40 protein-coding genes (1 of these 40 running past the window's edge) are annotated in these 42,447 nt (G+C 38.9%); 22 read left to right on the top strand and 18 right to left on the bottom strand.

Annotated elements, in window-relative coordinates; translation table 11 throughout:
• Positions 1 to 194 precede the first annotated feature (194 nt).
• Entirely contained in the window at positions 195 to 3,992 is a 3,798-nt protein-coding gene (locus tag ED622_RS05445; RefSeq protein WP_122032936.1) for a translocation/assembly module TamB domain-containing protein, read from the bottom strand.
• Entirely contained in the window at positions 3,989 to 5,710 is a 1,722-nt protein-coding gene (locus ED622_RS05440; RefSeq protein ID WP_122032935.1) for an autotransporter assembly complex family protein, read from the bottom strand. Before ED622_RS05440 ends, ED622_RS05445 begins: the two co-directional genes overlap by 4 nt.
• A gap of 115 nt (positions 5,711 to 5,825) precedes the next feature.
• Between ED622_RS05440 and msrA the strand changes: the two genes are divergently transcribed.
• Positions 5,826 to 6,404 carry a peptide-methionine (S)-S-oxide reductase MsrA gene (msrA, locus tag ED622_RS05435; protein WP_216822075.1) on the top strand — a complete coding sequence of 193 codons (579 nt, stop codon included), beginning with the start codon at positions 5,826 to 5,828 and terminating at the stop codon, positions 6,402 to 6,404.
• Positions 6,405 to 6,446: 42 nt separating this feature from the next.
• Here the strand turns inward: msrA and ED622_RS05430 are convergent, their stop codons facing one another.
• The gene (locus tag ED622_RS05430; protein ID WP_122032940.1) at positions 6,447 to 6,656 is read right to left on the bottom strand and encodes a DUF1107 domain-containing protein; all 210 of its coding nucleotides are present in this window, start codon (positions 6,654 to 6,656) and stop codon (positions 6,447 to 6,449) included.
• Between the two features lie 251 nt (positions 6,657 to 6,907).
• Here ED622_RS05430 and ED622_RS05425 point away from each other — a divergent pair, with 251 nt between their 5' ends.
• From ED622_RS05425 to ED622_RS05395, 7 genes are all read left to right on the top strand, one after another.
• Complete coding sequence (locus tag ED622_RS05425) at positions 6,908 to 7,459, top strand: YtfJ family protein (RefSeq protein WP_122032933.1); 552 nt, start codon at positions 6,908 to 6,910, stop codon at positions 7,457 to 7,459.
• 67 nt (positions 7,460 to 7,526) lie between these two features.
• Positions 7,527 to 7,817: a DUF2607 family protein gene (locus ED622_RS05420; protein ID WP_122032932.1), complete on the top strand. Its 291-nt coding sequence runs from the start codon at positions 7,527 to 7,529 to the stop codon at positions 7,815 to 7,817.
• Positions 7,818 to 7,867: 50 nt separating this feature from the next.
• Entirely contained in the window at positions 7,868 to 8,536 is a 669-nt protein-coding gene (locus ED622_RS05415) for a DUF2796 domain-containing protein (RefSeq protein WP_122032931.1), read from the top strand.
• Positions 8,537 to 8,572: 36 nt separating this feature from the next.
• Positions 8,573 to 9,259, top strand: a complete 687-nt coding sequence (locus ED622_RS05410) for an ABC transporter ATP-binding protein (protein WP_122032930.1) — start codon at positions 8,573 to 8,575, stop codon at positions 9,257 to 9,259.
• Positions 9,256 to 10,515, top strand: coding sequence for an ABC transporter permease (locus ED622_RS05405; protein ID WP_122032929.1), 1,260 nt, complete (start codon positions 9,256 to 9,258; stop codon positions 10,513 to 10,515). Before ED622_RS05410 ends, ED622_RS05405 begins: the two co-directional genes overlap by 4 nt.
• Before the next feature lie 8 nt (positions 10,516 to 10,523).
• Positions 10,524 to 11,009 carry a DUF3299 domain-containing protein gene (locus tag ED622_RS05400; RefSeq protein WP_122032928.1) on the top strand — a complete coding sequence of 162 codons (486 nt, stop codon included), beginning with the start codon at positions 10,524 to 10,526 and terminating at the stop codon, positions 11,007 to 11,009.
• 310 nt (positions 11,010 to 11,319) lie between these two features.
• Positions 11,320 to 12,213 carry a TIGR03899 family protein gene (locus ED622_RS05395; RefSeq protein ID WP_122032927.1) on the top strand — a complete coding sequence of 298 codons (894 nt, stop codon included), beginning with the start codon at positions 11,320 to 11,322 and terminating at the stop codon, positions 12,211 to 12,213.
• Positions 12,214 to 12,320: 107 nt separating this feature from the next.
• Here ED622_RS05395 and cysC read toward each other — a convergent pair whose 3' ends face one another.
• From cysC to cysD, 4 genes are read right to left on the bottom strand one after another with little or no spacing between them, the layout of a single operon-like run.
• Positions 12,321 to 12,938 (bottom strand): adenylyl-sulfate kinase, encoded by a 618-nt coding sequence (gene cysC / locus ED622_RS05390; protein WP_122032926.1) that lies wholly within the window; start codon positions 12,936 to 12,938, stop codon positions 12,321 to 12,323.
• Between the two features lie 14 nt (positions 12,939 to 12,952).
• A complete protein-coding gene (locus tag ED622_RS05385) occupies positions 12,953 to 14,680 on the bottom strand; it encodes an SLC13 family permease (protein WP_122032925.1) in 1,728 nt (575 codons plus the stop codon).
• Between the two features lie 21 nt (positions 14,681 to 14,701).
• Complete coding sequence (gene cysN / locus ED622_RS05380) at positions 14,702 to 16,138, bottom strand: sulfate adenylyltransferase subunit CysN (protein WP_122032924.1); 1,437 nt, start codon at positions 16,136 to 16,138, stop codon at positions 14,702 to 14,704.
• 28 nt (positions 16,139 to 16,166) lie between these two features.
• Complete coding sequence (gene cysD / locus ED622_RS05375; RefSeq protein WP_256372589.1) at positions 16,167 to 17,144, bottom strand: sulfate adenylyltransferase subunit CysD; 978 nt, start codon at positions 17,142 to 17,144, stop codon at positions 16,167 to 16,169.
• A gap of 301 nt (positions 17,145 to 17,445) precedes the next feature.
• Between cysD and ED622_RS05370 the strand changes: the two genes are divergently transcribed.
• The 10 genes from ED622_RS05370 (at position 17,446) to ED622_RS05325 (ending at position 26,975) form a co-directional block, all read left to right on the top strand.
• A complete protein-coding gene (locus ED622_RS05370; protein WP_122032923.1) occupies positions 17,446 to 19,425 on the top strand; it encodes a bifunctional 2',3'-cyclic-nucleotide 2'-phosphodiesterase/3'-nucleotidase in 1,980 nt (659 codons plus the stop codon).
• Positions 19,426 to 19,721: 296 nt separating this feature from the next.
• A complete protein-coding gene (locus ED622_RS05365) occupies positions 19,722 to 20,312 on the top strand; it encodes a DedA family protein (protein ID WP_122032922.1) in 591 nt (196 codons plus the stop codon).
• Positions 20,312 to 21,439 carry a D-alanine--D-alanine ligase gene (locus ED622_RS05360; RefSeq protein WP_122032921.1) on the top strand — a complete coding sequence of 376 codons (1,128 nt, stop codon included), beginning with the start codon at positions 20,312 to 20,314 and terminating at the stop codon, positions 21,437 to 21,439. Before ED622_RS05365 ends, ED622_RS05360 begins: the two co-directional genes overlap by 1 nt.
• Positions 21,440 to 21,454: 15 nt before the next feature.
• On the top strand, positions 21,455 to 21,997 hold the full coding sequence (locus tag ED622_RS05355) for a hypothetical protein (RefSeq protein WP_122032920.1): 543 nt from the start codon (positions 21,455 to 21,457) through the stop codon (positions 21,995 to 21,997).
• Positions 21,997 to 22,743 carry an NRDE family protein gene (locus ED622_RS05350; protein WP_122032919.1) on the top strand — a complete coding sequence of 249 codons (747 nt, stop codon included), beginning with the start codon at positions 21,997 to 21,999 and terminating at the stop codon, positions 22,741 to 22,743. The genes ED622_RS05355 and ED622_RS05350 overlap by 1 nt, the downstream gene beginning before the upstream one ends.
• An 18-nt stretch (positions 22,744 to 22,761) precedes the next feature.
• Positions 22,762 to 23,202 (top strand): YHS domain-containing (seleno)protein, encoded by a 441-nt coding sequence (locus tag ED622_RS05345; RefSeq protein ID WP_122032918.1) that lies wholly within the window; start codon positions 22,762 to 22,764, stop codon positions 23,200 to 23,202.
• A gap of 35 nt (positions 23,203 to 23,237) precedes the next feature.
• The gene (locus ED622_RS05340) at positions 23,238 to 25,019 is read left to right on the top strand and encodes a lysophospholipid acyltransferase family protein (RefSeq protein WP_122032917.1); all 1,782 of its coding nucleotides are present in this window, start codon (positions 23,238 to 23,240) and stop codon (positions 25,017 to 25,019) included.
• On the top strand, positions 25,019 to 25,594 hold the full coding sequence (locus tag ED622_RS05335) for a Crp/Fnr family transcriptional regulator (protein WP_122032916.1): 576 nt from the start codon (positions 25,019 to 25,021) through the stop codon (positions 25,592 to 25,594). The genes ED622_RS05340 and ED622_RS05335 overlap by 1 nt, the downstream gene beginning before the upstream one ends.
• Before the next feature lie 60 nt (positions 25,595 to 25,654).
• A complete protein-coding gene (locus tag ED622_RS05330) occupies positions 25,655 to 26,107 on the top strand; it encodes a GNAT family N-acetyltransferase (protein WP_045102984.1) in 453 nt (150 codons plus the stop codon).
• Positions 26,108 to 26,126: 19 nt separating this feature from the next.
• Positions 26,127 to 26,975, top strand: a complete 849-nt coding sequence (locus ED622_RS05325; RefSeq protein ID WP_122032915.1) for a DMT family transporter — start codon at positions 26,127 to 26,129, stop codon at positions 26,973 to 26,975.
• Positions 26,976 to 27,001: 26 nt separating this feature from the next.
• Here ED622_RS05325 and ED622_RS05320 read toward each other — a convergent pair whose 3' ends face one another.
• The gene (locus ED622_RS05320; protein ID WP_122032914.1) at positions 27,002 to 27,676 is read right to left on the bottom strand and encodes a LysM-like peptidoglycan-binding domain-containing protein; all 675 of its coding nucleotides are present in this window, start codon (positions 27,674 to 27,676) and stop codon (positions 27,002 to 27,004) included.
• 139 nt (positions 27,677 to 27,815) lie between these two features.
• Here ED622_RS05320 and ED622_RS05315 point away from each other — a divergent pair, with 139 nt between their 5' ends.
• Both ED622_RS05315 and ED622_RS05310 read left to right on the top strand, forming a co-directional pair.
• On the top strand, positions 27,816 to 28,436 hold the full coding sequence (locus tag ED622_RS05315; RefSeq protein WP_122032913.1) for an FKBP-type peptidyl-prolyl cis-trans isomerase: 621 nt from the start codon (positions 27,816 to 27,818) through the stop codon (positions 28,434 to 28,436).
• A gap of 123 nt (positions 28,437 to 28,559) precedes the next feature.
• A complete protein-coding gene (locus tag ED622_RS05310; RefSeq protein WP_122032912.1) occupies positions 28,560 to 29,027 on the top strand; it encodes a DUF2780 domain-containing protein in 468 nt (155 codons plus the stop codon).
• A 64-nt stretch (positions 29,028 to 29,091) separates the two neighbouring features.
• On the opposite strand, the gene ED622_RS05305 is transcribed toward ED622_RS05310, so the two are convergent.
• The 6 genes from ED622_RS05305 to dusA all read right to left on the bottom strand — a co-directional run bounded on the left by ED622_RS05305 (position 29,092) and on the right by dusA (position 35,711).
• Positions 29,092 to 29,853 carry a phosphoadenylyl-sulfate reductase gene (locus ED622_RS05305; protein ID WP_122032911.1) on the bottom strand — a complete coding sequence of 254 codons (762 nt, stop codon included), beginning with the start codon at positions 29,851 to 29,853 and terminating at the stop codon, positions 29,092 to 29,094.
• Positions 29,846 to 31,576 (bottom strand): assimilatory sulfite reductase (NADPH) hemoprotein subunit, encoded by a 1,731-nt coding sequence (gene cysI, locus ED622_RS05300; protein WP_122032910.1) that lies wholly within the window; start codon positions 31,574 to 31,576, stop codon positions 29,846 to 29,848. Before cysI ends, ED622_RS05305 begins: the two co-directional genes overlap by 8 nt.
• Positions 31,576 to 33,399, bottom strand: coding sequence for an assimilatory sulfite reductase (NADPH) flavoprotein subunit (locus ED622_RS05295; RefSeq protein ID WP_122032909.1), 1,824 nt, complete (start codon positions 33,397 to 33,399; stop codon positions 31,576 to 31,578). Before ED622_RS05295 ends, cysI begins: the two co-directional genes overlap by 1 nt.
• Positions 33,400 to 33,532: 133 nt before the next feature.
• A complete protein-coding gene (locus ED622_RS05290; RefSeq protein ID WP_122032938.1) occupies positions 33,533 to 33,763 on the bottom strand; it encodes a hypothetical protein in 231 nt (76 codons plus the stop codon).
• Between the two features lie 144 nt (positions 33,764 to 33,907).
• Positions 33,908 to 34,606 (bottom strand): TIGR04219 family outer membrane beta-barrel protein, encoded by a 699-nt coding sequence (locus ED622_RS05285; RefSeq protein WP_122032908.1) that lies wholly within the window; start codon positions 34,604 to 34,606, stop codon positions 33,908 to 33,910.
• 118 nt (positions 34,607 to 34,724) lie between these two features.
• A complete protein-coding gene (gene dusA / locus ED622_RS05280; protein WP_122032907.1) occupies positions 34,725 to 35,711 on the bottom strand; it encodes a tRNA dihydrouridine(20/20a) synthase DusA in 987 nt (328 codons plus the stop codon).
• Between the two features lie 178 nt (positions 35,712 to 35,889).
• Here dusA and zur point away from each other — a divergent pair, with 178 nt between their 5' ends.
• On the top strand, positions 35,890 to 36,339 hold the full coding sequence (gene zur, locus ED622_RS05275) for a zinc uptake transcriptional repressor Zur (protein ID WP_122032906.1): 450 nt from the start codon (positions 35,890 to 35,892) through the stop codon (positions 36,337 to 36,339).
• Between the two features lie 20 nt (positions 36,340 to 36,359).
• On the top strand, positions 36,360 to 36,821 hold the full coding sequence (locus ED622_RS05270) for a chemotaxis protein CheX (protein ID WP_122032905.1): 462 nt from the start codon (positions 36,360 to 36,362) through the stop codon (positions 36,819 to 36,821).
• Between the two features lie 354 nt (positions 36,822 to 37,175).
• Here ED622_RS05270 and pgi read toward each other — a convergent pair whose 3' ends face one another.
• The 4 genes from pgi to ED622_RS05250 form a co-directional block, all read right to left on the bottom strand.
• Entirely contained in the window at positions 37,176 to 38,828 is a 1,653-nt protein-coding gene (pgi, locus tag ED622_RS05265; RefSeq protein ID WP_122032904.1) for a glucose-6-phosphate isomerase, read from the bottom strand.
• Positions 38,829 to 39,065: 237 nt separating this feature from the next.
• The gene (locus tag ED622_RS05260) at positions 39,066 to 40,301 is read right to left on the bottom strand and encodes a BamA/TamA family outer membrane protein (RefSeq protein ID WP_122032903.1); all 1,236 of its coding nucleotides are present in this window, start codon (positions 40,299 to 40,301) and stop codon (positions 39,066 to 39,068) included.
• Positions 40,301 to 41,383 carry an alanine racemase gene (alr, locus tag ED622_RS05255; protein ID WP_122032902.1) on the bottom strand — a complete coding sequence of 361 codons (1,083 nt, stop codon included), beginning with the start codon at positions 41,381 to 41,383 and terminating at the stop codon, positions 40,301 to 40,303. Before alr ends, ED622_RS05260 begins: the two co-directional genes overlap by 1 nt.
• Positions 41,384 to 41,393: 10 nt before the next feature.
• A protein-coding gene (locus ED622_RS05250; protein WP_122032901.1) for a replicative DNA helicase crosses the window boundary here: on the bottom strand, positions 41,394 to 42,447 show its 3' portion. The gene runs 344 nt beyond the window's last position; the window shows 1,054 of its 1,398 coding nt (coding positions 345–1,398); its start codon lies beyond the right edge, outside the window; its stop codon occupies positions 41,394 to 41,396.

The following is a 42,447-nucleotide window of genomic DNA, read 5'->3' as shown; positions in this document are numbered from 1 at the left end:
AAACGTTATGTTGACTTGGCTCACAGTGACAAACTGGGAGCGAAATAAAAGCCCGTTCTATTGAACGGGCACTTATTCAAATTCAAGCCTGGCGATGTCCTACTCTYWSATGKKKAAACSMYASAMWACCWTMKRCKYTATTACSYTTMACTSTGAYWCRGCWTGKGMWCAARGTTATCCACAATTTCTTTATTTTAATCAAATGTAAACTGATAAATTAAATCAACTGCATTGTCTACTCCAGAAATAGCCTCTAAATAGAGATCACTAATAATGCGATACCTTAACGTAAATTCACCCAGTGAATTAAAAATACCGACCCCATACTTAACTTGGAGATCTGGCGCTATATAACCACTAATTGTTACTTGCGACTCATTACCGGAACCTGCAGTATCTAATTGTAAGTCTTGAACACCAAATGCTTGCCCTATTTCACCAACAACCTTCCCACTCTTCGCAAGACTTAAGCCTATCAATGTCGTCGTCATGGCATTACCACCAGATTCACTATCTATATCCTGTCCTCTTAACAGATAAGACAAAGCATTGGCTTGAGGCATAGACGGAGATGAAAATATTTCAACTCTAGGAGTATCAGCAGGACCACTCACTTTAACTCCAGCTATCACGTCATCCTGAGTATTCTCTGGATTTCGAATCGCCTCTATATCGACATAAGGTTGATCAGCAGGGCCATTAAATAGAATCTTCCCTTTTCTTATTTGTAGATCTTGTCCAAAAGAGCGATAAGTACCATCTTCAATGTTTACCTCTCCAGTAATGAATGGACCTTTATTCTTTTGGGTTACATTTAACTTGCCAACCAATCCTGCTTCTAAACCAAATGCTGAAAGAAGCACATCATCACCAATCGATATATTAATGTCAGTCTCTATATCCATTGGAAGCGTAGTTTCAGTTTCCACGGGCTGAAGGTCATCATTTAAAATCACTTCATCTTTTGATACTCCGACTGCGCTTTCGGGTAAATCGTTCACAACAATTCTTCCCCACGGAATACCAATACTGCCAGTGATCTTCGCTAATGTAGGAATGATGCGGATCTTCATGTCTGGCTTAACTTTCAATTTGACCATTGGTGGGACGTTTACTTGAAGTTCATTACCAAAAACATCAAGTCCTGCTTTCCAATTTTTCAAATCACGCCAATCAGCTGAACCATTAATATGTAAATCACCATCAGGGGTCGTTATCTTAGAAACAAGCTCTCCATCATAACCATTCAACTTGATTTTAAAGTCACCATTATCAACATCAACAGGAGACACCTCCCCTTTTACTATTACTTTACTAATCTCAAGATCACCGACTGACTTAGGGTGCAGTATCGGTCCTGAAAAATTAATCTTTGAATTAATGAAGCCTTGAAGTTGACTGTATTCACCTAATACTGGTTGAAACATAGATAATGAAAGCTCCTCTATATAAGAGGTCGCTTTTATTGTTTTCTTTCCAGTCAAATCATCAATGACTGCTTGTCCTTTTAATTGACCATTATCGGTCAATGCAATAAGCCAATCGGCATTGAGCTCATCATTTTTCATTTCAGCATTAACGTTAATATCATCCCAACCAATAATAAGCGGTTGCTCCATCTGCTGTTGGACACTCCCTGTTGGTAAATACAGAGTTGCTTTAACGTAAGGCGCCTTTTGCTTCTCCCATTTTGCGATAACATTTAGATTCGCTTCACCATTAATTGTCGTTTCTTCTGGTAAAAAGTTTTTTAGCTTACTAAATTCAAAATGATTAATGCTTAAATCAACCGTTCCTGACTTGCCCGCTAACAAATCTTTATTCAAGCAAATAGAGGTGGCTTCTTGGCTCCAACAGTTTGCTTGAATAAATGCTTCTGATGTTTGAATGTCATAGGCCAGTGCTGCTTTTTTATCTAATTTCCATGGACCAATCTCTGTTTTAACTTCCGCTTTTGATAACTCACCTTTCCAACCTTTCTTTCTATTTAGAGCACCATCAATGACTAGGTATGAATCAACAACGTTGGAATCCAAATTTACGCTCAAGCGGTGATTTTCTTCTTTGCCACTAAACTTAATATTTAGAGCCTCAAGCAACTGTTTTTTATATTTGCCTTTAGTTAAATCAATACTAAGGTCTGCATTCAGCTTTGGCATTGGAACCACATAACCCTTAATCGAGGCTTTTTTTAATGTAGCTTCTTTGTCCCACTTTAATCCAAGTGCATCTATATCAAGATCTATCTTTGGCTCTGTTAATTTTCCGGTTAATTCAATATCACCGAATAACTTGCCATGTAAGTCAGGAACACTATCAGACAACTCCGGGAAGTTAACATCTACATCCAAGTTCAACTCTTTATTCACGCCACCAGAGATTTCAATGCCATTATCACCATGATGTAACTCTAAACTTGGAATGTTGATGTTTATATCTCCCTTACCATCCTCATCATGAGCAAAGAGAGAACCATTGATATCTAGTGGGTACTTTCTAAAGATACCGTTAATATCGATATTTGGTATTAACGCATTCCAGCCACCTTTCTTTGTAAGCGAGCCACTAGTGACAATTCTTCCACTAATATTTCCTTCTGCGGCTTCCCACTCAAGTCCTGGCTGAATATTTTGAAGATTGATATCCCCTTTCCATTGCACCAGCGATCGCCAATCAACTTCAGCTTTACCTGAAATCTGTCCGCCCAAGGTATCAATAAGTAAATCATATAAATTTACAGAGCCCATATCACCTTTACCTTCAAGACGAATATCCGTTTGCGGGATCCCTTTTCCCTCTATATATAGAGAGCTTGAAAATTGATATTGGTTTAAGTCACCTTTAGCTCTGAAGTTTGGTATTAATGTCGTTATCGTTTTATCACCGCTTAACGGCCAATAAACATCACCTTTTGAAATTTTAATATCGAATGGAAGTGTCGGTTCTAATGGTTTTATCCTTGTATTAACATGAGCCTGCAACCCACCACTCAATTGAAGTGAAGCAGTCAGATCAGCAACACTTCCCTTTGCATCCAATATAACTGTATGGCCTTTTAATTCCGTATCTTTGACTTTTAGGATGGCATCTAGCGTTAACGGATAATCACCATCAAGTTCGATATCATTATTCATCGTTAAAGTTGCTTGTGGCATATCTAAATAAAAATCTTTTATATGAACGTTATGCTCTCTGACCTTCGCAATAAAATCGAGTTGGTTAACTTGAATTGGAGTCTCTTGTTTAAGGGTAAAGTCTCGTAAGGCAAATTGCTCAATACTAATATTCAGAGGGATATAAACCGAAGGAAGTACTATTCTTGATGCTGGTTTTTCTTCTGATAACTTTTCAGGTGGTTCCTGAGGAGCTGCTGACTTAGCTAACTCAACGCTTATCTTCTTCCAAGCAAGCGGAGTTATTATCAAATCACTATGATGTAGTTTTACACCAGTACTAAATGAGCGCCATTGAATATGATTACCTAAAATATTCATATCAATGTTATTCAAACTAATATTAGTTACATTAATAGGGATGGGAATAGATAACAGCTTTTGCTCCGCTGGCTCAGACTCTTCTGTCGCTTGAGTTTCAGGTAACTCTGGTAAGTTTAATTTCAAACCATCAATCGATATATCATCAATACAAAGCGCTGGTTGTATTAAACATTTGGGAGTAGAGGCAACATGCAGGTTATTTATCTTAGCATTGATGAATGCTTTATCTTGGTAAGATATTCCAGATAAAGAAAACTCAGGCAATAAACTGCCTTCTACTTTATCTATATATAAAGAGGGTAATGCTTTCTCCGCTCCCCATATAAGAAGCTTTAAACCTGGATTAGTAAAAACAATCGCTCCAACCAACAGGAGAAACACAAGAACTAACATCGGTAAAAAAAGCGCTAAACAAATACAATGACGACTAAAACGGCGGCTTTTCTTTTGTTTACTATCGATTTTCTGCTCGTGATTTTCTTCTAAAGAACTCATACTTCAGGCCCTAAAGTGAAATGTATTTTAAATTCATCTCCCGGCTCAGCATCAAGACCCCAAGCGAAATCAAGTCGTACCGGTCCAACAGGTGATGCCCATCTTACACCTAAACCCGCTCCCATCTTCCAATCAGGTGTTGATATCCATGCATCACCATAATCAACAAACGTTGCCAACCACCAATTACCAACCACTCGATATTGATACTCTAAACTACTGGTCGCCATAAATTGACCACCCGTTAAATAGCCTTCTTCATCTTTAGGGGATATTTCTTCATAGCCATAACCTCTAACACTATTATCACCACCAGCAAAAAATCGAATTGAAGGAGGCAGCTTGTAGAAGTCATCCGTATACATAGCTCCAATCTCAGCTCTTGCAACTCCGCGATGATTTTCACCAATGCTCCGTACAATAGCTCCTTGCGCTAAGATACGAAGTAATTTCACATCAGAAGTTAAGCCCTGATCGGTCGCCTCAATAGTAAATGCTTTTTTATCGCCCCACATAGGCATAGTGCCACCACGAGAACGACTTTTAGAAAAAGACACACCAGGAAGTATTAATCTTGCAGTACCATCTTGAGAACCTTGGGTAAATTCTTCATAAAGAAAACGGGTATAAAGCGTTCTATGCCAACCAGAATCAAATACCCAGTGTCTTTCAACGGCCAAATTTGACTCTAAACTGTCTGTATCTCTATTATCCACATTCTTTAAACCATACTTAACGATATAGTAATCTTTAAGTACCTGCTCTAAAGGGATTTTATAGGATATAGTTGCTTCTTGTTCTGGCTTTGAAATAGAAAAGCCTGTGTCTAAACTATGTCCATAATCGTTAAGCCATGGTTTTTTCCAACGGACCTTACCTCTAACACCGACATCTGTAGAGTAGCCAATACTGGTTTCCAATTGGTTTCGAACCTGAGGGGATAAATGCACATTCATTGGCAATTGTCGACTAGACCCAACAGCCTCAAGATCTGGCTCAACATAAACAGAAGAAAACCACTCCGTATTAGATAAAGATTGGTTTAGTAGACCAATTTGGCTTGCTAAGTATGGGTCTCCTTCTTTGAAAGGAATAATAGAACGGACGCGTTTCTCTTCAATTTGGCTGCCATCAATTTTTGTTTTACCAAAATGGTAACGTTGACCACTCTGATAATGCAAGCGCACCAAAGCTTGATGACGACCAGGAGCAATCTCTAGGCGGCTTAGAGTAAACTCACCATCAAAATAGCCTTTTCTTAATGCTAGATTTTGCAAAGTGCTTTTTAAGCTTTCATATTTACCATGATTAATCACTTGCCCCAGATTTAACCCTGAATTATCAACCGCATTAATAAAATCAATATCATCTTTCGCTTCACCGGTGATCAAGATATCACTGACATAGATATAAACAGGCTCTCCAGGATTAACCGTCAGCACTAAGGTGTGCTCCCCTTTTTCACCTTCAATAGAAAAACTCATCAATGGCTGGTAATAACCTAACGCTTTAAGTGCATCACGAGTGTTGTTTTCAAGGCGAGACTGGAAACGAAGCGAAGTTGAGTACTCCTCTTCTGGTATGGCTGAAATATACGCTTCGACGTTACTCAGCAAAGATCCTTCTAAACCCTCGATCTCTAGTTCCGTTTGTGCTGTCACTCTTGTTGAAAAAAAGGTCAAGCAGCACATCAATAAGAGGGGTAACTTCTTTGTCATACTTAATTAATTATTCTATTGATTCATGAATGCGTTCTATGTAATGGTAATTTACTCGCTTTGTAGAGTAGCACAAGGTAAAAGTCTTCCAAATGACTCAGTTGAAGGATGCGACATGACCATGAATAAACAAAATACATTATCACCTCACTTTCTTTCACATGTTGATTTAGAAACGGTACCTTTAAATCATGAGGTTATCTACTTTGGTATGGGGTGCTTTTGGGGAGCTGAACGATTGTTTTGGCAATTATCTGGCGTGTATTCAACCGCAGTAGGGTATACAGGTGGAGAGCAACCAAACCCAAACTATAAAGAAGTTTGTACTGGAACGACAAACCACGTCGAAGTAGTAAAAATTGTATTTGACCCTACCCTTATCTCACTTGAGACGCTATTGCATTCTTTTTGGCAAAGCCATAATCCCACTCAAGGAATGCGCCAAGGTAATGATATTGGTACACAATATCGCTCAGTAATTTATACACATTCAAACCAACAACTACAAATAGCCCAAAAAACACAACAGCAATATCAAGAGGCATTAGAAAAACAAGGTATTACAGATCCTATAACCACTGAAATAATGCCGGCTCACCCTTTCTATTTTGCCGAAGATTATCATCAGCAGTACTTAGCTAAAAACCCCAATGGTTATTGTGGATTAGGTGGTACTGGTGTGTGCTTCTTATAATAAAAAAGGTGCTCATAACGAGCACCTCTTAATTTAATCTGCTTAAGCTGGCATTGCTGAAAGTTGACGAATATGTTGATTCACTTCACTCATCACTGATAGCATTTTTCTATTTTCTTTATTTGGCATCAATAGTTTGCCTTCATCAAATTCAAAAGACCCAATACCTTCAATGTGAATCTGCCCTTTAAATAACGTTTTTACAAAACGAGCCACTTGAAGTGGTCGATAAGCCTTAAAATTTCTAAACATAGCCATTACCTCAATAATCCATATAAGGTGTTCATTCATAGTCCATCAAAACATACTGATTTTATTATTATGTTTTATCTAAAAAATGCGCTCGAAACATTTGATTAACATTATAGAATACAAAACAGTATGCCTCAAGTTGGATTTTACTTTTTAGCAACAATTAGCAACTGCACACTTTCTACTGGTCGAATCGCTTTTTATTAAGCTCTGCACTACACTACAAACACTCATTTCCAAGGATAATAAAAATGAAAATAGTAAAACTACTTACCCTTAGCGCTTGCCTACTACCATCACTTTCTTTTGCTCACAACATTTCATTAAACAAAAGCGTTCCTTCAGTCTCTGTTGAACAATATGGTGAAATTACTTACGCCAACGATGCTGCTGTATACCAAAATTGGAACAGTGAACAATTAAAAGGGAAAGTTCGAGTATTACAGGCCATTGCTGGTCGAAGTGGTGCTAAAGCAATGAACGCTGATCTTATGAGTGCCATTACCTTAGAAAAGTTCCCTGAATCAAAATATCAAACTACAACAATTATTAATCAAGACGATTCTATTTGGGGTACTGGTGGGTTTGTAAAATCTTCTGCTGAGGAAAGCAAAAAAGAATTTTCATGGTCATCGATGGTTCTTGATGAAAATGGCAAGGTAGCTACAGCTTGGGATCTTCAGCCTGAAAGCTCTGCAATCATTGTCCAAGATAAAAAAGGGAATGTACTTTTTGTAAAAGAAGGCAAACTAACTTCTGATGAAATAAAACAAGTCATTAGCTTAATTCACGCTCAGCTATAAATAAATGCCTTGCTTATAAATTGTTATATTATTACATTTACCACTCAAGTTTCTTTCGGGTGGTACAATGCAATCGTACTTTTTTACTAAACAGCGTTGGTTAAATTGGAGTTTAGCAATTACTCTAGCGCTATTTAGTGTCTTGGTTGCTTATCATCAAATTGATTCCAACACACAACATCATGAACACCACCACTGTCAATTATTTCATTCTATTGGCTCTGGTCTTGTTATTCATGTCAGCTCTCCCTCTATTATTCCTCAAGTTATTATTCATTTTGAATTCTCTACTGTAGAAAATAGCTCTCCGTTTTCAATTACCGTTCACTCGCGAGCACCTCCCCTCTCTATCGTCTAACATTAATAAATTACATCACATTTATAACTCTTAGATAATAGGAAGCCATTATGCTTATCTGTAACAAAAAAAATGCACTACGACTAATCATCTCTACTACATTATTTTCAGTACCACTAATGACTTATGCCGCTGATCACCATGACGATCATGATGGACACGATCATTCAGAGCATTCTGAACACTCAGAGCATCGTCAACACGACGCACACGTTCATGGTGTAGTTGAAACCAATATAGCTCAAGATGGCGAACATTTACTTTTTGAAATCACAGCTCCTGGCTCTGATGTTGTAGGATTTGAACACGCCCCTAAAAACAAAGAACAAGAACAGTTATTAGAGCAAGCTATTGCTAAACTAAAAACGCCAAATGCAATTTTCTCTCTACCTGAGTCTGCCAACTGTGAAGTTTCGGATATACACGTTTCTCATAATATGAAAAGCGAAGACCACGATGACCATCATGACCATCATGACCATCATGACCATCATGACCATCATGATGATGATTCTCACCATGAAGAACATCAAGGTGAACATGGTGAATTTACTGCTCAATATGAATATCATTGCGAAACAATGTCGGAATTAAATCAAATAGAAACACAGTGGTTTAGTGTATTTTCTCATACTCAAAAAATGACAGTTCAGTATTTAGGTAACTCAGGACAGAAAGCAGCAACGTTAACCGCTAAAAAAGCAGTTTTAGCTCTATAATTTAGGTATGACGGTGGCAACACCGTCATAATTTTTATGAATATTATTGAATTATCAAACCTGACTTTTTGCTGGCCAAATCAAACAGAGCGAACACTTGATATATCAAGCTATCAGCAACAACAAGGAACAAAAGTATTTATCAAAGGCCCTAGTGGCAGTGGTAAATCTACTTTACTTAGCCTGCTTACTGGGATCTTGTCCCCTACAGAAGGAACGGTGAGTATTAATGGTACTGATATCAATCAATTGACCTCAAATCAACGAGACCGATTTAGAGCGGATAATATTGGTTATATTTTTCAACAATTTAATTTACTGCCTTATCTTTCTGTTATTGATAATGTTATTTTGCCATACCAGTTTTCATCAAAAAAAGAGTTCTCAAAGCCAGAACTAATAAAAGAAGCAGAGCGCCTACTAAATCAACTTCAATTGCCAAGTTCTCACTTTAGTAAACCAATTACTGACTTAAGTATCGGTCAACAACAACGAGTCGCAGCAGCAAGAGCATTCATTGGTAAACCTAAACTGATCATTGCAGACGAACCTACCTCAGCATTAGATCACGAAACTCGCTTTGCTTTTATTCAGCTCTTAATGGAGGAATGTGAAAGCAGTGGTGCAGGATTACTTTTTGTGAGTCATGACCCAAGTTTGGAGTCTCTTTTTGATCGTTGTATTGATTTAAGAACATTAAATAATGCAGGAGATACGCTGTGATTGGTATTGCTCAGTTAGCATGGAAAAGCCTAAGAAACCGAAAAACGACGGTCATATTAACGGTATTAACTATCGCTATTTCTGTCATGTTATTAATGGGAGTTGAACGAATTAGAACACAAGCAAAGACAAGCTTTGCCAATACTATTTCGAATACCGACTTAATTGTTGGTGCCCGTTCAGGCCAGGTCAACCTACTGCTTTATTCTGTTTTTCGCATTGGTAATGCCACCAACAATATTGACTGGAAAAGCTATCAAGAGATCAGCAATCAAAAATCAGTAAAATGGTCAATTCCAATCTCTCTAGGTGATTCCCATAAAGGCTTTAGAGTCATGGGAACTAATCAAGATTATTTTCGTTTTTATCAATACGGAAAAAAACAACCATTAACCTTTAAAGAAGGTAAACCATTCTCACATTTATTTGATGTTGTTCTCGGTGCCGATGTCGCAAATAAACTGAACTACCAACTCGGTGATAAATTGGTTATCGCTCATGGAATTAGTGATCAGTCTTTTACTCGTCATGATAATTTACCCTTTACTGTCACTGGTATCTTAGCACCGACAGGAACACCAGTAGACAAAACCTTACATGTCTCTTTAGGTGCAATAGAAGCTATACATGTTGGCTGGGAAAGTGGTGCTCATTTAGGAAATACACCAGATGCAGAAATATTGGAACAGCATCAATTTGAACCTAAAGCAATTACCGCGTTCATGCTAGGGCTTAACTCAAAAATTCAAACATTTGCGCTACAACGCTATATTAATGATTATAGTAAAGAGCCACTAAGTGCCATTCTTCCAGGCATTGCATTACATGAATTATGGGGAATGATGTCGATGGCAGAGCAAGCTTTATTGGCCGTCTCTGTTTTTGTTGTCATTGCAGGCTTAATGGGAATGCTCACTAGCTTATTAACCAGCCTACAAGAAAGGCGACGAGAAATGGCGATCCTAAGATCAATGGGAGCTCAACCGAAACATATTTTCGCACTACTTATTAGTGAAGCGGTCGTAATAACAACCTTTGGGATCATCGTAGGCCTACTCGGTTTATACCTTTCTTTATCTATATTGCAGCCTATCATCCAGCAATATTATGGTATCGCCATTGAACTTACCTTACCAAGCTTGTACGAATTAAAACTGTTAGCTCTTGTTCTATGCTCTGGTTTTATTATTGGTGTTATTCCAGCAATTCAAGCGTATCGACATTCATTGAGTGACGGTATGACAATTAGACTTTAAGGATAAATATGAAAAAGAAATTCTTACTCTGTTTTTTATTACTTCTGCCCTTTCGCGCTATAAGTAATGACGTATTAAAACTCGATTGGATTGACTTAGTTCCTGAACAAGAAAGAAATCAATTCGATGCGGTAGGCATGCCTAAAGTTGATCATAATGGCTCTCAAATGCAGCAATCTCTTGTAGGTGGTGTTCGACAAGAGTTGAATGGCAGTATGGTTAAAATACCTGGATTTGTTATTCCTTTAGAAGGTGATGACACAACGATCACTGAGTTTTTGCTAGTGCCTTACTTTGGCGCTTGTATCCACGTACCACCACCACCGCCAAACCAAATCATTTATGTTAAGTTTGAAAAAGGCGCTCCAATACAGCAATTGTGGGATGTTATTTATATCGTAGGAAAACTAAAGACAGAAACAATTAATAGCGAACTTGCAGAGACGGGTTATCTTATTGAAGGCGTTCGTTTAGAAGAGTATGACGACGAGTAAATGTAATTAGAATGTAATCACTGGTCTATTGGAATTATTATATATAATGAGAAAGATAGACCAGTGTTGCTGTATACCCTGAAGCAAGCACTACGCTAAACAGCATTTTTCTAAAACCTAAGCCTTTCATTCTATCCCTCGACTTGAAAACTAATCAACACTCATTATTTTAACAAAAACTTAGCATTTAGCCATATTTACTCTTACTGTTTTTTTGATTTTTTCTTAATTCTTGTTTTGATATTAAAGTTTTTATTTTCTAATACCGATAATATAAAGGAAGAACCGTTACTCAGGGCTAGGTCAATCAATGAACTCATCACAAAAAATCATCCCTAAAGATGAAAATGTAAAAGAACAACCAACACACAAAAAAGAACATTACGTGATAAGTAGTGCTCGTCGACTCACTGAGATCGCAATAAAACAAGGTTTGGCTGCAAAACTACACGCACCAAAACCAGAAGAAACTCTCTTAAAGCGCTCTTTGTATCGAGAGAAATTACTACGAGAGCAGCAGCAACAAAACTTAGAACAAATTATTAAGTTTGCTCATGATTATTGTAATGATGAAACCGCTGGCGAGCCTGATCCTGATTGGCTTCATCGTTTCTTTGAAATGGCTAAAGATATTCATGACCCATCAATGCAGCGATTATGGAGTCAAATTTTTAAACAAGAAGTAATTACCCCCGGTTCAACATCCATGAAAGCACTAAAAGTGCTGAAAGATATGACACAACGTGAAGCACAAACGTTCCAACGAGCAGCCTCATTAGCTTGTAGTTTTGGGCAAGATAACAGTAAGAAATTACTGCTAGGTTATAAGTGTGCTGGCACCCTTTTTAATCTGTATAAAACCGATGGCCCACAGTTAGTTCATTTAGGTAATTACAAGCTTCCCTACTCAAGTTTATTACTATTAATTGAATTAGGTCTGTTACTTGGTACGGAATTAGAATCCGGAGAAATAGAGTTTGAACCTGCATTGCCACTGCAATATCAAGGAAAGAACATTGCTATAAAGCCAATGCAAAAAGGATCTCGCTTTATCTATTATCGCTTTAGTCCTACAGGTGCGGAACTGTGCAAATTATTAGGTAATAAACCTAATGAAAATTATTACGACAACCTAATAGGGTTATTAAGTCAAAAGTTCATTGTTGAAACAGACGTAAAAAAAACGATTTCAACGATGGCATAATTATTTTTCTTCATACATAGCAAAGCCCCTAAATACATCAATATTTAAGGGCTTTTAAAAGATTCAAAGACTTAAAGCAATGGTCTAACTCGAATGTAAAAATAGATCTATTTAATGATTCCTCGTACTTTCAGCTCTTCTAAACACTGCTCAACTAACACATTAATAGATTCACTTCCGGCAGGTAAATCAATCTCAGGATTTACCGGGGATTGATATTCTGAATCAATTCCAGTGAAGTGTTTTATCTCTCCTGCTCGTGCTTTTTTATATAATCCTTTAGGGTCTCTTTTTTCACATTCATCCAGAGAAGTATTCACAAAGACTTCTAAAAACTCGCCTTCTGGTAATAATTCTCGAACCATTTGACGCTCGACTCGATGCGGTGAGATGAAGGCACTTAATACAATCAAACCGGCATCTGCCATTAGTTTTGCAAGCTCACCAATACGTCGAATGTTTTCTTGCCTATCATGATCCGAAAAGCCTAAATCCTGACATAAACCATGACGAACATTATCTCCATCTAATAGGTAAGTATGATAACCAAGTTCAGCTAACTTAATTTCTAGCGCCCCAGCGATAGTCGATTTCCCTGCACCAGATAACCCAGTAAACCAAAGTACTGCTGGCTTCTGGTTTTTCAATGTAGAGCGAGTGTCTTTAGTTACTGAATGTTGGTGCCAAACAATATTTTCATCTTTCACTGCGTCTTTGACTGTCATGTTTCATCCTTGAATTAAAATGGGAAAAAATAAGGGATTAACGTCAGCACTAATACCGAATAAATAATCGACATCGGTAATCCCACTTTTACGTAATCAAGCAGCGTGTAGTTACCCACACTAAATACTAATAAATTGGTTTGATATCCATAAGGAGAAATAAAACTCGCACTGGCTCCAAACAATACCGCCATAATAAAAGGCATAGGGTCGACGCCATAACCTAGCGCCATACTGTAGCCAATAGGAAAAGCCAACGCTGCTGCCGCATTATTGGTGATTAATTCCGTTAATACCAAAGTAATCAGATAAACAGCAATCAAGGCTCCCATCACTCCCCAGCCATTAAATAACTCCATGAACATATTGCCAAGCTGTACAGATAAACCTGATGACAACATTAGTTGAGCAATCGAAAGTGCCGCTCCAACGATAACGACAATATCAATCGGAAAACGACGACGTAATTCTCCAATATTAATCACACCAAGCGCTAAGAGAGCCAAAAGATACACCGACAGCCCTTTGATAATCGGAAATGCATTCAATAACTCAGCAGCAATAACACCTGCAAAACCTAATAAAACCAGTGCACTTTTGTCACCATCCAATTTTGCTGCAGAGTCGAGATCACTAATAATGACAAATTCACGTTTTAGTTGCTGCTTACTCTGCTCAAAATCTTTTCCTGGTACTAAAACTAAGGTATCACCCGCTTGTAGCTCAATCTTACCCAAACCACCTTCAAGGCGCTCATGGCCTCGTCGAATTGCGACAACCACAGCATCAAAACGATCTCTAAATTTAGAAGACTTAATACTTTTTCCACGAATAGATGCGGATTGACTGACAATAACTTCTATTAAATTTTGACCATTTAAATGATGCTGCCCAAACAGTGTTAAGCCATTAATTTCTTGTAGAGTCGTCACGCTTTCAATGTCACCACAAAACAGTAATCTATCTCCAGCTAAAAGCACCATATCAGGGTCAACCGAAGCGATAGTTTTCCCTTCTCTAATCACTTCAGCTAAAAAGAGTTTACGTAATGCTCTTAAATTATTTTCACTGATCGACTTTCCAACTAATGGCGAGCCGCCTTGAACTCTAGCTTCTAAAAAGTAGGGCAATTCATCTTGATGCCCCTCATCGTACTGAGGTAACAAATAACTTAATGGAATTAAAATTAACAGACCGCCAAGCAGTACCGCGATACCAATCGTTGTTGGTGCAAAGAAACTTAAACTTGGTAAACCCGCATCTTCCACAAAACTATTAATAATTAAATTAGTTGATGTTCCGATTAAGGTTAGTGTGCCACCTAAGATTGCAGCATAAGAGAGAGGAATAAGCAGACGAGAAGGCGCGTGGCGTTGATTACGCTTTATCGCACCAATTAAAGACACCACCACGGCGGTATTATTAGTAAAAGAAGAAAGAATAGCAGTAGATAGACCCAATTTTCCTACCACACTCCCTAACCTTCCTTCTGAAATATAGCGCCCTACCCAACTGATAAGACGTGTTTTTTCTAAGGCACAAGAACTTAAAATCAATAACACCAAAGTTAGCAGTGACGAGTTAGTAAAGTTTTTTGCCAAGCTAGGTAAATCAATCATCCCTAGCATAAAAGCAATAAACGCCGCCCCTGAAAAAATTACACTTGGTTTTAATTTACTTGCTAATAAGCTCACAATAATAAGAGCTAATAAAGCCAGAACGAATCCTTGTTCCCATGCCATAGACTATTCCTTTTTAAGTCATTAACTTAAAAGTTTAGAAACGTCTTGTGCTTTCCAATGAGGAAAATGTTTACGAACTAACGCGTTCAATTCCACCTCAAAAGCACTGACATTATCATTGATAGGTTTCGCATCACTCAGTTCAGAAAGGTTTTGGATCATACCAGCCCCTACCGTGACATTCGTTAAGCGATCAATAAAGATAAAGCCACCCGTATCGGCACAATCTTGATAACGATCTAAGCTCACCGTTTCTGTCAGGGATACCTCACACAAACCAATGCCGTTTAGAGGCAATTCTTGTGTCTCAAACGTATCCAAACTATTAATATTTACCTGATGATGAATCGCATCAATTTGGCCTACCGTTTTTTTACCTGCAATTTTAATGTCGTACTGACGACCTGGTTCTAGCCCTTTTTCTGTCATCCATACAATCTCAGCCTTAAATTGATCCGTAGCTTGTAAGCTAGAGTTCGCCTTCACTAGTAAATCACCGCGGCTAATATCAATCTCATCTTCAAGCGTTAATGTCACCGCTTGACCTGCTTGGGCTGAATCTAAATCACCATCAAAGGTAACAATGCGCGCCACTTTTGATTTTTTACCCGATGGCAAAGCAACAATCTCATCACCAACAGAAATTCCACCCGCAGAAACAGTTCCTGCAAAACCACGAAAATCTAGATTTGGACGATTCACATATTGCACTGGAAATCTAAACTCTCCATTATCTCTGTCTGAATCGATATCTATATTCTCAAGCACCTCTAATAACGGCGTACCTTGATACCAAGATAGCTCCTCACTCTGATTTACCACGTTATCTCCTTCTAAGGCTGATAACGGTAGGATAGAAATATCTAGATTTGGATTATTTAGCTTCTTGGAGAAAGTTAAGTACTCTTCTTTAATCTCTTCAAAGCGAGATTGAGAGTAATCTACTAAATCCATTTTATTTACTGCAACCACAAAGTGACGAATACCAAGCAGGTTCGCGATATAAGAGTGACGACGAGTTTGGTCAAGCACCCCTTTACGCGCATCAATCAAGATAACCGCAACATTACAGGTAGATGCGCCGGTTGCCATATTTCGCGTGTACTGCTCATGTCCCGGAGTATCTGCAATAATAAACTTACGTTTTTGAGTTGAGAAATAACGATACGCAACATCAATAGTAATGCCTTGTTCACGCTCAGCTTGCAGGCCATCAACCAATAATGCTAAATCAGGACGCTCACCTGTTGTGCCGACGCGTTGGCTATCTGCATGAACGGCATCTAACTGATCTGCATAGATTTGTTTTGAGTCATGGAGTAATCGGCCTATGAGGGTACTTTTACCATCATCCACCGAACCACAAGTTAAAAATCGAAGTAATGATTTGTATTGATGTTCTTTTAAATAAGCTTCAATACCAAGCTCTTCTAATTGTTGCTCTACTGCACTATTCATTATTTAATCCTTCCTTAGATGCTTGATATTAAAAGTAACCTTGGCGTTTTTTCAGTTCCATTGAACCAGATGAATCATGATCTATCGCTCGACCTTGACGCTCACTTGAGGTAGCAACCAACATCTCTTCAATGATTTCAGGTAAGGTATTTGCGGTAGATTCCACTGCACCAGTCAATGGATAACAGCCTAAGGTTCTAAAGCGAATGTCTTTATGTTGGATCTCTTCGCCTTCTTCTAGCTCTAAACGTTCATCGTCTACCATGATCAACATGCCATCACGCTCAACCACAGGGCGTTTCTCAGATAAATAAAGTGGAACAATTTCAATATTTTCTAAATAAATATATTGCCAAATATCCAACTCAGTCCAATTCGATAATGGGAAAACTCGAATGCTTTCGCCTTTATTTACTTGACCGTTATAGGTATTCCATAACTCTGGACGCTGATTTTTTGGATCCCACGTATGGTTTTTATCTCGAAACGAATACACACGCTCTTTGGCTCTAGATTTTTCTTCATCACGACGCGCGCCACCAAAAGCCGCATCAAAACCATATTTGTTTAGCGCTTGTTTTAAACCTTGAGTTTTCATGATATCGGTGTGCTTTGATGAACCATGAACAAATGGGTTAATTCCCATTGCCATACCTTCAGGGTTTTTATGTACTAATAGGTCAAAACCATATTTCTTTGCGGTTTTCTCACGAAATTCAATCATCTCTTTGAATTTCCAATCAGTATCAACGTGTAAAAGAGGGAATGGGATTTTTCCTGGATAAAAAGCTTTACGAGCAAGATGCAGCATCACAGAAGAATCTTTACCAATCGAATACATCATTACTGGGTTATCAAACTCAGCAGCAACTTCACGAATAATGTGAATACTTTCAGCTTCAAGCTGTTGAAGGTGGGTTAATCGTTTTGCGTCCATGTGTGTTTTGTCCTTTAGGCTAAATTTGGCAATGACATCACTAATGGCATTAATTGCTCTAACAAGCATCAATGCTCTTTTCTAGCGATGGCTATTTTTCATTCCAATAAAGTCACTATAGACGGGTTGCTTTATTACCTGAAATTCTAAAATTTCATTTTTTATTCGATTTAATGCTAACGAAGTTTTCCTGAAATAAAACGAAACACAGAAAACAACCTGTAAATACCTGTTTAAGCTGTGATCTTGTTACCGTAAAGCACACGGAAAGAAGATCAAGCGCACAGATTAAGAGGCCAGTTACATTTATAACATAACCAATCTGTTATCTTATTGGCGCTTTTATGATTATCACCTTTTGGAGAATACGATGAAACTCTCTGCTAAACCTGTATCACTTGCCGTTCTTGCTGGCCTAGGCTTACTGACTTTGTCTGGTTGCACAACAACTGAAGACACAAACGAAGTAATTAAGCTACGTGTTGTAGAAACAACAGATATCCATACCAACCTAATGGATTACGATTACTACAAAGATAAACCATCTCAAAAAATTGGTTTAGCGCGCACAGCCACCCTAGTAAAAGAAGCTCGCAGTGAAGTAACAAACAGTGTTCTTGTTGATAACGGTGATTTACTGCAAGGTAGCCCAATGGGTGACTACATGGCAGATAAAGGCATTGAAGCGGGTGAAGTTCACCCTGCATATAAAGCAATGAATCAACTCGATTATGATGCAGCTAACCTAGGCAACCATGAATTTAACTACGGTCTAGATTTCTTAGCAGAATCAATTAACGACGCTGACTTCCCTTACATCAGTGCAAACGTATACGATGCTGAAACAAAAGAGCATTACTTTACGCCTTACATCATTAAAACGCATACGTTTAAAGATACTGCTGGTGTAGAGCACGAAATTAAAGTAGGTTACATCGGTTTTGTTCCACCACAAATCATGGTGTGGGATAAAAAGAATCTTGAAGGCAAAGTCATTGCTCGTGACATTATCGAAACAGCCAATGAACTTGTTCCTCAAATGAAAGCAGAAGGCGCTGATGTTATTGTTGCGATCCCGCACTCAGGCGTATCTACTGACCCATATAAACAAGGCGAAGAAAACTCTACTTTTTACCTCTCTGAAGTAGAAGGTATTGATGCTATCGCATTCGGCCATGCTCATGCAGTCTTCCCTGGTAAAGGGTTTGATGACATGCAAGGCATCGATAACCAAAATGGTACGATGAATGGCGTTGCTGCTGTAATGCCTGGACGCTGGGGTAGCCACGTTGGTGTGATGGATTTAACTCTAGAGCAAAAAGATGGTAAATGGGCTGTTGTAAAAGGCCAATCTGAAGCTCGTCCTATCTTTGATAAGAAAGAGAAAAAATCATTAGCAGCATCTGATGAAGGCATTGTTAAAGCACTAGAAGCTGATCATAAAGGCACGCGTAATTTCGTTAACCAACCTATCGGTAAAGCTGACGATGTTATGTATAGCTTCTTAGCATTAGTGCAAGATGACCCTACTGTTCAAATCGTTAACCTTGCACAACAAGATTACGTAGAACGCTTCATTCAAGGTGACCCTGATTTAGATGGCACACCGGTACTTTCTGCTGCTGCTCCATTTAAAGCAGGCGGTCGTGGCAATGATCCTACTAACTTCACTGAAGTTGAGTCGGGCCAATTAACGTTCCGTAATGCAGCTGACTTATACCTATACCCGAATACTCTAGTGGCAATGAAAGTAACAGGTCACGAAGTAAAAGAGTGGCTTGAATGTTCTGCTGGTCAATTTAAACAAATCGACATTAATAGCACAGCGCCACAACAATTAATTGATTGGGATGGCTTCCGTACCTATAATTTTGATGTTATTGATGGCGTTAACTACCAAATCGATGTTACTCAACCAGCAAAATATGATGGTGACTGTAACGTAATTAACGAAGGTTCGGAGCGTATTGTTGGTCTAACTTACCAAGGTAAAGCGATTGATATGAAGCAAGACTTCCTTATCGCAACTAACAACTACCGCGCTTACAGCAACAAATTCCCAGGCACAGGTACTGACTTCATTGCATTTGATGCACCAGATGAAAACCGTACGGTTCTTTCTAGTTACATTTCACGTGTAAGTAAAGAAGAAGGCCAAGTGAAGCCAGCAGCAGACAACAACTGGTCTTTCGCTCCAATTAAGAGCAATAAGAAGCTAGACATTCGCTTTGAAACATCACCAAGTGATAAAGCCGCTCAGTTTATTAAAGACAAGGGTCAATACCCAATGAAACGCGTTGCAACTGATGAAGTCGGTTTTGCCGTTTACAACATTGATCTAAGTAAGTAATACAGCGAACGATAATGTTTTAGTTATACTAAAAACATAGTTAATTCAAAAATAGCATGGTTATTCTTTAACTGTGCTATTTTTTTATATCAGAAACAAACTCCCTCTTTATAGTCTGAAAAACACCTTCCTTAATAAATACACCCTCATTTTCAGACACCACAATACATTCATAACGCCCCGATTTAAATTTGAACTATTTATTAATCAGACGCTCAAAAATCAATAATCGAATATTTCTTTACATTTTAGCAACACAAGGCCACGCTTAATAAATACCAATAAAAGGGGGATTCATGAACGAGATGATTCACGCGATTCAAAATATATTTTTTATTCAATCGGCCTCTCTAATCTCTATTTTTATCGGAATTATCCTCCTGTCTTACCTATTAGAAGATCTTGCGATTATCACCGCTGCAAGTTTATCTGCTCAAGATGTCATTACGCCCACCATGGGCTTACTGGCGGCTTTCATTGGTATTGCGAGTGGCGATCTCGGCTTATATTTTTTAGGTCGTCTATCTACTCGTTTTCGTTTACTCCGATATAAAACATTAACTAACACTCATTTACGCTACATAAGGAAAAAACTGCAATCTAATCCTATGCTTAATTTATTCATTATTCGATTTATCCCAGGACTTAGAACCGTAGGCTTTACATTAAGTGGCGTATTTCATATTCGTATTAGCACCTTTTTTATCTCTGTAATGAGCGCTACTGCGGTGTGGACAGCGATTGTTTTTCCTAGTGTGTTCTTTTTGGGTAGCAGCTCATGGGTTAAAACCAGTGAACATCAGTGGTTATTAATCCCAATAATGACAATGGTTTTATTTGCTACAAATCGACTAGCAAGAAAGAAAATATCAAAGGAACTGACGTAATGGATAATCAAATCAAGACGATTACAACCGGTCATATCAATGCCGGCATGCCACAGTTGGAGCCAGACACTCACCGCAGTGTGTCTCCTTATGAATTTTTACCAAGCTGGTTTTTTTATACTCCCGTAGTTATCCAAAGTTTTTTTCTTGGCATAAAACATTTTGATTTCGCCCTTCCTCTTATTGCTAATCCATCAATTAAATTAAGCGGCATGGTTGGAGAATCTAAACATGATATTTTAAGTCTTGCAGGCCCAATAGCTCAGCAGTGGATATCTCCATTTACGACAATCACAACAACTAATGAGCCTGTACTAGAGCAAACTAAACATGCCCTTGAGATAATGAACAAACAGGGCCTCTTCTTTCCTATCGTTGCAAAGCCTGATTTAGGCTGCCGTGGGGTCGGCGTTAAATTAATTACATCACCAAATCAACTAAGTGAATATTTTAGTTCCTTTCCTATCAACGCTCGATTTTTAATTCAAGAGAAAGCGCCTTACTCAGCAGAGGCTGGGATTTTTTATGTTCGCTACCCTAATCAGAAAAAAGGGAAAATAATTTCGATTACTCTTAAATACTCTCCACTTGTTGTCGGTGATGGGATTAGCACATTAAAACAGTTAATAGAAAATGACAGCAGAGCTGGTCAATTGGCTAATTTGTATTTGCCTCGTCATAAAGAAAAATTAAATACCATTTTAGAAAAGGGAAAAGAATTTCAACTCGCCTTTGCAGGTAGTCACAGTCGAGGATCTATTTTTAGAGATGGTAACCAATACATCACTGAACAATTAGCCGAGCGACTAGACCACATATTTAATGATTTAGAGGGATTTCACTACGGTAGGCTAGACGTGAAATTTAAAGATATTAACTCTTTAATGAAGGGAGATGATTTTACCATTTTAGAAATTAATGGCGCGAGCAGTGAAGCGGCTCATATTTGGGATAGAAATACGCCTCTGAAAACCATTTTTTCAACCTTATTGCTTCAATACAAAATCTTATTTGAAATTGGTGCCCTACAAAAAAAACAAGGTCACCACTCTCCGAAAATAAAAGAACTATTGGCTGCATGGAAAGAAGAGAAACAACTGACGCTTCAATACCCACCGACTGATTAGATAAAAGGAGTTTTAATGCCTATATCAACATCACAACAAATACATCAATCTCCTGTGATCAGTGGTTGTATTGATGAATTGAAAAAAGGAATATCTTTACTCAACGCCATTAGCGACAGTGATTATATTCACCTTGCATTACCTTATGTCGAAAGTTCTATCGGTGAGCATTTCCGACACATATTGGATCTATTTCAAGCCCTCATTCAAAAAGATCACCATGTACCCATCAATTATAATGTCCGTCGTCGAGGTCATGAAATCGAGACAAACAAAACGCTCGCCATTACAGAGCTTGGTGATGTGATCCACTGGTTAGAGCTTTTTCCTCTTGAATACCTCACGGCTCCAGTGTCATTGATTACCGAAGTCTGCCCTTATAAAAAACAAGACCATATTATGCTTTCAAGTATTGAGCGAGAAATTACTTTTGCTTCTCTCCATACCTCTCATCATTACGCACTAATCAAAGTGATAACCCTTTCAATTGGCATAAATACTCAATCAAGTTTTGGTTTGGCTCCAACGACAACAACCTATTTACGAGGAGAGGCTTAATGTGCACAGTCTCTTGGTTTACTACCTCTACAGGCTATGAATTATTTTTTAATCGAGATGAACAACGTTCGCGCTCAGATGCTTTAACCCCTCAAGTTTTCCAAGAAAATAATGTGGATTACATTATGCCAATTGACCCTTTCGGCGGCGGGAGTTGGATTTCACTTAATAATAATGGCATTTCACTTTGTCTTTTAAATTACTATCAAGGAGAAACGGCTCCCAGTAACGCATTAAGTCGTGGGCTACTGATAAAAAAATTAGCCCCCTGCGAACACATTGACTCGATTCAGGAAGTGCTTTCCAACATAGAGTTATCTCGCTTTGCCGCTTTTACTTTATTGATATTTCACGCGAGTGGATCAGTAAAAAATGAGAGGGTTTATGGATTTCGTTGGGATGGACGAACCTTTGAATCAATAAACCCTAGCTCACCGATGATCTCTTCTTCTGTCGATGCCGATAATGTGATTGAACATCGCTTATCGGTTTATAAAGAATTAACAAACTCAGCGGTAAATCGGCAAACACTGAATCAATTTCATCAACACCATCACTCAAAACTAGGACATCGCTCCCCTTGTATGCATCGCCAAGATGCTCAAACCGTCAGCTTTACTCACATCATTGTAAGTAATAAAAATAATTCACTACATTATTTCCCAGGTTCTCCATGCCAAATCAAAAAGCATTTGGCCTATGATGATCCTTTCCATTTTTACGATAATACTCACTCATACAATTAACACAATAAGGTCATGATTATGAAAAAGTTATTATGTTTATTTATCTTCTTATTTAGTCACGCTACGTTTGCAGCAGACGCTATTTATACCGGCTTTTTTAGCAATAAAGCCATTGACGGCTATGACAGTGTTAGCTACTTCACTTCAGATAAACCACAAAAAGGAAATTCTGAATTTGTCATCTCTTATATGGATGCTGATTGGTATTTTATCTCTCAAGAAAACTTAGATTTATTTAGCGCAAACCCAACACAATACGCTCCTCAATACGGTGGTTTTTGTGCTTGGGCGGTCGCTGCAAAAAATGATCGAGCACCTGGCGATCCGAATCAATATTCAATTGTAGATGGAAAACTGTATCTCAATTATGACGCGCAGATAAAAGCGTTATGGGAAGAGAGCATCTCGACTTTTATTGCACAAGGTAATGAAAATTGGCCTCGATTATTAAAAAAATAGACGAGTGCTAATGACTTAATTAAAGGAGTGTAATTATGATTGAAAGTCCATTTCGACTGCCTAGAGTCACCCCTTTTGGCATTGGAGAAATACTTGCTGAATGGGCGACAGGATTACATCGTTTAGATGCCCATTATCAAGACCGTCCTCTAGAATTAACCAGTTTTGAGTTTATGCGTTACACCCTTCAACGTTTGAATGTAACTTATGATATTCATCAAGGTGAACTCAATTCAATTCCCAAAACTGGACCTGTCGTGATTGTTGCTAATCATCCATTAGGCGCTTTAGAAGGTGTCATATTAGCGGAAATGGTAGGCCGTGTTCGACCCGATGTAAAAGTATTAGCGAATGAATATCTAAAGCAAATTCCTGAGATAAGTGAGCTGTTTATTGGCGTTGATGTTTTTGAAACTCAGCAAGCTAAAAAGACCAATGCCAAAGCATTACGTGATGCCCATAAACATTTAGCTAATCAGGGGGTACTGATTATTTTCCCTGCTGGAGAAGTCTCTACCTATAACAAAGAAACAAAATTACTTGAAGATAAACGTTGGAGTTACTCCGCGGCTAAATTTATTGAGAAGCACAATGCCACCACGATACCTATCTATATTGATGGTAAAAATAGCCACACTTTTTATCTTGCCGGAAAAATACACCCACTATTAAGAACATTAATGCTGGGACGAGAAATGCTCAATAAAAAAGAAAATACAATTCACTTATCTATTGGTTCTGCGATCCCTCATAAAGAACTCTCAGGTTTTCGCTCTCCTATTGAAACGATTAACTATTTAAGACTGAATACTTATTTACTCGCGACCAACACTGACACCGAAACTCGAAAAGAAATACCATCTCCACATTTATCTCCTGTCATTGCACCCATCGACATTGCACTTTTAGAACATGACATAGAGTCACTAGCCAGTAATGCTAAGTTGTTGGAACAAAATGGACTTTCAGTTTATTGCAGTAAGAGCCAAGCGATCCCTAATATAATGCAAGAAATAGGACGGATCAGAGAAATCACTTTTAGAGACGTTGGAGAAGGTACAGGGCTAAATTGCGACTTAGATGAGTATGACGCACACTATTATCACTTATTTATTTGGCACCAAGAAAACAAAGAAATAGTAGGCTCCTATCGATTAGGTCTCGTTGATGAATTAATCGCAGAATTTGGACTAGACGGACTGTATTCTCGAAGCCTCTTTAATTATCAACAGCCGTTTATTGAGACGCTCAAATATTCAATTGAAGTTGGACGATCGGTTGTGGCTAAAAAATATCAACGAAACGTCAGTTCTCTACTTTTACTATGGAAAGGAATTTCAACATTTGTTTATCAGCGACCTAAATACACCCATTTATTTGGCCCAGTGAGTATCAGTAATGATTACAGTCTATCGGCCCGCCAACTCATCGCCTCAACGCTTACCATTCATCATTATGATAATAAAAAAGCAGCACTCGTTTCAGCAACAACCCCACTAAAGCCTGCAATTAAAAAGCTATGGAATGGCGATATGCTGTCTCTACTCGGCGATTTAAAACTATTATCCAAAGTACTGAGCCGCATTGAGAAAGGAAAAGGGTTACCTGTTTTATTACGTCAATACATAGGGCTAAATGGAAAGTTAGTCTGCTTTAATGTAGACCCTGATTTCAATGATGCTCTGGATGGATTAATCGTAGTTGATATGAGTAATGTGCCACACAAAACATTAAGTAAATACATGGGGAAAGAAGAAGCGATGTGCTACCTTAAAAAGCATCAAGATAACTCAAATTCTCTGGTCGATAATAACTAATGCTCACAGACTTTATTACCCAACTTCAAGACTATAACTTTACGGCTGATGAGATTGAAAAATTAATCCGTAATAGCAAATTAGAGTATTTAAAACCAAAACACGTCGTTATAAAGCAAAATGATAATTCAACGTCTTTCTATTTCTTATTAGACGGACTTTGTCATGCTTCATATTTAACTGAGCATGGTAAGGAATTTAGTAAGGAGTTTTACTGGAAAGGAGATTGGGTAGTAGGATTTGAAGGCGTCATCGCTAATGAGAAGTCACCCTATACGTTAGAAACACTAACAGCAACAACACTCTTATCCTTACCTATTGAATATATACATCAATGGCGAGCACAACCACATCCTTTCTATCTGAAACTGATCGAAACTCAATTAGTTTATAAAGAGAGAAAAGAGCGTTTTATGTTGCTTTACTCCCCTCAGTCTCGTTACGAAATTTTCTGTCAAAACTATCCTGAGCTGCATTCACAATTAAGTGATTATCAAGTAGCCGCTTATCTTGGTATCACTCACATCAGTTTAAGTCGTATTAAAAATAGAATTAAAAAAGTTAACATAAGTTAATGCCTAAAAAAGTGAAAATAGGTATCTTGATGTTCTTCTTTTTTGAACGAGATAATTTCTATGATCCATTGGCAAAAAATACTTTTTAATGACTTAACTACCGCACAACTGTATGAATTGCTTCGTTTAAGAGTCGATGTTTTTGTCGTAGAGCAAACCTGTCCATATCCTGAATTAGATGGGAAAGATTGCCATGAAGGTGTCTATCATTTAATTGGGACTAAAAATAATGAAATGGTCGCTTGTGCTCGATTACTGCCAGCAGGGGTTAGTTATAGCAATGTCAGTATTGGTCGCGTGGCAACAAAAGAAACAGCCAGAGGTAATGGCCTAGGGCATGAGCTTATCTCACAAGCTCTAATATTATGTGAAGAATTATGGCCAGGGGAAACTATTGATATTGGCGCTCAAGAACATTTAAGCCACTTTTATCAAAAACATGGTTTTAACGTTATTTCTGATATGTATCTTGAGGATGATATTCCTCATGTCGACATGCGATTAGCTAAGTAGTACGAAAATGAAACCTATGATGACACCAGTCAACCTTGCAATTATCTTACTTGTATTAGGTAATTTATTGGCATCTCTGTCTGATGTGGCAGTAAAAGTTCTTGATGGTGGAGTGTCACCTTTTCAGTATATTTTTCTTCGCCAGCTGGTCTCTCTCGCCCTTCTTTTTCCTTTTTGGATACGTCAGTCTTCAACATCAAGAAATTTAAGTAACCAGAAAATAACGGTATTAAGATCTCATATTCTCTTAATTGGCAGTTGTTGCATGGTGGTATCTATTACTTATTTATCTCTTGCTACTGCCAATGCCGTTTTTTATACCGCTCCATTATTGATGATCCCGCTTTCAATGCTGTTACTCAATGAAAGACCTTCAGCTAAAAAAGTACTTCAAACCATCGTTGGATTTATTGGCGTTGTTATTATTTTGCGTCCCTCTCAATTTCATTGGGCCGCTATTTTTGCACTAGGTACGGCAATGACTTTAGCCTTGTATAATATACTGGTTCGAAAAATACCTAATGAACAATCGGTGATCACCACCCTATTTTGGACAACCTTATTATCTCTACCAGTATCAGGAGGGTTAGCTTGGTTTTACTGGCAGCCATTAACTCATAATGAAATCTTTTGGATCGCATTAAGTGCTACTTTTATTATTAGTTACAATGGCCTAGCAACCATGGCATACAAAAAAGCACCAGCAACCCAAATATCTTTGGCTGAATATTCAGGATTAATTTTTGTCGTTCTATTTGGAGTGATGTGGTTTGATGAGGTGCCGGATTTATTAACGGTAATGGGTATTGCATTAATTATCCTCCCTCTTATGCCTAAAACGTGGTTAAAGAAAATAAGAGGAAGATAATCATTGTAGAACATTCGAATAGGGCGTTACTTACTGCGCCCGAAATTACCATCAGACATTCTAAAATACATGATTGCTTGGTTATCTCGTTCTATCTGAAGAATGTCTAGCTCTCCTTGTTGATTCAGTTTAAAACGAAATAGCTGACCTTTTTTTATGTTACTCAGAGGTTTATCAGCACCTTCTATTTTTACCACTTTATTTAGTTCAGTAAGCGGAAGGTTATTTTTTCTAAATACTTGATAAAGCGTATCGCCGGCTTGAATTTGATAATCATGCCATTTTGCAGAGCTTTGAGTTGGTTGTGACGTTTTCACTTCCTCTGTTTTCTTTACTGGCTCTGCTTCTCTTTTTTCTTTTTCTTGTTCTACTTCTACTTCATAAGCAGAAGGGGCATCACGAAGTGCAGCCTCTTGCTCACTCAATCCTTCAAGATTCAAACTGACACTTTGCCTCTCCATTTCAGGTGCAGGGATCACTGTAGGCTGAATACTCTCAATCTCTTCTTCTGCACCACTTGGCAATAAAATTAAAATAAAAGTAACAGGAACTAAAATTTGTAATGCCTTTTGATGAAAGGCAGGTAAGCGCTGCCAATAAGGTGAGACTTTCTTTAAAAGCGGCTCGCACTTATCCTTCATAATTGCCAGCTGCTCAGAGAAGTCTGGACGTTTTATATTCATTTTTTTCTTTTTATTCATGCCATCGCCTCATGCGAAACTGGTTAGCTCACGTTTTATTCTAATATCAGAGTGCAAAGAAGTACAAAAGTTTACCTTAAGCTTAGATCTCTGTATCCTTTAGTCTTTCGTTTATACCATATAAAGAAAGAGAGACAGCATGTCTGAAGTTAAATTAGAAACAGTAGAGCAAAGAGCAAGTTACGGCATTGGCCTTCAAATGGGTCAACAACTTGCACAATCTGGTCTTGAAGGCCTAAACGTTGCAGCTATCGCTAAAGGTATCGCTACTTCACTAACTGGCGACATGCCAGAAATCGAAGTTGACGCTATCAACGAAGCACTTCAAGCACTTCACATGCGTGCTGAAGAAGCTCGTGCTGAAGCATCTAAAGCAGCAGCAGCTGACGGCGAAGCTTTCCTAGCTGATAACGCTCTTCGTTCAGAAGTAACTGTACTTGAATCTGGTCTTCAATATGAAGTACTAACTGTAGGTACTGGTGAAATTCCAACTTCTGATAAAACAGTACGTGTTCACTACCACGGTATGCTAACTGACGGTACAGTATTTGACAGCTCTGTAGAGCGCGGTCAACCTGCTGAATTCCCAGTAACTGGCGTGATCGCTGGTTGGGTTGAAGCTCTTCAACTAATGCCTGTAGGTTCTAAGTGGAAGCTTGCTATCCCACAAGACCTTGCATACGGTGAGCGTGGCGCTGGCGCTGCAATCCCTCCATATGCTGCACTAGTATTTGAAGTAGAACTACTAGACATCATCTAATCTTTCTCAAAAAAGATTAAAAATAAAATTAGAAAGCGATGCCTATGGGTATCGCTTTTTTTTATGTCATACTCTAGTTAATATGTTAGAAAAACAAAACCATAATGTTAAAAGGAAATGACAATGAAAAAAACTCTAATCTTATCAACTCTAGCGCTTTCTCTTACTGCTGCAGCGCCTGCCAATGCTTTTCTTTCAAACCTATTTGGTGGCGGTGATGAAGAAGTAACTACAGAACAAGCAACAGCATCGAATCCACTGGTGGGAATGCTAACGGATAATCTAGGTATTTCAGCGGATCAAGCGGCTGGCGGTGCCGGAGCACTATTAGCAATGGCAGGTAATGGTTTATCAAGTTCTGAAAACTCTGAACTAAATAGCATGATCCCAGGTCTTGAATCATTAACAGGTGCAATCCCTGGCGGGTTAGGCAGCATGATATCGAATATGGACAGTGTGAAAACGGCCTTTTCTGCACTGGGCCTAGACCCTGCTCTTATTGCTCAATTTACCCCTTTAATTACCCAATACTTAACATCACAAGACGCAAGCTCAGGTCTACTTAGCTCTCTGACTTCATTGTGGAAATAATTTTTCAGCCGTAAATAAAAAGACAGCGCTTATCACGCTGTCTTTTTATCATCATACAAACTATTTATATTCCAGAGCCAGCAGTCTCACCATCATCTTCATGCAACCCACACTCTCTTTTTAAACCAAAGAATCGAGTCTCCTCTTCTTTCATTCCAGGTTCCCATTTTTGAGTTGTGTGCGTGTCACCGACAGAGAGATAACCGTCATCACGCAATGGATGATAAGGTAAATCACGCTCTTCTAAAAAATGATGTACATCTTTGTTACTCCAATCCAATACAGGTAAAAATTTAAATACCCCATTTTGGATACTAAGTACTGGCAGATTGGCACGAGAACTTGATTGCTCACGGCGTAAACCAGAAAACCAAACCCCGACTTCAAGCTGATCAAGCGCTCGACGCATAGGCTGAACTTTGTTTAGCTTATTATATTGTTCAATCCCCTCAACGCCTTTTTCCCACAATTTACCATAACGTGCTTCTTGCCAATTTGGACTCTCTTGTGCAGTAAACACGTGCAGATTGAGTTTAAGGCGCTCAGTGAGTTGATCAACAAACTGATAAGTTTCAGGAAATAAATATCCGGTATCGGTCAAAATAACCGGAGTATCCGCTTTTGCATCAGTGACTAATTGCAACATCACTGCTGCTTGAATTCCAAAACTTGAGGATACCGCAGGGTTTCCTTCTAAGTTTTCTAACGCCCACAAAATTCGCTCTTGAGCGGTCAGCGCTTCAAGCTCTGCATTAACTTCAGATAAGCGTAAAATTTGCTCAACTTTAGTTAATGGCAACAGCTCTGACAATTGCAATTTAGGCATAAAAGTCCCTTTTTGATACTATCACTTCATCTACAATGCCAGCTCGAATGGTAAAATCACCAAAGCCTTCATTACCTTGACGCTCAGTAGCCCAACGACCAACAAGTTCATCGATTTCAGATAGGATTTGACGGTCTGTAATGTTCTCTTTATACATTTTAGGTACACGAGTACCACTACGGTTACCGCCTAAATGGAAGTTATAACGCCCTGGTGCTTTACCGACTAAACCTATTTCAGCAAGCATTGCACGGCCACAACCATTTGGGCATCCCGTGACACGGAAAATAATATTGTCTTCTTCTGGTAGCTTATGTTTTTTTAGTACGTCTTCTATTTCAGTTACAAACTCAGGCAAGAAACGCTCAGCCTCAGCCATTGCTAATGGACAGGTAGGAAACGCGACACACGCCATTGAGTTTTTACGTTGCTCTGAATGCCCATCGTCAATTAAGCCATGCTCACGAGCAATTTTATCAATCTGATCTTTTTGCTCAGCAGGTACACCTGCAACAATTAAATTTTGATTGGCTGTCATTCTAAAATCACCTTGGTGGATCTTAGCAATCTCAGCCACACCTGTTTTTAATGGCTTACCCGGGTAATCTAATAAACGCCCATTTTCAATAAATAGCGCCAAATGGTGTTTACCATCAATGCCATCTACCCAACCTATTCGATCACCACGCTCTGTTAACTCATAAGGACGACTAGTTTCAAATTGAATCCCTGCTCGTTTTTCAACTTCGACTTTAAATACATCCACACCCACACGATCTAACGTATATTTTGTTTTTGCATTTTTACGATTTGAACGATTACCCCAATCACGCTGAGTCGTCACCACTGCAGCGGCTACGTCTAACGTTTTTTCTAGTGAAACAAAGCCAAAATCATCCGCTTTTCGTGGATAAGTCGCAGTATCACCATGGGTCATCGCAAGGCCACCACCCACAAGAACATTAAAACCAACTAGCTTTCCATTATCAGCAATGGCAATGAAGTTGAGATCATTCGCATGCACATCGACATCATTTTGCGGTGGGATCACAACAGTTGTTTTAAATTTACGAGGAAGATAATTACTGCCTAAAATAGGCTCTTCATCAGTTGTTTCTAATTTTTCACCATCCAACCAAATCTCAGCATAGGCACGCGTTTTTGGTAATAAGTGCTCACTGATTTTTTTCGCCCACTCGTAGGCTTCTTGATGAAGCTCTGATTCAACAGGGTTCGTGGTACATAGAACATTTCGGTTTACATCCCCCGCTGTTGCAATTGAATCAATACCAATACTATTCAATGTTTGGTGCATTAACTTAATATTTGGTTTCAGAACACCATGAAATTGAAACGTTTGACGAGTGGTTAAACGTAAACTGCCATACGAGGTATTTTCTTCTGCAAACTTATCAATCGCCAACCACTGCTTTGGTGTAATAATTCCACCAGGCATACGCGCACGAAGCATTACGTTATGCAGAGGCTCTAATTTTTGTTTTGCACGCTCAGCACGAATATCTCTATCATCTTGTTGATACATACCGTGGAAACGGATCAACTGAAAATTATCTTTAGTAAAACCGCCCGTAATGCGATCTTGAAGATCCTCCACGATCGTACCTCGAAGGTTGTTACTTTCACGTTTTAGACGTTCGTTATCCGCTAATGGGCCAAGTTCAGTGCCTGATAAGATTGTTTTTACTGCAATTTGTTCGCTCATTAGTACACATCCCTTTGGTAACGTTTCGCCTTACGCAGATCATTTACAAACTGTTCTGCTTCTTCTCTGTTCTTCTTGCCTTGCTGTTCAACAATGGTAATTAACGCGTCATGTACATCTTTTGCCATGCGAGTTGCATCACCACACACGTAAATATAAGCGCCATCTTGTAGCCACTGCCACACTTGTGCTGAATGCTCTAAGATACGATGCTGTACATAGACTTTTTCTTGTTGATCACGGCTGAATGCAACATCTAATTGATTTACAACGCCTGACTTAAGGTATTTTTGCCATTCAACTTGGTATAAGAAATCTTGCGTGAATGTTCTATCACCAAAGAATAACCAGTTTTTACCTTCTGCATCACGGTTGTCACGCTCTTGTACAAATGAGCGGAATGGTGCGATACCCGTACCAGGACCAATCATGATCACTGGGGCATTATCATCTTGAGGAAGTTTGAAATTATTATTGTGTTCAATAAATACTTTTACTTCATCACCCTCTTCTAAACGATGAGATAGGAAACTAGAAGCACCACCAAATCGAGTATCATCACCTTGTTGGTATTCAACAACAGCAACCGTTAAATGCACTTCTTCATCCACTTCTGTTTGGCTTGAAGCAATAGAATATAAACGAGGCGTTAGACGGCGAAGTAAACCAACTAATTGGTCTGCCGTTAATTTGGTTTTCTTTTCTGATAGCAGGTCAATAACTTGAGTGTTAGCTGCATAATGACGTAATTTATCTTTATCTTGTGCCAATTTTTCTAGTTTTTTACTGCCTGATAACTCTGAAAATTTAGCTACTTGCTGTGGGTTTGATGAGGTAATTTCATATTTCTCAACTAACGCTTTTTGTAGAGAGATTGACTCTCCATCCACATCAACTTGCTCTTCACCAGTAAGGCTTACTTGTTTTAAGATAGCAGCAGCTAACTCTGAACTATTTTCAAACCAAACACCAAGTGCGTCACCCGGTTGATAAGTTAAGCCTGAATCTTCCAAATCAATTTCAATGTGACGAACATCTTTGCCTGAATCTCGGCCCGTTATTTTTTGGCTTGCTAATAACGTTGCCGTATAAGGGTTTTGTTTTGAATATTGAGATTGACTATGCGCGGCTTGACCCACAGGTAATTGCACTACCTGCCCATTTTTAGCATCATCACCGGTTGATAAGGTTTCTTTTACTTTCTCTAACGCTTGCTTGCGCCATTCAGCCGCTGGAGCTTCATAATCAACATCAAGATCAATACGTTCAATAAATGGCGTCGCGCCCTTCTTAGATAAGTACGCATCAAAATCTTTACCTGTTTGGCAGAAGAACTCGTAGCTCGAATCCCCCAAACCAATCACTGCGTATTTTAAGTTATCTAATTTTGGTGCTTTTTTAGATTGAAGATATTCATGCAACTCAATGGCATTGTCAGGGGCTTCCCCCTCACCATTAGTAGACGCAACAATAACAACGTGAGTTTCTTTAGCGAGGTTTTTACCTTTGTAGTCACTGGCATCAAATAGCTCAACACTGATCCCAGAGGCAGACGCTTCTGCTTTTAATGCTTCAGCAACCCCTTTAGCATTGCCTGTTTGCGAAGCATAAATGATTGATAGCTTACCAGCAGGCTCACTTGATACCGCCGCAGCGGCTTGATTGATTGGTTGTGCAGCACCAGAAGTTTGGCTTACACCCCAAAAATAACCACTTACCCAAGCAAGTTGTTGTGGAGATAATTCTGAAGCCGCTAGCTGTAATTGACCTATTTGTTGATCATTAAGTGGACTAGCGAGTGCGGAGAGTTCCTTTAATAACATGACGACATCCCTATTCATTGCGTCATATTAGATTAGCGACTCTTTTCTATAACAAGAAAGAATAGATAGGTATGTTTTATAACTTTTTGGAAGAAAGAAATGTTTGCGTTAATTAATTCAGCTAAAAATGAGATTAATCATTAATCCTGACTTGGTTAAATCCAACCGCTAGCGCACTCTTTGAAGCAGACTCTAAATCCCTGTATTTCATTTCTCCTCCCTTCATATCGGTAAGCAGGACAAGGCCTCCACGCACATGGCGAAATTCAACAATCCAAGGGCCTTCAACCATTACGGGCTCAATTACAGCTTCTACTAATTGCTCTTCTTGGTACATCAATTTCAATTCACTTAATGTCGTCATAACTGCATCCTTACCAAATATGAATATCATAGTAATATCCATTCTATAAGCATGGTCAAAAAATAAGGATTGAGCAAATTTAAAATAAAAAAATAGCGACCCAGTCACCTGAATCGCTATCTTATTAACTTTTATTTATTTTGATTAGAAATCAAATGACACACCACCGAACCAACCATCAACCATGACATTTGCTTGGTCGCTATCAAATCCTTCAAAATAACCAAACTCATGGTCCATTACGCGATAGCCTACTTTAAACTCAACATCTACCGCAGCATCAACGGGAAGAATATACTTAACCCCTGCTTGACCATCCATCGTTCGAGTACCACTACCGCTACCAAAATCGTATTGACCAAAAATGTGGAAGTGTGTGTTTGGAATATGCATCGATGCATCGGCATACATGTTCATTGCTGTTTCGCTAAAGCTTTGATCATATGGTTGAGCTGAATCAACAGAGCCACCTTTATTGAATTCGCCATTCGCAAACTGCGTTAAGGTTAAACCGACATCAAACTGAAGACCGTTAGTATCTAATAACTTGTAGTAACCTGTGTAGTCAATTTGATCGTATTCAAAGCGATCTGCTTTTATTGGGGTATAACGCACTTTAACATTTGGTACATAAGCAAATGGGTGTTCAAAAGCGATTGAGAACGCTTGCGATGCATCTACATCATTTTTACGAATAGCATCATCTTTAGAGCCCACTTTTGCATCAGGGAACCACGCATCAATTTCAACTTTAGTGGTAAATTCCTTCTCTGTTGAATGTGCAGGTAGTGCCAATACTAAGGCAGCCGAAGCAACAACAGCGGTAAGGGATAGTTTGTTCATGCGTAGTCTCCATTTGCGACGCTATTTGTTTCATATGCAGTAATAATAAACGATCTGGTTTATTTATGTACTTTCTTTTTATTTCTATTTAACGCTATTTCACTAAAGTTAAAAAAGCTTAAACATCTAACTCAGCTGGAATTTTAGCTAATGCAGCTTCAACCACTTCAATACCAGAACCTGGCTTGTGCGCATTTTCACTGATATAGCGACGCCATTGTCGAGCACCCGGCATACTTTGAAATAAACCAAGCATATGACGAGTAATATGACCAAGATGTGCACCATTCTCTAATTGACGTTCAATGTATGGGTACATTGATTCTACAATTTCACGACGCTTTTTAATTGGCTTATCACTACCAAAAAGTTGTTGATCAACTTCTGCTAATAAATAAGGGCTTTGATACGCCTCACGACCAATCATTACCCCATCTAAATGCGCTAAATGCTCTTTCGCTTCATCTAATGTTTTAATGCCGCCATTGACTGCAATAATTAACTGAGGGAAATCTTTTTTAATTTGATAAGCGCGAGGGTAATCAAGCGGTGGAATTTCACGGTTTTCTTTAGGGCTTAAGCCACTCAGCCATGCTTTACGAGCATGAATAGTAAATTGATCACAACCACCCTTCTCATGAACCGTTGAAACGAATTTAGTTAAAAACTCATAGCTATCTTGGTCGTCAATACCAATGCGCGTTTTCACTGTTACAGGGATATCAACAACCGCTTTCATTTCAGCGATACACTCAGCAACATGATCAGGTTCAGCCATTAAACAAGCACCAAAACGACCATTTTGAACACGATCAGATGGACAGCCCACATTTAAATTTACTTCGTCATAACCACGTTCTGCTGCTAATTTGGCACAATGTACTAAATCTTTAACGTTTGAGCCGCCTAGCTGTAATGCCAGTGGGTGCTCTTCTTCGTTATACGCAAGAAAATCACCTTTACCATGAATAATGGCACCCGTTGTCACCATTTCTGTATACAACAAAGCATGTTCAGATAGTTGACGATGAAAATAACGACAGTGGCGATCCGTCCAATCAAGCATAGGGGCAACAGAAAAACGTTGTAATGGGTAAGAGCTCATAAATAAATTCGTTCAGTGATCAATGCCGCAATTCTAACATAACCAGAACATAAACAGCCAACCTATTACCATGATTAAATACTCAGTAAAAGCATGAGATTCTGAAAAATAGTCACTAAAACATCGGAATAATTATGTTAAACTTGCGGATCTGTTCAGAAAATAAGACATATAATCCTTGAATCGTACCCAAAAACAAAAAGTTGAGCAATTATGCCAACAACGTGGTGTTAGATTAACCCCACAACGATTAACTGTTTTAGAGCTAATTGTTGCCTATCAAGGTGCTATTAGTGCTTATGATCTTTTAGAACAACTAAAAAAAATAGAACCTCAGGCAAAACCTCCGACAATTTATCGCGCCTTAGATTTTTTGGTTACTCAGGGTTTTGTTCATAAGGTTGAATCAATAAATAGTTACATTGCTTGTTGTGTGATCGGTGAACACGCCCATTTTTCACAATTATTCATCTGTCGCACTTGCGATGATGTTGTAGAGTTCCATGATATTAAAATTACAGAGCAGCTAACCAAGCATGCTGAGCAAATTGGATTTTCTGTTGAGAACCATATTGTTGAAACTCATGGTACCTGCAAAGCTTGTTTAACTAGCGATAATAAAAATTAATTTGAAGGACACTATTTACCATGCGCGCTGAATTTGTAAACCCATTCTTAGCTTCACTGATGAATGTACTTAAAACGATGGCTTCGATGGAATTGAAACCACAAAAACCTCGTATTAAAAAAGACGAAATTGCTCGTGGTGATGTTTCAGGTTTAATAGGTATGGTTGCTCCACAAAGTAAGGGCTCAATGTCTATTACTTTTGATGAACAACTTGCTCTGCAAATCATGCAAAATATGCTTGGTGAGCGCCCAAACAGTATCAATGAAGAAGTTACTGACATGGTAGGTGAAATCACCAATATGGTTACTGGTGGTGCTAAGCGTATTCTTTCTGAAAGTGGCTTTGAATTTAGTATGGCAACCCCTATGGTTGTTTCTGGTAAAGGTCATACTATTACTCATAAATGCGATGGTGCGATTATTATCATGCCATTTACTTCTGAGTGGGGTAATGCGTTTATTGAGATCTGTTTTGAGTAACAGAGACTAGAGACTAGAGACTAGAACGCTGCGCTTCTATAAGAGCAAAAGCAAGAGCTAGGATTCAGGAAAATTAAAGGTTGAGGTAGAAATATCTCAACCTTTTTTATTGCCTGTAATATCGATAAATAATACCAATCCGGATAAGTAGTTGATCAGATAATTACGTAGGAAAAATCGATTAGAGCAAGGCATAAATTGTAGTAACTAGTGGCTCTAATTACAAAATTTATAACGCAGCTATAATCGATTTTAACAAGTAAGAATGATCAAATATTTATGTGGATTGGTATAAATACAAAAAGAGCCGACCGAAGTCAGCTCTTTTAATTAATAAATTTTATAACTTAACGATTAAGCTTTGTATGCTTTAAATGCGTTGATTAAGCCGTTTGTTGAACTATCGTGAGAAGTCACCGCACTATCGTCAGCCAGTTCAGGAAGAATTTGGTTCGCCAGTTGCTTACCTAGTTCTACGCCCCATTGGTCAAAACTGAAGATATTCCAAATCACACCTTGTACAAAGATTTTGTGTTCGTACATTGCAATCAAGTTACCTAATGTTTTAGGTGTTACTTGTTTAACTAAGATAGAGTTTGTTGGGCGGTTACCAGCAAATACTTTAAATGCAACTAATTCAGCCATTTCTGCTTCTGTTTTACCAGCCGCAGCAAATTCTGCACGAACCGTCTCTTCTGTTTTACCAAATGCTAATGCTTCTGTTTGTGCAAAGAAGTTAGACATTAGTTTTTGATGGTGATCACCCACTTGGTTGTGGCTGATTGCAGGTGCAATAAAATCACAAGGAATTAATTTTGTACCTTGGTGAATCAATTGGTAGAACGCGTGTTGGCCATTTGTACCAGGTTCGCCCCAAATGATTGGACCCGTTTGGTAATCAACAGGATTACCGTTACGGTCTACACATTTACCATTTGATTCCATGTTGCCTTGTTGGAAGTACGCAGCAAAACGGTGTAGATATTGGTCGTATGGAAGAATTGATTCTGATTCAGCACCGTGGAAGTTGTTATACCATAGGCCAATAAGTGCAAGAATAACCGGCACGTTATTTTCAAGATCGGTAGTAGCAAAATGGTTATCCACTTCATGGGCGCCTTCAAGAAGCTCAACAAAGTTATCAAAACCAACCGCTAATGCAATTGAAAGACCGATTGCTGACCATAAAGAATAACGACCACCAACCCAATCCCAGAATTCAAACATGTTATCAGTATCGATACCAAACTCAGACACTGATTGTGCATTCGTTGATAGTGCAGCAAAGTGTTTAGCAACGTGTGCTTGATCGCCAGCTTCAGCAAGGAACCAATCACGAGCACTATGTGCATTCGTCATCGTTTCTTGAGTTGTGAATGTTTTAGATGCAATTAAGAATAACGTTGTTTCAGGATTTAATGGCTTCAATGTTTCAACAATGTGTGTGCCATCTACGTTTGAAACAAAGTGCATGTTTAAACGTGTTTTGTATGGCGCTAATGCTTCAGAAACCATGTAAGGGCCAAGATCTGAACCGCCGATACCGATGTTTACGATATCCGTAATTTCTTTACCCGTGTAACCTTTCCACTCACCAGAAATCAGACGCTCAGTGAAACCTTTCATTTTTTCTAATACTGCATTTACCGCAGGCATTACGTCTTCACCATCAACGATTACCGGCGTATTACTGCGGTTACGAAGTGCTGTATGAAGTACTGAACGATCTTCGGTTTTATTGATTTTCTCACCGTTAAACATCGCTTTAATTGCTGAAGACAATTCAGTCTGCTCTGCTAATGCGAACAATTTTTTCATTGTTTCTTCGGTAACTAAGTTTTTAGAAAAATCCACTAGAATGTCTTGGCCAAACGTCGTTGAAAATTTATCAAAACGTTGTGCATCCGCAGCGAATAGATCAGATAGGCTGAAATCTTGTGCTGTTTCAAAGTGTGCAGTTAAGTCTGCCCACGCTTGAGTTTCTGTTGGGTTGATGTTTTTTAACATGGTGAAAATATCCCGTGTAATATACTTGTTGGCTCAAAAGTGAATTTCTGAACGCCCCGTTTATACGAATCTAAAAATTGGTGCTCGGTATTATTTAGTGAGCTTTATATTTAGGTATTATGACCAAAACTACGCTCACCCTTCTTGAGTTAGGTCACATTTAAACTTCTAGCAGTGAACATTATCTCTATCAAAACTACGGAACACTAGTGTTGAGATCATTTTTCTTTATAAAAACTAAAATGGTTGATTGATCATTACTCTAAATAGGCTTTCTTCACTGCCTTTAGACATTTCTGTTCGAACAACAATGCCTTCGACTTGAAAACGTATGGCACCACCCGCACTCCACTTCATCTCTTCATGTAATGTTGATAGTGAAAACTCATCCGCAACTCGACCCGCATCAACAAATGCAACCCACTGCCACCAAGGCACGTCATAAAGATTAAAGATAGGCCACTCTTCCAAAGGTTGCCAATCAGGCATTACTCGATATTCCGCTGAATAATGAATGGCTGAACGACCATGGAAACGCCCACTGCTGTAGCTTCTTAGTCGATATAATCCACCCAGTTTTATTCCTGCATACTCGGGTGGTTGATGAGCGTCATCTTGCCAGCTTGGTGTATCAGCGATATAGAAATCTAATGCTAATACTTGCTTATTAATGATGTCACCTAAATTACCTAAATCAAAAAAGGCACTTTGCTGAAACTCCCATGTCCACCACTCTTCTTGTGAACTGGTTTGTGGTGAATAGGTAAAATCTAGTTCTGTCCGCGAGCCGTGAGTCGTATTTCTTACACTATTTCTATTATCCCAATCTAGGTTAACTTTCATGCCCCAGTTAGACTCAGGTTCATTCCAACCAGCCACATCCGAAAATGTTCGAGAATAATAAAAAGGACTCAGTTCAATGCTCGACACACCACTTTCTAATGGATTAAAACCTTTTACTTTTCTCTCAGGAAGATAAGCAGCTCTCGCTCCAATCGTCTTTGCATTACCAATAGGTAAGATATAATTAGCACTTAAATGATATTGAGCTTCAACACTGTCGGTGAAAACTTCTTCGTTTACATTGGAGCTGTTGCTACCTGCAGCCCCAAGGTGATAATCCATATCTTTAAAATTAGCATTATACGCATTAACACCAACGAGCCATGAATGACCAATTTGAAAGTTATTAGCAGACAAATAGGTCATGTAAGACCCTTTAGTTGAGTAGAGTCCTGCAGCAAATAATGTCGCTTGAGGTTGACCTACCCCCTTCATTACAGCGGCTGCGCCTATGGTAGTCCCTAAGCTCTCTGACGAGAACATGAAAGGAACTGCTGAGGTTTCAGGTAACGAGGTTGGCCAAATATCTTCTTCAGCAATCGCGTTACTCAAAAAAGAAAAAGGCAAAATAAGAAAAAGCGCTAAACCAGTAGCGCTTTTAAGTGAAAACAAATTCAAAGTAGATCTCATTAAATATATTGCATCTGTACTCGTGATGTTAGTTTAGTCACTAACTCATAAGCAATAGTTCCTATGTGTTCTGCAACTTCTTCTGCAGGAAGATCTCGTCCCCACAAAACAGCTTCATCACCCACTTTATCTTGAGCATCAGGTCCTAGATCGACAGTAAGCATATCCATAGACACTCGACCCGCGATTGATACCTTACGTCCATTAACTAAAACCGGCGTACCATTAGGTGCAGCAATAGGATAACCATCACCATAGCCAATTGCGATCACTCCAATTTTAGTGTCTCGCTCACTTGTCCACATTGCGCCATAACCCACACTTTCACCTGCTTTTACATCACGAACCGCGATCAAATGAGAGGTAAGAGTCATGGTAGGCAAATAGCCTAACTCTTGTGCTGATTGATTAGCAAAAGGAGAAACACCATACATAATAATACCCGGTCTAACCCAATCTAACTGGCTATCGGGCCATGCTAACAGTCCGGCAGATGCTGCTAATGAACGCTCACCTTGGCAACCTTGAGTTAACGACATAAAGGTTTCTATTTGCTTATTGGTTGTCGGGTTATCTAATTCATCCGCACAACCAAAATGACTCATGTAACGTAATGGTTTAGCTACGTTTTTACATGCATGCAAACGGTCAACATACTCTTGATATTCTTCAGGACGAATACCTAAACGATGCATACCTGAATCTACTTTTAGCCAAACAACTACTGGGCCTTCAAGTTCAGCGCTTTCCAGTGCTTCTAATTGTTCTTTGCAATGTACCGCTGTTTGAATATTATTTGCGACCAAAATAGGCAAGTCACAAGCAGAGTAAAAACCTTCAAGTAACAATACTTGCTTAACAATACCACCAGCACGAAGCTGTAAAGCCTCTTCTATACGAGCAACACCAAATGCATCAGCATCCTGTGCGCCTTTTGCTATATTCAATAACCCATGGCCATAACCATTTGCTTTAACAACAGCAAGAAGCTTACTGTTTGGTGCTTGCTGCTTAATCTTCTGCAAATTATGTGCTAAAGCTGACATATCAACTTGGGCAGCCGCCGCTTTCATATAGCTCATACTATTTGCCTTATTCATCATCAAACGCAGGACCTGCGTAATTATCAAAGCGTGAAAATTGTCCTTGGAATGTCAGGCTTACTGAGCCGATTGGACCGTTACGTTGCTTACCTAAAATAATTTCAGCAATGCCTTTACGATTACTCTCAGGGTTATAAACCTCATCACGGTAAATAAACATGATTAAATCGGCATCTTGCTCGATCGCTCCAGATTCACGAAGATCCGAGTTAATTGGACGTTTATCGGCACGTTGCTCTAGGGAACGGTTCAACTGAGACAGTGCAACCACTGGTACATTCAGCTCTTTCGCAAGCGCTTTCAAAGAACGAGATATCTCAGAAATTTCTTGAGTACGGTTGTCTTGTAAACCAGGAACTCGCATTAATTGAAGGTAATCGACCATGATCATACTTAGACCACCCGCTTCACGAGCCACACGACGAGCGCGTGAACGTAATTCAGTTGGCGTCAAACCTGAACTGTCATCGATGTACATGTTTTTCTTTTGCGTCAAAATGCCCATCGTAGACGAAATACGAGCCCAATCTTCATCATCTAACTGACCGGTACGAATTTTAGTTTGGTCAACACGAGACATCGAAGCCAACATACGCATCATCAGTTGTTCTGCGGGCATCTCTAGAGAGAAAATAAGCACTGGCTTATCTTGGTCCATTGCCGCATTTTCACATAAGTTCATCGCAAAGGTTGTTTTACCCATCGATGGACGCGCTGCAACAATGATTAAATCTGAGCCTTGAAGGCCTGCCGTTTTTTTATTTAAATCAGTAAAGCCAGTCGATACCCCTGTGACACCATCTTGCGGTGTTTGGTATAAAATCTCGATACGCTCTAGCGTTTTCTCTAAAATCGAATCGACACTTTGTGGGCCTTCATTTTCTGTTGTACGCTCTTCTGCAATAGCAAATACTTTACTCTCTGCCATATCGAGTAAGTCTTCAGAAGTACGCCCTTGAGGATCATAACCCGCATCGGCAATTTCGTTTGCTACACCGATAAGATTACGTACCATGGCACGCTCACGAACAATATCCGCATAG

Source organism: Aliivibrio sp. EL58, from assembly GCF_900312675.1.
Taxonomy (GTDB): Bacteria; Pseudomonadota; Gammaproteobacteria; order Enterobacterales; family Vibrionaceae; genus Aliivibrio.
Note: the sequence above shows the minus strand (reverse complement) of the source record. Positions and strands in the feature narration are given on the sequence as shown.

Bases quoted from the DNA above. Each gene is read 5' to 3' on its own strand.
- ED622_RS05440 (WP_122032935.1), bottom strand. From the start codon at position 5,710: ATGACAAAGAAGTTACCCCTCTTATTGATGTGCTGCTTGACCTTTTTT.
- ED622_RS05260 (WP_122032903.1), bottom strand. From the start codon at position 40,301: ATGAGATCTACTTTGAATTTGTTTTCACTTAAAAGCGCTACTGGTTTA.
- ED622_RS05285 (WP_122032908.1), bottom strand. From the start codon at position 34,606: ATGAACAAACTATCCCTTACCGCTGTTGTTGCTTCGGCTGCCTTAGTA.
- cysN (WP_122032924.1), bottom strand. From the start codon at position 16,138: ATGAATAGTGCAGTAGAGCAACAATTAGAAGAGCTTGGTATTGAAGCT.
- ED622_RS05370 (WP_122032923.1), top strand. From the start codon at position 17,446: ATGAAACTCTCTGCTAAACCTGTATCACTTGCCGTTCTTGCTGGCCTA.
- ED622_RS05310 (WP_122032912.1), top strand. From the start codon at position 28,560: ATGAAAAAAACTCTAATCTTATCAACTCTAGCGCTTTCTCTTACTGCT.
- ED622_RS05415 (WP_122032931.1), top strand. From the start codon at position 7,868: ATGCTTATCTGTAACAAAAAAAATGCACTACGACTAATCATCTCTACT.
- cysI (WP_122032910.1), bottom strand. From the start codon at position 31,576: ATGAGCGAACAAATTGCAGTAAAAACAATCTTATCAGGCACTGAACTT.
- ED622_RS05360 (WP_122032921.1), top strand. From the start codon at position 20,312: ATGGATAATCAAATCAAGACGATTACAACCGGTCATATCAATGCCGGC.
- ED622_RS05350 (WP_122032919.1), top strand. From the start codon at position 21,997: ATGTGCACAGTCTCTTGGTTTACTACCTCTACAGGCTATGAATTATTT.
- ED622_RS05395 (WP_122032927.1), top strand. From the start codon at position 11,320: ATGAACTCATCACAAAAAATCATCCCTAAAGATGAAAATGTAAAAGAA.
- ED622_RS05385 (WP_122032925.1), bottom strand. From the start codon at position 14,680: ATGGCATGGGAACAAGGATTCGTTCTGGCTTTATTAGCTCTTATTATT.
- msrA (WP_216822075.1), top strand. From the start codon at position 5,826: ATGACCATGAATAAACAAAATACATTATCACCTCACTTTCTTTCACAT.
- ED622_RS05320 (WP_122032914.1), bottom strand. From the start codon at position 27,676: ATGAATAAAAAGAAAAAAATGAATATAAAACGTCCAGACTTCTCTGAG.
- ED622_RS05295 (WP_122032909.1), bottom strand. From the start codon at position 33,399: ATGTTATTAAAGGAACTCTCCGCACTCGCTAGTCCACTTAATGATCAA.
- ED622_RS05425 (WP_122032933.1), top strand. From the start codon at position 6,908: ATGAAAATAGTAAAACTACTTACCCTTAGCGCTTGCCTACTACCATCA.
- alr (WP_122032902.1), bottom strand. From the start codon at position 41,383: ATGAGCTATATGAAAGCGGCGGCTGCCCAAGTTGATATGTCAGCTTTA.
- pgi (WP_122032904.1), bottom strand. From the start codon at position 38,828: ATGTTAAAAAACATCAACCCAACAGAAACTCAAGCGTGGGCAGACTTA.
- ED622_RS05315 (WP_122032913.1), top strand. From the start codon at position 27,816: ATGTCTGAAGTTAAATTAGAAACAGTAGAGCAAAGAGCAAGTTACGGC.
- ED622_RS05400 (WP_122032928.1), top strand. From the start codon at position 10,524: ATGAAAAAGAAATTCTTACTCTGTTTTTTATTACTTCTGCCCTTTCGC.
- ED622_RS05305 (WP_122032911.1), bottom strand. From the start codon at position 29,853: ATGCCTAAATTGCAATTGTCAGAGCTGTTGCCATTAACTAAAGTTGAG.
- ED622_RS05430 (WP_122032940.1), bottom strand. From the start codon at position 6,656: ATGTTTAGAAATTTTAAGGCTTATCGACCACTTCAAGTGGCTCGTTTT.
- ED622_RS05420 (WP_122032932.1), top strand. From the start codon at position 7,527: ATGCAATCGTACTTTTTTACTAAACAGCGTTGGTTAAATTGGAGTTTA.
- dusA (WP_122032907.1), bottom strand. From the start codon at position 35,711: ATGAGCTCTTACCCATTACAACGTTTTTCTGTTGCCCCTATGCTTGAT.
- ED622_RS05365 (WP_122032922.1), top strand. From the start codon at position 19,722: ATGAACGAGATGATTCACGCGATTCAAAATATATTTTTTATTCAATCG.
- ED622_RS05355 (WP_122032920.1), top strand. From the start codon at position 21,455: ATGCCTATATCAACATCACAACAAATACATCAATCTCCTGTGATCAGT.
- ED622_RS05330 (WP_045102984.1), top strand. From the start codon at position 25,655: ATGATCCATTGGCAAAAAATACTTTTTAATGACTTAACTACCGCACAA.
- ED622_RS05290 (WP_122032938.1), bottom strand. From the start codon at position 33,763: ATGACGACATTAAGTGAATTGAAATTGATGTACCAAGAAGAGCAATTA.
- ED622_RS05270 (WP_122032905.1), top strand. From the start codon at position 36,360: ATGCGCGCTGAATTTGTAAACCCATTCTTAGCTTCACTGATGAATGTA.
- ED622_RS05345 (WP_122032918.1), top strand. From the start codon at position 22,762: ATGAAAAAGTTATTATGTTTATTTATCTTCTTATTTAGTCACGCTACG.
- ED622_RS05445 (WP_122032936.1), bottom strand. From the start codon at position 3,992: ATGAGTTCTTTAGAAGAAAATCACGAGCAGAAAATCGATAGTAAACAA.
- cysC (WP_122032926.1), bottom strand. From the start codon at position 12,938: ATGACAGTCAAAGACGCAGTGAAAGATGAAAATATTGTTTGGCACCAA.
- cysD (WP_256372589.1), bottom strand. From the start codon at position 17,144: ATGCTTGTTAGAGCAATTAATGCCATTAGTGATGTCATTGCCAAATTT.
- ED622_RS05325 (WP_122032915.1), top strand. From the start codon at position 26,127: ATGACACCAGTCAACCTTGCAATTATCTTACTTGTATTAGGTAATTTA.
- ED622_RS05335 (WP_122032916.1), top strand. From the start codon at position 25,019: ATGCTCACAGACTTTATTACCCAACTTCAAGACTATAACTTTACGGCT.
- ED622_RS05340 (WP_122032917.1), top strand. From the start codon at position 23,238: ATGATTGAAAGTCCATTTCGACTGCCTAGAGTCACCCCTTTTGGCATT.
- ED622_RS05410 (WP_122032930.1), top strand. From the start codon at position 8,573: ATGAATATTATTGAATTATCAAACCTGACTTTTTGCTGGCCAAATCAA.